Here is a 57,671-nt window from a genome sequence, read left to right on the forward strand (position 1 = left end):
AGGGCCTCGGCGAACGGGTGCGGGGCCTGGCCCCCGAGGGGGTGGACGCCGTGTTCGACACGGTCGGCGGCGATGCCCTGAAGGTGTCGGCCAACCTCCTCGCCCCGGAGGGGCGGCTCGCGTCGGTCGCCGACGGCGGGGTGGTGGACTACGGCGGCCACTACCACTTCGTCCGCCCCGACCCCGAGGACCTGACGCGCCTGTCCGGGCTCGCCGAGCAGGGCGTGCTGCGCGTGCACGTCTCCGAGACCTTCCCGTTGGAACGCACGGCGGACGCGCACCGGCTCAGCCAGGAGGGCCGGACCCGCGGGAAGATCGTCGTCACGGTCGGCGGGGAAGCGCCGGAGGGGCGGTAGCCCGGCGGCTGGTCCGGCGCGCACGGCGCCCCTACCGCACCAGGGCCGCCCCGCACGCCGCCATCGTCACCGTGCACAGCACCGCCGCCGCGACGAACCGGGCGGCCGGGGCGGCGGGGAGCCCCGGGCCGGCGAGCCCGCGGATCCGGCGCTGGGCGACGCCGAGAAGACCGACCCAGCACAGGCAGCACAGGGCGCCCGCCACGACGCGGGCCGCCGACGCCCCGTCGTGCACCACGCTGCGGACCGCCAGCACGGTAGCGACGGTGGCCGCCAGCGTGGTGCGCCGCCAGGCGAGCCGGGTCCGCTCCGGCTGCAGCCCTGGGTCGCGGGGGCCGTCCGCGGTGTGCGGGCCGTTCACCCGTTTCTCCCCAGCAGCACCACGACGACCATGACGACGGCCACCGCGGCGATCACCAGACTCATCACCGCGGGGAACCGGGACAGCGGAAGGTCCTCGCCGCGCCGCATCGCCCGCTCGCAGCGCACCCAGTGGTTCACGGCGCGCAGCGCGCACAGGGCGCCCGACGCCAGCAGGACGAGCGCCAGTCCGGTGCGCCAGGGGCCGGGCAGGTCCGGCAGGAACTGGTCGACGGCGAAACCGCCGCCGATCAGGGCGAGCGCGGTGCGCAGCCAGGCCAGGAAGGTGCGTTCGTTCGCCAGGGAGAACCGGTAGTCGGGTGTCTCGCCCTCCTGCCGCGCGTCCTCGGGGGCGAACCACAACCGGACGTTCCGTACGAACTCGATCACCCGGCGACCCTAACCCGGGCCCCGGAACCGGCCGGGCGCCCGTCCCGACCCCAGCCCCAGCCCTCGACCCCTGGACCGGCGGGGGCGACCTCCCGGTCCGACCCCCCGGCTCCCGGCCCGGCCGGGCGGCAGCCCCGACTCCGACCACCGACTCCGTCCACCTGCGCCGGGACCCGCCGACGGCCGTCAGTCCGCCGGCCGGTGTGCCTCCAGCCGCCGCCAGGCCTCCAGGCCGTCCGGCACCCACTCCCAGCGGTTCAGGTTCAGCCGCAGCTCCGCCTCGGGCAGGAAGGTGTACCAGGCCACCTCCTCGGCCTGCGGCCGGACCGACAGCTCGCAGCGCACCTCGTACACCGCCGACCACCAGCTGTGGCCGCCGCCGCCGTCGTAGAGGAAGGAGAAGCGGAACGCGGGCCGGGGCAGACCGCTGACCCCCAGTTCCTCCTCGGCCTCCCGGAGCGCGGCGTCGTCGTAGCTCTCGCCCGCACCGACGACGCCACCGACGAACATGTCGTACAACGAGGGGTGGACCAGCTTGTCCGGCGTGCGGCGGTGCACGAAGACACGGCCCTGGGCGTCCCTGGCCAGGACGAAGACGCACCGGTGCCGCAGACCGCGGGCGTAGACCTCACCGCGCGGGGCGCGGCCCACCACCCGGTCCCGCTCGTCCACGACGTCGAGGATCTCGTCGGCGGAACGCATACCGGCCGTGCCGTCCCCGCCGCTCACGCCCGTCGTGCCCGCCGTGTCGTCCCCGCCGGCTGCGCCGTCCGTGCCGCCCACGCCGTCCGTGCCGCCCACGTCGTCCGGGCCGCCCACGTCGTCCGGGCCGCCCACGTCGTCCGGGCCGCCCACGTCGTCCGTACCAACCCTGCCGTCCGCGCTGTTCGCATCGCCGTCCGGATCCTCCGGGCCGTCCACGCCGTTCGCATCGCCGTTCGGATCCTCCGTACCGCTCACGCCGCTCCCACCGTCCGTGCCGCCGCTACGCCGCTCACGCCGTCCATCCAAGCAGCAGTGCGGGCCCCCGTCCGGGCCCGCCGGCCGTTGAAGCCGGCCGTTGACGCCGGGCGTCCCGGTGGGCGGCGGTCAGCCCAGCCGGACGCTCCGCGCCGGGGCGCCCTTCAGGGTGCCCCGGGGCATCGCCGGGTGCAGGCCCAGCAGCACGATGCCTGTGACGATCGCCGCCAGGCCGCACGCCTCCCAGGCCAGGGCGCCGGTGTCGGTGCGCAGCCGGTCGCCGAGGAAACCGACCCCGCAGACGATGCCGGCCAGCGGCTGGGCGGCCGTGAGCGCGGGCAGCGACATGCGCAGGGGCGCCGTCTCGAAGGCGCTCTGCACCAGCAGCAGCCCGGTCACCCCGAGCGCCGGCACCGCGTACGGCTGCCAGCCGGTCAGCATCTCGTGGAGCCCTCCCGCCTCGAACCGCTGGCCGCTGACCCGGGTGAGCGCGTCCTGCACCCCGTACAGCAGCCCCGCGGCGCCGGCCAGCAGCATCGGTGCCCAGGTGAGCAGCCGCCGACGCCTGGCGCAGCCGGTCAGCAGCAGGGCGAGTCCGACCATGCCTCCGATGATCAGCCAGTGGCGCAGCGGGTCGGTGAGCGCGGTGCCGCCCGTCGGCCGGCCCGCCACGACGAACGCGGTGACGCCCCCGGCCAGCAGCGCCAGCCCGGCCCAGCCCTGCCGGCCGAGCGCCTGGCGGGTACGGTGCCGGGACAGGGCGAGGGCGAACAGCAGGTTCGTGGCGAGCAGCGGTTCCACCAGCGACAGTTCGCCCTGGCTCAGCGCCACCGCCCCGAGGACCATGCCGGCCACGACCAGCCCCATGCCGGCCAGCCACTCCGGCACCTTCATCAGGTCGAGGAGGAGGCGGGGGCGGAGGAAGTCGCCGAGCGGTGCCCGCTGGGCGGCGTCCTGCTGGAGCACGAACCCGAACCCCAGGCAGCACGCGGCGCTCAGGGCGAGCACCAGGACCGGAACCGACACGCTGTGTACCTCAATGATCATGTGGGATCACGGACGGTGAGGCCGACTCTAACCGCCGTCGGGGCCGGCCGCCCGCGCCCGGCGTGCGGGGCTCCGTGGTCCGCGTACCGACGGCCGTGCGCCGGGCGTCGGCCGGTAACGTCAATTCTCGGACGGGTGAAGTGAGTTGACGCGTGTAAGGGCCGGGGCGCCCTTGACGTCCGCGGTGGACGGCCGGTTTGCTGTGCGTGATCAGTTCATGGCGTTCGGCAGCCGACCACTGCCGTACCGACCGCCGTCGTGAACCGAACCACGAAGAACGCGTGAGGAAGTCCCGCGGTGCCCCCACCCCCGCCACCCCTCGGCCGTGCCCGCAGACGTGCCGCTCCGGGCTTCGACGAGGCGCTCGACGACGCCGACCTCGTCGCCGCGCGGGGCGCGCTCGCCCAGGGCCGCTGGCAGCAGGCGCGCTCGCTGCTGGTGCGGACGGGCACCGACTGGGACCGCCGGGGGCACCGGATCACGGTGCTGGCCCGCGAATCGACGTGTGCCGCCTGGGCCCGTGAGTGGCTGCTCGCCGAACCCGACTCGGGCGACGCGTCGGTCCTGCTGGCGCTGGCCGGGGTCCGCCGGGTGCTGCGCGGCAAGGAGACCCCTTCCCGGGTCCGCGCGGCGTGCGACCGTGCCGCCGCACTCCGGCCGGCCGACCCCACCCCCTGGCTGGGGCTGCTGATGCTGGAGAGCGCCCTCGGCGCGGAGGGGGACGTCGTCCGGGTCTTCGAACAGGTACGTGCCCGTCACGCCGATCACCACCACGCCCACCACCTGATGGTCGCGTGGCTCGCCGAGCACCGTGTCGAGGCCGGGGCGGACCCGCTGCACGAGGTCTACGACTTCGCCACCTGGGCCGCCGAGCAGGCCCCGGCCGACTCCCCGCTGGCGATCCTCCCGGTGATCGCGCACGCCGAGCGCTACCGCGCACTGGCCGCCGCCGGTCACGAGCCCGCCGACCCGGTCGCCTCCGGGCACTGGACGGGCCGCCGGGCCCGGCAGGTGATGAAGGCCGCCTTCGACTGGTGGCTGGAGTGGGAGCACGAGGGCCACCCGCGACGCCTGATCGACCTCAACTACCTCGCCCACGCCAAGATCTGCGAGGGCCGGGGCGCCGAGGCGGCTGCCCTCTTCCACCGCATCGGCGACCACGCCACCCCGGCGCCCTGGTCGTACCCCGCCCGCGACCCCGTCACCGCCTTCCGCACCGCCCGCGCCACGGCCCTGGGGACGGCCTGACCCGCCCCGACGGAACGGCCCCGACGCCACGGCCCTGACGCCCCGACCCACGCTCCCGGCCCCGACCCGTGTCCCGCTCTCACCGCTCCGACCCGCGGGTCCGACCCCCGCCCGCCCCCGACTCTCCCCGCCCCACCCCCGCTCCGCTCCTCCGACCCGCCCGGCCCCGACCACCACCTCCGACCGAAGGACGGTCTCCGCATGACGACGGACAGTTCGCGCACGAGCAGACCAGCGGCCGACGGCATCAGCACCTTCAAGGGCCACGAGCGCGCGCTGCGCGCCGACCGCCTGGGCACGGGCGGGCTGCTGCTCTCGGTCCTCGCCGCGACGGCACCCCTCATGGTGGTCGCCGGTGTCATGCCCACCACATTCGCGGTGATGGGCATCGTGGGCCAGCCCCTGCTCTTCGTCCTCCTCGGCACCGTGCTGATCCTCTTCAGCCTCGGCTACGCCGAGATGAGCCGCCACGTCCACAACGCCGGCGCCTTCTACGCCTACATCTCCCGCGGCCTCGGCGGCACGGCCGGAGCGGGCGCCGCCCTGGTCGCCCTCGTCGCCTACAACGCCCTCCAGGTCGGCATCTACGGCATCTTCGGCTTCGAGGTCTCCGGGCTCCTCGCCACCTACGCCGGCCTGGAGGTCGCCTGGTGGATACCGGCCCTGGCGGGCGTCCTCGCCGTCGGCGTGCTCGGCTGGCTGAAGATCGACGTCAACGCCCGCGTGCTCGGTGTCCTGCTGGTCATCGAGGTGCTCCTGGTCGTGGTCTTCGACATCGCCGCCATCGCCGACCCCGGCAGCGAGGGACTGTCCCTGCACGCCTTCAACCCCGACACGCTCACCGGGGCCGGCGTGGGCACCGCGCTGTGCTTCTGCATCGCGGCCTTCCTCGGCTTCGAGCAGGCCCCCGTGTACGCGGAGGAGACCAGCAGGCCGCACGTCCTGGTGCCGCGCGTGATGTTCCTCGCGGTCGCCGGGGTCGCCGTGTTCTTCGCCATCAGCAGCTGGGCGCTCACCGTCGCCACCGGGCCCGCGCAGGTCGTCGGCACCTCCCAGGAGCACAGTGCGGGCCTGCTGTTCTTCCTCACCGAGGACCGGCTCGGCGGCACCTTCACCGACGTCCTGCACGTCCTCTTCGTCACCGGCATGTTCGCCGCCCTGCTCAGCTTCCACAACGTCGTCGCCCGGTACGCCTTCGCGATGGGCCGCGAGGGCCTGCTCCCGTCCGCCTTCGGCCGCACCTCCGGGACCAGCGGGGCGCCCGGCACCGGCTCGCTGCTCCAGACCGCGGTCGCGACCGTGCTGGTGCTCGCCTTCGCCGTCACCGACGACAAGCCGGTCGGCGACCCGACCGCACCCGTGCTGCACCTGTTCACCTGGTTCGGCAACATCGGTGCCCTCGGCGTGATCGTGCTGATGGCGATCGCCTCGCTGTCCGTCGTGGTCTTCTTCGTCCGCCGGGGAGCGGCCCGCGCCCAGGCCTGGCGACTGGTCACCTCCGTGGTCGCCGGGCTCGCCCTGGTCGTCATCGCGGGCTACACCGTCAGGGACTTCGACGTGCTCGTCGGTGCCGGCCCCGGCTCCGCGCTGAGTCGGCTCCTGCCCGGCGTCATCGGGCTCGCCCTGCTGGCGGGGCTGATCCAGGGGCTGGTGCTGCGCGCCCGCGCCCCCGAGAAGCACGCCCGGATCGGCCTGGGCAACGAAGCGTTCCAGCTCGACAAGCTCGACAAGCTCGACAAGCTCGACAAGGAGGGCGGCGCCCCGAAGCGGTGACGGTCCCGGGGCCGGAACGGCGGAGGCCTGCGCCGTCCGGGGCCCCCGACGCGGCCCCCTCCCGCCGTCGCACCGGCTCGTCCCGCTGTCCCGCTGTCCCATCGCCCCGGCCCCGGCCCGTCCGTCCGCCCCGGTCCCGGCCTCGGCCCGTCGGTCCGCCCCGTCCTCGCGGCCCCGGCCCGTCGCACGCGGGACGGGGCCATCGCACCCGGGGCGGGGCCGACGTGCCGGGAGCGGGGCCGTCCTTGCCCGGTCGTCAGTGCGCGGCGTCGAATCGGACGTCCTCGATGCCCTCGTCGAGGAAGACGGCCAGGTCCTGGGCCTCGGCACGGACCGCTTCCCGTTCCGCGCGGGTGAGGGGGCGGAGCGGGCTGACGCGCAGCAGCCGGTCGCGCACGGTCCAGGTGGCGGTGACGCGTCCGTCGACCAGGACCATGCGGTGACCCGCCACGGACAGCCCCAGGTGGGGCGCGTCGATGATGCGGCTGCGGTCGTGGTGGCCGAGCACGACGTTGTCGAAGGCCGGGAGGAACCGCACGGGCGCCGGGGTGTCGGGGTCGGGCCGGGGCGCGTCGGGCAGGTCGAACAGTTCACGGCCGCGTTCGTCGCGGAAGACGACGAGTTCGTCCCGGCACGCCTTGACGGCGGCGGGAAGCCCGGCGAGGCCGCACCAGGCCCGCAGGTCCGCACTGGCGGCGGGCCCGTGGGCGGCGAGATAACGGCGCAGCAACCGCTGCCCGACGGGATCGTCGTCGCCGGAGGGCAAGGGCTCGACGTCCCGCCCCAGCCAGACGGCCATCGACAGGTTGCGCACCCCCGCCTTCCGCTGCCACAGACCGCGCGGCGGCAACTGGACCGTGGGCACCAGGGCGGCGACGAGCAGTTCGCCCAGGACGCGCAGCGGCGGGTCCGGCCAGCGGTCCGTGAGGGCTTCGGCCAGTTCGCGCAGGGTACGGGCCTGCCCGTCGGCCATCACCGCGCGGCCCGCCGCGGCGACCTCCTCCACGTCGAGCCCGGACAGCTCGCTCCGGTAGGTGCCCAGCACCCGCTGCCGCAGCATGGCGTCGTGGCGGGCACGCCAGGCGAGCGCGTCGTCCGCGGTCATGAGGTGGACGGTGCGGCGCATCAGGTGGGTGCGCACCACCGCGCGGCCGGTGAGCGCGTCGTCCAGGTGCCCCGGTGCGAAACCGGCCAGGCGGGACCAGAGGCCGATGAAGGGCTCCTGGGGTTCCTGCGCCTGCATACCGCACAGGTGGGCCACCGCCTCGGGCGTGGGGGTGTCGGCACGGGCGAGCAGGAACTGGCGGGCGAGGGTGGCGCGGTTGAGGGCGCGGTGGTCGAGGATCGTCATGGAGGGCTCAACTCTGGCTCGGCGGTGCATACGGACGTGGGGGACGGACGGTCGCGGGCGTGGGAACGGTCGTGAGTACGGGAATGGTCGTGGAACGGTCGTAAGTACGGGAACGGCCGTGGGTGCACAGTGCTGGTGCGGGTGCTGGCATCGCGGTGGAGAGCGGGGCAGTCCGGGGGAGGGCCAGGCCGGTGGTGACGGTGGCGCGGCGTGCGGCCGGGGTGCCGGGGGCGGCGGGCCGCCCCTCGTCCCGCCGACCCCGGCACCCCGGCGTTCCGAGGGCCCGTGCCCCCGCCCTCCGGCGGCACGGCGCGCTGCCGAGGCCGCCGGAGGGCGCTCCGACGGTGCGCGGACCGTGCCGGACGGTGCGGCTCAGCCGTGGTGGGGGGCGGCGACGTCCAGGACCCAGGTGACCCCGAAGCGGTCCGTGAGCATGCCGTACAGGGGCGCCCACGGCGCGGGCTCCAGCGGACGCACCACGGTCGAGCCCTCGGCGAGCCTGCCCCACAGACTGCCGATCTCCTCGGCGTCGTCTCCGCGGACGGAGACGAAGAACGGGTTCTCACCCCGGTCCCAGGGCAGCTGCGCGGGCACGTCGTAGGCCATGACGTGGAAGCCGTTGTCACCGGCCACCTCACCCCACATCACCCAGTCCGCCTCGCTCTCGTTCCGCACGGCGCCCGCCTCCTCGTACGTGACCGCCACGGTGCGTCCCCCGAAGACGGAGCCGTAGAAGTCCAGCGCCTCGCGCGCGGCACCCCGGAAGTTCAGGTGGGTGGTGGTCGTGACGGACATGGCAGGCTCCTCGCCTCGATGGGATCTGTGTACCGCCGGCCCGTCCGTACGGGTGACGGCTGCCGCGGCCGGGGACGACGTCTCCCGGTCGGCATGCACCCACCCTCGCAGTCGTAGAGGACAGGTTGTGTCCTCTACTGCGGGCACCATGGAGCACATGCAGAAGACGTCCTCCCGCCTGCTGGCGCTGCTCTCGTTGCTCCAGACACCCCGCGCATGGTCCGGTGAGGACCTCGCCCGGCGGCTGGACGTCACCTCGCGCACCGTCCGCCGCGACATCGACCGGCTGCGCGACCTCGATTACCCGATCACCACCGTCAGGGGCCCGGCCGGCGGCTACCGGCTGGAGGCCGGCACCCGCCTGCCACCCCTGCTGTTCGACGAGGGACAGGCCGTCGCCCTCGCCACCGCACTGCAGACCGCGGCCACCGACGGCCCCGTCGCCGAGGACGCCGCCCGGGCCCTGACCACGCTCCGCCAGGTCATGCCCGCCCACCTGCGCCACCGCATCGACCTGCTGCGCGTCACCGCCGTCCGCCCGCCGGCGGCCGACGAGAGCACCGGTGTCGACCCTCGCCTCCTGGTGGAACTGAGCCGGGTCATCCACGCTCACCTCGAACTGCGCTTCGACCACACCCCGGCAGCCTCCGCCGGCCCGGTCGAGGCCCCCCGCCGGGTCCAGCCCCACCACCTGGTCACCTGGCGTCACCGCTGGTACCTGGTGGCCTTCGACCTGGACCGCGAGGACTGGCGCACCTTCCGCGTCGACCGCATCCGCCCCCGCACACCGACCGGCCCCCGCTTCACCCCGCGCCGAATCCCCGGCGGCGACGTCTCCACGTTCGTGACCAGCCGCTTCCGCGGCAACGACGGCACGACCACCGCGTGGCCCTGCCGAGGCGAAGCCGTCCTCCACCTCCCGGCCGCCGAGGTCGCTCCGCACGCCCAGGACGCCGTCGTCGAGGAACTCGGCCCCGACCGCTGCCGGATCACCCTCGGCTCCTGGTCGTGGACCGCGCTCGCGGCCACCCTCGGCTACTTCGACGCCGGCATCGAGGTCATCGGCCCGCCCCCGCTCGCCGCCGCGTTCGGAACCCTCGCCGCCCGGTACGCCCGTGCCGCCGGCGAAGGGACGAAGGCGGAGCCGGGGCCGGGCCCGACGACGGCGCTGACGGACGCGGACGTGGAGCCGAGGCCGGACGCGGGACCGGACGTGGAGCCGGGACCGGACGCGCGGCCGGACGTGGAGCCGGGGCCGGACGCGGCGGCGGGACCGGATGCGCGGCCGGACGCGGGGCAGGGGCCGACGGGGAACACGCACGCGTACCCGGACACGCGCACGGAATCGGACACCGAACCGGACATGGAATCGGACACGTAATCGCACACCGTTGACCGGACACGGAGGCTGCTCCGTCGCCGTGGCGCCGTAGTCAGGCCGGGCCGACCGTGAGCGCGAAGCGTCCTGACCGGGCTGGCCCCTGAGGGCTGCCCTTTCAGGCCACCGGTCCGGTGCCCGGCCCGGCGGCCGTTCCCACGGGCGACGGGGCCGCCGGGGCGGGCGGTTCCACGACGGCGAAGGCCCGTTCCCGTACCGCCCGGACGTCCGCGTACCCCACCACCACGTCCACGGCCGGGGCGGCGGGGACCCCGGCCGGCAGCCGGAAGGCCAGGGTGAGCCGCCCCGCCGGGCCGGTCTCCGCCACGAGCGGGCCGGGCGCCGCCGGATCCCTCACCGGAGCGCTGCCGACCGACACCCCGTCGACGGACACCCCGCCTTCCCGGAGGAACTCCGCCGGGTCGAAGAAGACGCCGTCCACCTCGACCATCACCGCCTCACCCGGCCGGGCCTCGCCGTCCCCGCCCACATCAACCGACACCACCCGGAAGTCGCACGCGGCGCCCCCGCGCGAAGGGCTCACCGGCCGTACGGTGGCGCCCGGATGCCGCGCGTGGAACTCCAGCAGTCCGCCGAGCACCGCGTACGCGGCCCGGCCCTTGCAGCCCAGGGGCCGTCCCGCCAGCGCCGCGTGCTCCCGGGCCGCCTCTCCCCAGTCGCCGCCGCCCACCCCGCGCACCGCCAGACACGCCCGCGCCAGAGCGCCCAGCACGCGCCACTCGTCGTCGGGCGTCGCGTCCGCGCCCGCCCCGGCGGGAGCCGCCCCGGCCCGGAGGGCGTCCGCGCAGCGGTCCGGCGTCCGCAGCAGGTCGTAGACGCTGGCCGGGTCGGCCACCCCGTCGGTGTCCGGCGAACGGGGCCCGGCCGGGAGCCACACCGGTGCGGCGAGCGGCCGGACGGGTGTCGCGGCGGGTGCCGGCCGTAGGGGAGGAGGAGCGGCGGCGCGCGGCCGGGGGCCCGAAGGGTCCGGGGCGACGGAACGGCGCCATCCGTCCGGTGACGTACGGGCCCCGGGGCCGGTGGTCGGCAGGGGTACCGAGGTCTCCGCCGTGCTCCGGCCGGGAGTGCTGCCCGGGGCGGCTCTCGGGGGGCTCGTGCCGGGTTCCGGCCCGGCCGGGGCGCCGCCCAGCACGACCGTCAGTGAGACGGCCAGGGAGCCGGCGATCAGCAGCCCCGAGATCCGCGTCCCGAGCGATGCCCGCATGACGTCCCCCGCACGATGGTCCGGCACCGAAGCCACCATCATCCGGTGGTCCGCCACTCACCGGAAGGCCCCCTCGGCAGCCGGACGGCCCAGGCCAGGCCGGTGCCGTGACACAGCACCGTGCCGCGGACACAGCGCCCGCCCGCCGCGACGCAGCGCCCTGCCGTGACACGGCACCGTGCGGTGGCCGGGCGCACAACGCACAGCGCACCGCGCACCCCGCACTGTGCACCGCGCACAGCACCGTGCCGCGGACCGGTGGCCGGTCCGCGGCACGGGACGGGGTGGGCGACCGCCGCCGCACAGCGCCATCCGGCACGGCGCCGCACGGCCGGCCGCCGCGCTAGAGGATCAGGGACAGCAGCATCACGAGGCCGCCCGCCACCACCGAGATGATCGTCTCCATCACGGACCAGGTCTTCACGGTCTGTCCGACACTGAGGCCGAAGTACTCCTTCACCAGCCAGAAGCCCGCGTCGTTGACGTGGCTGAAGAACAGCGAACCGGCGCCGATGGCCAGCACCAGCAGGGCCGCGTGCGTGGTCGACATGTCGGCCGCGAGCGGGGCCACCAGACCGGCCGCCGAGACCGTCGCCACCGTGGCGGAGCCGGTCGCGAGCCGGATCGCCACCGCGATCAGCCAGCCCAGCAGCAGGGCCGGGATCGACCAGTCCTCGGAGATGTCCAGGACCATCTGTCCGACCCCGGAGTCGATCAGCGTCTGCTTGAAGCCGCCGCCCGCGCCGACGATCAGCAGGATGCCCGCGATCGGCCAGAGACTCTTGTCCACCAGCTGCTGCATCCGCTCCTTGCTGAACCCGGCGGGCATGCCGAGCGTGAAGAAGCCGACCAGCACGGCGGCCAGCAGCGCGATCAGCGGGGAGCCGATCACGTCGAACACCCGCTGCACGGAGTTGCCGGTGTCGTCGATGACGATGTCGACCAGCGCCTTGGCGAGCATGAGCACGACCGGCAGCAGGATGGTGAACAGCGTCGGACCGAAGCCGGGGCGCTTCTCCAGCTCCTCGGAGGGACGCTGCGGGATCATCCGGTCCGGGGCCGGGACGTCCACCCAGCGCGCGGCGTACCGGGAGAACACCGGCCCGGCGATGACGACCGTCGGGATGGCGACGAGCACCCCGAGGGCCAGCGTCACACCGAGGTTGGCGTCCAGCGCGTCGATCGCGACCAGCGGGCCGGGGTGCGGCGGGACCAGGCCGTGCATCACGGACAGACCGGCCAGCGCCGGGATGCCGATACGCATCAGGGAGTAGTTGCCCCGCTTGGCGACCATCAGGACGACGGGTATCAGCAGCACCACGCCGACCTCGAAGAAGAGCGGCAGGCCGATGACGGAGGCGATCAGCACCATCGCCCAGGGCATGGCACGTCCGCTCGCCCGGGCGAGGATGGTGTCGACGATCTGGTCGGCACCGCCGGAGTCGGCGAGCATCTTGCCGAGGATCGCGCCGAGGGCGATCAGCACACCCACGTTGGCGACGGTGGAGCCGAGCCCGGAACCGAAGCTGAGGATGGCCTTGTCCAGCGGGGCCCCGGCGAAGGCGCCGAGCGCGAGCGACCCGATGGTCAGCGCGAGGAAGGCGTGCAGCTTGTACTTGGTGATGAGCAGGACGATGACGGCGATGCCCGCCAGGACGGCGATGCCCAGCTGAGCGTGGCCGGCCGAGGTGATCGGCTCGGGTGCGTCCGCTGCCAGCAGCTCGACGCTGAGTCTGGTCACAGTGGATCCCTTGTTTCTCTACGGGGTGGGGGACGTGGGGGAAAGGTGGGGGAAAGGTCGTGGGGGGAAGGGCGCGGGGAGGGCGGCTCCGCAGCAGCGGGGGTGCTCCGGAACCGTGGGGGTGCTCCGCAGCTGTGGGGGTGCTCCGGAACCGTGGGGGTGCTCCGGAACCGTGGGGGTGCTCCGCAGCTGTGGGGGTGCTCCGGAACCGTGTGGGGGGCGCTCCGGAGCCCGGGCCGGGAAAGTCCGCGACCCGGTGGGTGGGGGGAGCGGACTAGGCGGAGGTGCCGCGCAGTTCGGTGAGGGCCGCCAGCGCCCGCTCGGTGATCTCCGTCGGGTCGGGCGTCACGTCCACGGCGATCCCCGCCTCGTCGGGTTCGAGCGGCTGGAGCGTCGCGAACTGCGAGTCGAGCAGCCCCGTGGGCATGAAGTGGCCCTTCCGCTGCGCCAACCGGTCCGCCACGAGCGCGCGGTCGCCCGTGAGGTGTAGGAAGACGAGACCGGGGGCCGCTTCCCGCAACCGGTCGCGGTAGGCGCGCTTGAGCGCCGAGCAGCTCACCACACCGCCGCGTCCGGCGCGTCCGCGCGCCCAGTCGCCGATGGCGTCCAGCCAGGGCCACCGGTCGTCGTCGGTGAGCGGGGTGCCGGCCGACATCTTCTCGATGTTGGCCTGGGGGTGGAAGTCGTCCGCCTCGGCGTACGGAACGCCGAGCCGGTCCGCCAGCAGGGTTCCGACCGTGGTCTTACCGGTGCCGGAGACCCCCATGACCACGACCACGCTGGGGATTTTCATCGCTGCCCTCACTGTCTGCATGTCCTCGTCGACACGTGATGTTCGGACGCAACTGAAACCCATTGGTCAGACGATTTCAAGACTGTGTGACTTATAAGTCTGACTTTTTGTTTCCGTGACCCGCCCCGTACGCTGAGTGCATGAGCACAACCGGCCGGGGGCTGCACGGACGCGTACTGGACTCCCTCGGCCCCGAGATCACGGCGGGGAAGTACCCTGCGGGCAGCGTCCTGCGCACCGACGAACTCGCCCAGCGGTTCGACGTGTCACGGTCGGTGATGCGCGAGGTGGTGCGCGTCCTGGAGTCGATGCACCTGGTCGAGTCCCGCCGCCGCGTGGGCGTGACGGTCCTGCCCGCCCGCGAGTGGAACGTCTACGACCCGCAGGTCATCCGCTGGCGGCTGGCAGGCGCCGACCGCCCCCGGCAGCTGAGGTCCCTCACCGTGCTCCGCTCGGCCGTCGAACCGATCGCCGCCGGACTCGCCGCCCGCCACGCCACGCCCGAGCAGTGCGCCGAACTCACCCGCTGTGCGCTGGGAATGGTCGCCCACTCGAGCGGTCAGCAGCTGGAGGGCTACCTCCTCCACGACATCGCCTTCCACCGGGTGATCCTCACGGCCTCGGGCAACGAGATGTTCGCCCGCCTCGGCGACGTCGTCGCGGAGGTCCTGGCCGGCCGCACCCGGCACGACGTGATGTTCGACGACCCGGATCCGGCCGCCGTCACCCTGCACGTCCAGGTGGCGGAGGCGGTGCGGGAACGCGACGCGGACCGCGCCGAACGGCTGACCCGGGAGATCACCGTGGGAGCCCTCGAAGAGCTGGACGTGCTGGCACCCTGACGCGGTCCCCCTTCAGCCCAGTCCGGCGCAGCCCGGCTCCGCGCCCGTCCGGCGCAGCCCGGCTCCGGGCTCCGTCCGGGCCGACGCGGGCCCTCCCCCCCGCTACGACCCGACGAAGTCCCCGTCGACGTACACCCACGCCCCGGCCACCCGCTCGAACCGGCTGTGCTCGTGCAGCGCGCCGCCCCGGTAGGACGCCCGGAAGGTGACCGTTCCCGTCGCGTGGAAGGCGGAGCCGTCGGTGGTGTCCAGGATCTCCAGCCCGGTCCAGCGCATCGCCGGATCGAGGTCGAGCCGGTCCGGGCGCGTCCGGGGGTGCCACGTCCGCAGCAGGTACCCGGTGTCCCGCAGCACGAAGGCGCAGTAGCGCGACCGCATCAGGCGCTCCGCCGTCGGGGCGGCGGCGGCACCGGAGTGCAGACGGCCGCAGCACGCCTCGTACGGCTCGGGGAGCCCGCAGGGGCAGGAACGAGCGGCAGCCATGTCACCCTCCGCGACCAGTGTCGTCCGGCAACGCCCGAGGGCCGCGACCTGGTGGTCGCGGCCCTCGCGCTTCGTGTGTCCGAGGGGGGACTTGAACCCCCACGCCCGATAAAGGGCACTAGCACCTCAAGCTAGCGCGTCTGCCATTCCGCCACCCGGACAAGGTGTCTGTCGCGCGGGTTTCCCCCCGCGGCGACGACGTAAACATTACCAGGTGTTCCGGGGTGGCCGATCACCCCGCGGGCGCACCCCCGCGTCACCCGCCGCACGGCCGGGCCCGCGATGCGGCCCGCGGGCGACCGGCCGGTGCGGGGCTTGGGACCCGGGCGTCGAGAGGAGAGGATGGGGGGACCCACCAGCGGGGCCGCCGCCGGGCGCCCCCGGTGCACCGGCAGGAACGAGCGGGAGGAAGCACGTGAGCGGGACCGACACGGCCAGGAACGTCACCGGCGAGGACGAGGTCGTGGACCTCTGCCGCGAGCTGATCCGGATCGACACCAGCAACTACGGCGACCACTCCGGTCCCGGCGAGCGCAAGGCGGCCGAGTACGTCGCCGAGAAGCTGGCCGAGGTGGGACTGGAGCCGCAGATCTTCGAGTCGCACCCCGGGCGGGCCTCCACGGTGGCCCGGATCGAGGGCGAGGACCCGTCCCGTCCCGCGTTGCTCATCCACGGCCACACCGACGTGGTCCCGGCCGACGCCGACGACTGGACCCACCACCCCTTCTCCGGCGAGATCGCCGACGGGTGCGTCTGGGGCCGGGGCGCCGTCGACATGAAGGACATGGACGCGATGACCCTCGCGGTCGTCCGGGAGCGGATGCGCACCGGACGCAAGCCCCCGCGCGACATCGTCCTCGCCTTCCTCGCCGACGAGGAGGCCGGCGGCACGTACGGCGCCAAGCACCTGGTCCGCGAGCACCCCGAGCTGTTCGAGGGCGTCACCGAGGCGATCGGCGAGGTCGGCGGCTTCTCCTTCACCGTCAACGAGAAGCTGCGCCTCTACCTCGTCGAGACCGCCGAGAAGGGCATGCACTGGATGCGGCTCACCGTGGAGGGCACCGCCGGGCACGGCTCGATGACCAACACGGACAACGCCATCACCGAGCTGAGCGAGGCCGTCGCCCGGCTCGGCCGGCACCAGTGGCCGGTCAGGGTCACCAAGACCGTCCGCGCCTTCCTCGACGAGCTCTCCGACGCGCTGGGCACCGAACTCGACCCGGAGAACATGGACGAGACGCTCGCCAAGCTGGGCGGCATCGCCCGCATGATCGGCACCACCCTGCGCAACTCGGCGGCGCCCACCATGCTCGGCGCGGGCTACAAGGTCAACGTCATCCCCGGCCAGGCCACCGCGCACGTGGACGGACGCTTCCTGCCCGGCTACGAGGAGGAGTTCCTCGCCGACCTCGACCGCATCCTCGGCCCGCGCGTGAGGCGGGAGGACGTGCACGCCGACAAGGCCCTGGAGACCGACTTCGACGGCCGGCTGGTCGACGCCATGCAGCTGGCGCTCAGCGCCGAGGACCCGATCGCGCGGGCCGTGCCGTACATGCTCTCCGGCGGCACCGACGCCAAGTCCTTCGACGACCTGGGCATCCGCTGCTTCGGGTTCGCACCGCTGCAGCTGCCTCCGGAGCTGGACTTCGCCGGCATGTTCCACGGGGTCGACGAGCGGGTCCCGGTCGACGGCCTGAAGTTCGGTGTCCGGGTCCTCGACCGTTTCCTCGACGCGTCCTGAGAGGCGAACGGCCCGCCCGCCGCGCACGCCGCGGGCCGGCCGTGAATCGTGCAGGCGTGCGGAGTTGACCGGGACGAGTGAATGCGACCATAAGCTCGTAGCCTCATTACTCCCTCCTCGTTACCCGTGGTGTGATCCGCGTTTTTGGATCGCATTGCCAACTAGGAGGAATAATGATCAAGAAGGTCGTCGCTGCTGCGGCTGCCACGGGTGGTCTGGTTCTCGCGGGTGCGGGCCTGGCCGTCGCCGACTCGGGTGCGCAGGGTGCCGCCGTGGGCTCCCCGGGCGTCGTGTCCGGCAACGTCATCCAGGTCCCGGTGCACGTCCCGGTGAACGTCTGCGGCAACACGGTCTCCGTGATCGGGCTGCTGAACCCCGCCTTCGGCAACACCTGCGTCAACCAGTGACGTTTCGGCTCGCTCATTAGGGCGGGTTCTTTTCAGGGTTGAAACCGCCGGCCCCGGAGTGCGCGCCATGCACTCCGGGGCCGTCCGGTCTCGAAACGTCCACTTCCCGGGAATCACCGCGATGGGAATTCCCGGCACGAGGTCGAAGGCAGGAACACAGCAATGCGACAGGTCACCCGCAAGGGGCTGATGACCATGGCGGCCGCGACCGGCATGATCGCCGCCGCGGGCGGAGCCGCCCACGCCGACGCCGGGGCGCAGGGCGCCGCGGCGGGATCGCCCGGCGTGCTCTCCGGCAACTCGGTGCAGGCGCCGGTGCACGTGCCGGTGAACGTCTGCGGCAACACGGTCGACGTCGTCGGCCTCCTCAACCCCGCGATGGGCAACGCCTGCGCCAACCGGAGCGCCCCCGCGCCGGACGGCTACGGCGACGCGGACCACCACGGGACGTCCTCCGGATCCCACGCCGGCGGGCACACCTCCGACTCGCCCGGAGTGGCCTCCGGCAACCAGGTCCAGGTCCCCGTCCACGCGCCGGTGAACGTCTGCGGCAACAGCGTCGACATCATCGGCATCGGCAACCCCGCCTTCGGCAACGGCTGCGCCGACGGCGGCTCCGGCAACCCGGGAGATCCGGGCACGCCTGGAACGCCGGGTGAGCCGGGCACGCCCGGAACACCGGGTGAGCCGGGCACGCCCGGAACACCGGGAGAGCCGGGCACGCCCGGAACGCCGGAGCAGCCGGGAACGCCGGGCACCCCGGGGCAGCCGGGAACGCCGGGGCAGCCGGGCATGCCGGGGGCCGAGACCCCGGGCGGTTCCGACGGCGGCGACGACCGGGGCAACCGCTCCGTCGACACGCACCACGCCGACGCGGCACTGGCCGCCACCGGCAGCGAGCTGCCCATGGGCCTGGTGCTGCCGGTCGGCGCCGGCGCGCTGCTCGCCGGCGCGGTCCTGTACCGGAGGGCGCGCTCCGCGGCCTGACGGCCGGCCCGGCACGGCCCCGGCACACGGCAGGGAGCGGGCCCCGCGTCCGCGGAGCCCGCTCCCTGCCGCCTCACCCGGGGACGGCTCGTCCCGGCGGTGCCCCCGGTCTCACCAGGTGGCCCGCACCTGACGGATGATGCGCCGCCGCAGCCGCACCCGGCGGCTGCCGTCGCGCAGCAGTGTCAGGCGGTACAACTCCCAGTGCCCGTACTCCGCGTGGTCGGTCAGCAGGCGTGCCGTCTCCTTGCGGGACACCCCGCGCGGCACGTTCACGTCGACAAATTCGTATTCCGGCATCGCATCTATTGTGCGGGCCGGCCCCCGGTACGGATAGCGTCTGCACTATGTCTGATGCTGCGCAGCCCACGGCTGCCGAGGTACGCGCCGCCGCCGAGGCGGTCAAGGCCGCGCTCGACCGCCACCTGGCCGCGGTCGAACGCCGGTCGGGGGAGGACGACCCGGCCGTCTACGAGGCGTTCAACGAGCTGGCCGGGGCCGCGGAGGCGTACGACGAACTGCTCTACGACCGGTACGACGAGGTCACCCCGTTCGAGATCCCCGGCGAGGAGACGCTGCCGCCGTACACCGGCCCCGACGAGCCGAGCGCCCTCAGCGTGCTGATCCGCCGCGACTACGCCGTCGCGGAGCCACAGCGGCTGCGTGCCCACGCCCAGCGGATCGAGGCGGCCGACGACGACGGGAGCGGCTCGGAGGCGTCGAGCACGGTGCACGGTGCGCTGGGCCTGCTGTTCGGCGAGTTCGAGCCGGACGAGATCGCCTCCCGGCACACCGAGTTCGGGCTGGAGGAGGGCGACTCCACGCTGTGGGTCACGGTGTCCGACGAACCGGCGGAACCGGGCGAGTGGCTCGAAGCCCCCTTCGAGGGCGCGGACCCGCAGCGGGTGATCTGCCGCTTCGACGTCAGCGCGGTCTTCGACGACGACCTCGACGACGACGATGACGACGACCTCGACGACGCCCTCGTCCGGACCCTGGCCGGGACCCCGGACGGGGACGAGGACGTGGAGCCGCTCGACACCGACCGCTGACCACCCGCGCACCGGACACGCCCCACGGCGGTGACACCCCCTGTGTCACCGCCGTCGGCGTGTCCGGATCCGCATGCCACGCCGGCCCGAACCAGGAGTCCGCGACGGCCCGCGCCAGGACCGGCACGCGGATGACGCCCGCGTCCCGGCCCAAGCCCTTGCGTGACGTTGCCCCGCCCGGACGCCTGCGGAGCCCGCGCCCCGGGCACCCGCCGGAGGCGGTGCCCCCGGGCGCCTGCGAGTCGCCTGTCGGGCCGACGGCAACCGCCCGCGGAGTGACGGAGGAAGCACGGCGGTGGGTCGGCGGCCGTCCGTCGGCGGTGAGCAGTCTCATCCGTCACGCGTCACGGGTCACCTCTTACCCCTCACCCCTCACTCACGTCCGGTCTCCTGCCGAAGTCGCCCCAGGTGTGCGGCAACCGGGCGCGCCCGACGCGGGATTCCCGTGCCGGCGTCCGCGAGTCCCGTGCGCCCGTGCTCCCGGAAGGCAGGGCGGGCGTTCAGCCGTCCGCCGTCGCCGCTCTTTGCGGGGCCAGCAGCGCGGGCAGCCGCGTCGTGCGCGGTTTCGCCGGTACCTCGGCCACCGCGCGCGGCAGCGCCTGCTCCACGCCGTGCACGACCGACAGGTGCCGGTCCGCCCTGCCGAACGCCGTGTAGACCCACGGACGGCTCAGCAGGCCCGCCGCGTCCCCCGGCAGCACCACGACCACCGCGGGCCACCGGCAGCCCACCGCCTGGTGCGCGGTCAGCGCCCAGCCGTGCCGCACCGAGCGCTCCACCCTCTCCCTCGGCACGAGCACGGCCTCGCCCGCGCAGGACAGGTGCAGCCCCTCGGCGTCGGCGCGCAGGACCCGGCCCGGCACCGTGCGGCCGGGGACGGGGGAGTAGGCGATCCGGTCGCCGGGGTCGAAGCCGCCGAAGCGCCCGGGGCCTGGGTTGAGGCGCTCCTTGAGCGCCGCGTTCAGCGCCCGGGTGCCGACCGCGCCCCCGTGTCCCGGGGTGATCACCTGTGTCTCCTCGGCGGGAACCCCGATCGCGCGGGGCACGGAGTCCACCACGAGCTGCACCGTGCGGTGCACGGCCTCGCCCGCGTCCCGCACCGGCACGATCACGACCTCCTTGCCGGGAGCCTCGACCTGGAGCAGCTCACCGGCCCCGATACCCGAGACCAGCTCGCCCAGTGGGCCGGGATCCGGCCGCCGGGAGGCCACCTGAGGGCAGACCCGCGACGCCAACAGGTCCCCGAACACCCGGCCCGGACCGGCCGATCCCAGCACTCCCGGGTCCCCGGCCAGCACCAGGCGGGCCCCGTCCGGCAGCGATTCCGTGAGCAGCGCGGCGGTCTCCACGTCCAGCTGCGGTGCGTCGAGCACGACCAGCAGGTCCAGTGCGAGGGTTCCCTCGGCGTCCCGGCCCGGCCCTTCGGCGCCGGACAGCAGTCCGCCGACCGTGGTGACACCGGACTCCTCCGCGCCGCCGGATCCGCCCAGCAGCGCGGCGAGGGAGTCCCGGCCGGTGGGGCCGTGGGTGGCCGCCCAGGCGCGCAGCCCCAGGCTCCGCGCGGCCCGCAGCAGCGCCGCCGGCTCGGCGGCCGAGGCGGCGCCGCCGGTGTGCAGCACGAGGCCGTGTCCGGCGACGGCCCGGATCAGGTCGGCCGCGGCGCCCTCGGCGGAGCCGGCCGCCCGCTCCCAGTCGGCGGTGGAACCGTCCTGCTTCGGCACCGAGCCGACCAGCCGGGCCAGCCCGTCGGCCAGGCTCTCCTCGGCCAGCGCGTACCGCTCCAGACCCACCAGGACGCGGACCGGACGCTCCTCACCGTCGTCCCCGTCCTCCGGGTCCTCGCCGTCGTCCCCCGTCCCCGCAGCCGCGGCGGGTGGGGTGGCCGGTGCTTGACGGCCGTCGTCCAGGGCGTCCTGGAAGACCAGAACGTCCGCCTCCGCGATCGCGTCCTGCACGGCCGTCTCCGCGTCCGGCACGCCCTGCCGCGCGAGCGCGGCCGTCAGGGCCGGGAGGTCCAGGGCGGTGTGGCCGGCCGTCGCGGCCTGCTCCAGCAGCCAGACGGTGACCGCCCGCCCCCGGCGGCCGTCGTCCGGTCCGGTCTCCGGCCCGAGCAGGGACCGTGCGAAGCCGTCGGCCTGTTCGGGCCGCACCCCGGCGACCCGCAGCAACTGCCAGGGGTCCGCCCGCAGTGCCTCGGCGGCGCCCTCGCCCAGCACGGCCGCCGCGGGCCCGGCCAGTGCCTCGGGAGCGCCGCCCCGGACCAGGACCTCCCGCACGGCACCGACGGCCTCGGGAGCGGGAGCCGCCTCGGCGGGCGCCGCCACCGGGGCCCGGCGCACCGGCTCCGGGGCCGGGCGCCGGGGCGCGGGCTCGGCCTCCTCGAACACCGTGGCGCGCACCGGCCGCGCCCCGCTCTCCACGGCCCGCACGGCGGCCAGCAGGTCGGCCGCCGTCCCGCTGAGCTTCGCCCCGGCCTCGACCGGCCCCTGCTTCTGCGCCTTGCGCCGCTCGATCCGCTCCCGCTCGATCTGCTGCGCCAGCAGCTCCGCCTCGGCCTCGGACACCTGCGCGCCCTCCGCGGCGGTGCCCTCGCCGGACGGTCCGTCCGCCGCGGCCTCTCCCTCCGATTCCCCGTCGGCGGCCTCCCTCTCCGGCACGTCCCCGCCCGTGGCCTCCCCCTCCGGCACGTCCCCGCCCGCGGGGACCGCTTCCGGGGCGTCCGCCGCGGTCGTCCCCGTCATTCCCGCCAACTCCGTCGTCCCCGCGTCGTGGTCCCAGGCGGCCGGTGCGTCCGCGTGCCGACCGGTCTCCGCCCCGCCCGGCGTCCCCGGCCCGGTCTCCGCCCCGCCCGGCGTCCCCGGCCCGGTGTCCTGAGCGGTCTTGGACGGCTCCGTGCTCACAGCGTGCTCCAGTCGTGATCGGGATAGCGGTGCACGGGAGCCGACACGTCGTCGAGCGCCCGGCAGATCTCGTCAGGAAGACTAAGCGCCTCCACTGACAACGCCGCCGCGAGCTGCTGCGCGGTGCGCGCCCCCACGACGGGCGCGGTCACGCCGGGCCGGTCCCGCACCCAGGCCAGGGCGACCTGGAGCGCGGTCACCGCGAGCCCGTCCGCCGCCGTGGTCACCGCGTCCACGATGCGGGCGGCCGTGTCGTCCAGGTACGGAGCGACGAACGGCGCCAGGTGCTCCGAGGCGCCGCGCGAGTCCGCCGGCGTGGCGTCGTTGCGGTACTTGCCGGTCAGCACGCCCCGGCCGAGCGGCGAGGACGGCAGCAGCCCGATCCCCAGGTCGAGCGCGGCGGGCAGCACCTCCCGCTCCACGCCGCGCTGCAGCAGCGAGTACTCCATCTGGGTGCTCGCCAGCCGGGTGCGCGGGCCCGGTGCGGCCAGCTGCCAGGTCGCCGCCTTGGCCAGCTGCCACCCGCAGAAGTTGGACACCCCGGCGTACCGGGCCCGCCCGCTGGCGACCGCCGTGTCGAGCGCCTGGAGGGTCTCCTCCAGCGGGGTGTGCGGGTCGTAGGCGTGGACGTGCCAGACGTCCACGTACTCGGTGCCCAGCCGGGCGAGCGAGGCGTCCAGGGCGGAGAGCAGGTGGCCGCGTGAGCCGTCGAAGCGCCGGTCGGGGTCCCGGACGCTGCCCGCCTTGGTCGAGATGACCAGGTCCCGGCGCGGCACCAGGCCGTCCATCAGCTTGCCGAGCAGGTACTCGGACTCGCCGTCGCCGTACACGTCCGCGGTGTCGACGAGGGTGCCGCCCGCTTCCCAGAAGGTCTTCAGCAGGTCCGCGGCGTCGTGCTCGTCGGTGTCCCGACCCCAGGTCAGGGTCCCGAGCCCGATCCGGGACACACGCAGGCCGGTACGGCCGAGATGCCTCTGCTCCATGGACGCCGAGATTACTGGCCGGGGACGACGATGTGGGGGCCTGTGGACAACGATTTCCACAGGTGCGCGGAGCCGGCCGGGCGGGGTTCCCGGACCGGCCCGGCGGGGCGCCCGGGTGCGGGCCCACCAGGCCGCCGGCGGTATAGGGTCGGCGGACAAGCGACGTTACTCATCGGTAAGGGGAGAGGGTCATGCAGCTCGGGATCAACCTCGGCTACTGGGGCGCCGGAATGGACGCGGACAATCTCGCCGTGGCGCAGGAGGCGGACCGCCTCGGCTACGCGGTCTGCTGGGCCGCGGAGGCCTACGGGTCCGACGCCGCCACCGTGCTCACCTGGGTCGCCGCCCAGACCGAACGGATCGACGTCGGTTCGGCCATCTTCCAGATCCCCGCGCGTCAGCCGGCGATGACCGCGATGACCGCCGCCACCCTCGACTCCCTCTCCGGTGGCCGCTTCCGCCTCGGCCTCGGCGTCTCCGGTCCGCAGGTCTCCGAGGGCTGGTACGGCGTCAAGTTCGACAAGCCGCTGGCCCGCACCCGCGAGTACGTCGAGATCATCCGCAAGGCGATGACCCGCGAGCGGCTGACGCACGACGGTGAGCACTGGACCCTCCCGCTGCCCGGCGGCCCCGGCAAGCCGATCAAGCTCACCGTGCACCCGCAGCGCGAGCACATCCCGCTGTACATCGCCGCGATCGGTCCCAAGAACCTGGAGCAGACCGGCGAGATCGCCGACGGCGCCCTGCTGATCTTCCCCGCGGCCGAGCACCTGGAGGAGACCGCCGTGCGGCACCTGCGCGCGGGCCGCGAGAAGGCGGGGAAGACCCTCGACGGCTTCGACATCTGCCCCACCGTCCCGCTCGCCGTGGGCGACGACAAGGACGTCACCGCGCTCGCCGACACCTTCCGGCCCTACACCGCCCTCTACGTCGGCGGCATGGGCAGCCGCAAGCAGAACTTCTACAACCAGCTCGCCCGCCGCATGGGCTACGAGCAGGAGGCCGCCGAGATCCAGGACAAGTACCTGTCCGGCGACAAGCAGGGCGCGGCCGCCGCCGTCCCGCACGACCTGATCGACAAGACCACGCTCCTCGGCTCCGTCGACCGCATCGCCGACCGGATGAAGGCCTACGCCGCCGCCGGGGTCACCACCCTCACCCTCGCCCCGGCCGGCTTCACGCTCGACGAGCGCCTGGCGTCCCTGCGCGCGGGCACGGAGGCGCTGGAGCGGGCCGGCCTCGGCTGAAGCCCCACGGCCGTGGTGGGGGCTCGGGGGTCTTCCCCGCCACGGCCGTCACGCGGTACAACGCCCCCGGGGCGCCGCGGTTACGGCCGGGCCGCCCCGGCGTGACACCGGCCTCAGACCCCCGCCCCCACCGGGGCACCGGACCCGGCCCGTCCCCCGGACGGCGCAGTCGCCCGGTGCACCTGTTGCGGCCCGCCGCGCCCCGGCAGTTGACTCGACTCCTGCGAGCCCGTGGGAGAGGTGGTCACGATGCTGTCGGCCCGAAGTCTGTTCCAGGAGATCCTCGACGACGACGAGTCCTTCGCCCTGTTCTGCTCGATCGCCGCGAGCGGCGAGGCGCAGGGCGGCTGGGAGAACGCCCGCATCGCCGCGCTGGTGCCCGAGGAGCAGCGGGAGCTCGCCCCCAGGATCGCCCGGCACGGCGCCGACGAGGACAAGCACGGCCGCATCTTCCGCGCCCTGATGAGGAAGCGCGGCGTCGACCCCGTCCCCGTCCCGCCCGAGACCGACTACACGATGCTGCTGGAGCGGCGGGGCATCGGCCTGGCCCACTCCCGGCTGCGGCGCGACGAGGCGCTCACCGTGCGGGACATCGTCACCTACCTCGCCCACAGCCGGGTCACCGAACAGCGCGCGTCCGAGCAGATGCGACTGCTCCTGAAGCACTTCGCCGACCACCCGGAACTCGGCCGCGCGGTCCGCGCGATCTCCCGGGACGAGGACAACCACCTCGCCTACTGCCACGAGGAACTCCTGCGGCTCGCCCGCGCCGGCCACGGGCGCGCCATCCAGCGCACCCTGCGCGCCTGCGCGCTCGCCGAGATCGCCGTCCACCGGGACGTCGGACTGGCGGTCATGACCCACATGGGCCGCATCCTGGGCTGGTCCGCGGCCCGGTCCGCCCTCCTGGCCGCGGGCATCCACGCGCTGTACGCCTACGAGCGCGTGGCCGGCTGGCGCCGCATGGTCTCGCTGACGATGCCGGAGCGCCGCGACGCCCTGGGCGGGCCGGCGAGCCCCGTCCCCGAGTTCGCCTGACGGCCGCCCGCCGCCCGCTCGCCCGCCGCTCCCTCGCCCGCAAGGGGAGGGCCCGTTCGCCCGAGCGGGTCACATCCACCCGCGCCGCTTGAACGTCCGGTACAGCACCACTTCCAGCACCACCATGAACAGCAGCACCACGGGATAGGCGCCGGCCCACCGGAGTTCGGGCATGTGCTCGAAGTTCATGCCGTAGATGCCCGCGATCATGGTCGGCACCACCGCCATCGCGGCCCACGCGGAGATCTTCCGCATGTCGTCGTTCTGCCGCACGCCCACCCGGGCCAGGTGCGCCGACAGGATGTCCGACACCAGCCGGTCCAGCCCGTCCACCGAGTCGTTGACCCGCGTGAGGTGGTCCTGCACGTCGCGGAAGAACGGCCGCGCCTCGGCAGCCACGAACGGCACCCCCGCGCCGAACGCCCCGTCCCCCGCGAGCCGCGTCATCGGCGTCGTCAGGGGGCCCGTCGCCCGCCGGAACTCCAGGATCTGCCGCTTGAACGTGTAGATCCGCGAGGCGGTGTCCTTCGACCCCTCGTCCTCCGGGTCGAACACCTCGGTCTCCAGTTCCTCCAGGTCGTTCTGCAACTCGGCCGCCACCTCCAGGTAGTGGTCCACCGCGGCGTCCGCGATCCCGTACAGCACCGCCGTCGGTCCCGCTCCCAGCAGCTCCGGTTCGTGCTCCAGCCGGTCGCGCACGGCCGCGAGCGGGGCGCCCTCGCCGTGCCGGACGGTCACCGCGAAGCCGTCACCGAGGAAGACCATGACCTCCCCCGAGGAGACCGTGTCGCTCTCCGGCTCGTAGGCGACCGGCTTGAGCACGACGAACAGCGAGTCGTCGTAGACCTCCAGCTTGGGCCGCTGATGGGCCTTGAGAGCGTCTTCCACGGCCAGCGGGTGCAGGCCGAACTCCCGCGCCACCAGGTCGAACTCGTCCGCGTCCGGCTCGTGCAGCCCGATCCAGACGAAGCCGCCCGCCGCCCGCGCCTGCTCCAGCGCGTCGGAGAAGTCCCCGGGCGCCTTCGTCCGCCGCCCCTCCCGGTACACCGCACAGTCGACGATCACGGACCGCATTCCCCCTTCACCGGCACGGCACCACACCGGTGCGTGCGCCTACCCTGGGCCGCATGCCCACCTTGCTCCTGGTCCGGCACGGACGCTCCACCGCCAACACCGAGGGACTGCTCGCCGGCCGCACGCCGGGCGTGGCCCTCGACGACCGCGGGGCCGAGCAGGCCGCCGCGCTGCCCGCCCGCCTGGCGGAACTCCCGCTCAGCGAGGTCGTCGTCAGCCCGCTGCAGCGCTGCCAGGAGACCGTCCGGCCGCTGCTCGACGCCCGCCCGGGCCTCACCGCGCACACCGACGACCGCATCGGCGAGTGCGACTACGGCGACTGGGCGGGACGCAAACTCGCCGAACTCAGGGACGAACCCCTCATGGAGGTGGTGCAGGCGCACCCCTCGGCGGCGGCCTTCCCCGGCGGGGAGTCCCTGCGCGCCATGCAGACCCGCGCCGCCGAGGCGGTACGGGAGTGGAACGCGCGCGTGGAGCACGACCACGGCGCCGACGCCGTCTACCTCATGTGTTCGCACGGGGACATCATCAAGTCCCTCGTCGCCGAAGCACTCGGACTTCATCTCGACCTCTTCCAGCGGATCACCGTTGAACCGTGTTCCATCACCGCGATCCGTTACACCCGGCTGCGCCCCTTCCTCGTCCGCCTGGGCGACACCGGGGACTTCGCCTCCCTGGCGCCCCGCGAGGAGCCGCCGGCCGAGGACGCCCCGGTCGGGGGCGGTGCGGGCGCACCGTGATCGTCGGCCGCAGTAGGGTGAAGCGGTCGCAGCCGTGGTCCCCATGAACCGACGCCCGTGCCCACCACTCTCAATGGAGACAGGACGTGTCCCGTCAGGTGTTCCTCTACGACCAGCCGGAACGTTTCGTGGCCGGTACGGTCGGACTGCCAGGGCGCCGTACGTTCTTCCTCCAGGCCTCAGCCGGTTCCCGCGTGACCAGCGTGGCCCTGGAGAAGACCCAGGTCGCGGCGCTCGCCGAGCGCATGGACGAACTGCTCGACGAGGTCCTGCGCCGTAGCGGAGGCAACGCCCCCGTCCCCGCCGTGGCCCCCGCCGACGTACCCGACACCGACCCGCTGCGGACCCCGGTGGAGGAGGAGTTCCGGGTCGGCACCATGGCGCTGGCCTGGGACGGCGAGGAGCAGCGCATGATCGTCGAGGCGCAGGCCCTCGTCGAACTCGACGCCGAGTCCGAGGAGGACCTCGCCGAGGCCGAGGAGCGGATGCTCCAGGACGAGGAGAACGGGCCCCCCATGCTGCGGGTCCGCCTCACCGGGGCACAGGCCCGGGCCTTCGCCAAGCGCGCCCTGGACGTCGTCAACGCCGGGCGCCCGCCGTGCCCGCTGTGCAGCCTCCCGCTCGACCCGGAAGGACACGTATGTCCGCGCCAGAACGGATACCGCCGCGGAGCGTGACCACCGCCGACCCCGCCGTCACGACCCTGCTCGCCGAGGGGGAGCTGACCGTGCGCGGCCGCATCCCCCAGGCGTCGAACACGGCGCTGTACTGCACCGTCACCCATGAGGGCCGCGAGGCCGCCTGCGTCTACAAGCCGGTCGCCGGGGAGCGCCCCCTGTGGGACTTCCCCGGCGGCACCCTCGCCGGACGGGAGGTCGCGGCCCACCTGGTGTCCGCCGCCACCGGCTGGGACCTCGTGCCGCCCACCGTGCTGCGCGACGGCCCCTACGGCGAGGGCATGTGCCAGCTGTGGGTGGAGACGGTGCCCGGGGACGCGCTGCTCGCCGTGGTGGAGCGCGAGGAACCCGAGCCGGGCTGGAAGGCCATCGGCTTCGTCGACACCGGGGACGGCGGCACCGCCCTCCTGGTGCACGCCGACGACCCGCGGCTGCGCCGGCTGGCCGTGCTCGACGCCGTCATCAACAACGCCGACCGCAAGGGCGGCCACCTGCTGCCCGCGGCCGGCGGCCGGCTGTACGGCATCGACCACGGCGTCACCTTCCACACCGAGGACAAGCTGCGCACCCTGCTGTGGGGCTGGGCGGGGGAGCCGCTGACCGAGGAGGCCCGCGAGGTGCTCACCGGCCTCGAGACGGCCCTCGCGGACGGCGGCCCGCTGACCGCGGCGCTCGCGCCGCTGCTCTCCGCCGAGGAGATCGGCGCCACCCGGGCGCGGGTGGCCGCGCTGCTCGCGTCCGGTACGCACCCGGCGCCGAGCGGGCAGTGGCCCGCGATCCCCTGGCCCCCGTGTGACCGGGACCCGGAGGGCACGTCGGGGCGGTCGCGCGCAAGAGTGCCTCCACGGCCATCCGGCCCGCTCCGGTTCGTATCCGGAACTCCGGTCCGGTTAGGCTCGCTCCATGCATGCCTGGCCCGCTTCCGAAGTCCCCGCCCTGCCCGGCCGGGGCCGCGACCTGAGGATCCACGACACCGCGTCCGGCGGCCTCGTCACCCTCGATCCCGGTCCCGTCGCCCGCCTCTACGTGTGCGGCATCACCCCGTACGACGCGACCCACATCGGGCACGCGGCGACGTACAACGCGTTCGACCTCGTGCAGCGCGTGTGGCTCGACACGAAGCGGCAGGTCCACTACGTCCAGAACGTCACCGACATCGACGATCCGCTGCTGGAGCGGGCGGACCGCGACGGCGTCGACTGGGCGGCCCTCGCCGAGCAGGAGACCGCCCTGTTCCGCGAGGACATGACGGCCCTGCGGATGCTCCCCCCGCGGGACTACATAGGCGCCGTGGAGGCCATACCCGACATCGTCCCGCTCGTGGAGCGGCTGCGGGAGCTGGGCGCCGCCTACGAGGTCGAAGGCGACATCTACTTCTCCGTCGAGTCCGACCCCCACTTCGGCGAGGTCTCCCACCTGGACGCCGCCGCCATGCGGCTGCTCTCGGCCGAACGCGGCGGCGACCCGGACCGGCCCGGCAAGAAGAACCCCGTCGACCCCATGCTCTGGATGGCCGCCCGTGAGGGCGAGCCGAGCTGGGACGGCGGCTCGCTCGGGCGGGGCCGCCCCGGCTGGCACATCGAGTGCGTCGCCATCGCCCTCGACCGCCTCGGGATGGGCTTCGACGTCCAGGGCGGCGGATCCGACCTGGTCTTCCCGCACCACGAGATGGGCGCCTCGCACGCCCAGGTGCTCACCGGCGAGTTCCCCATGGCCACGGCGTACGTGCACGCCGGCATGGTCGCCCTGAACGGCGAGAAGATGTCCAAGTCCAAGGGCAACCTGGTCTTCGTGTCCGCCCTGCGGCGCGAGGGCGTCGACCCGGCCGCCATCCGCCTGGCCCTGCTCGCCCACCACTACCGGGCCGACTGGGAGTGGACCGACCAGGTCCTCCAGGACGCCCTGACCCGGCTCGGCCACTGGCGCGCGGCGGTCTCCCGCCCCGACGGCCCGCCTGCCGACGCCCTGGTCGACGAGATCCGCGAGGCCCTGGCGAACGACCTGGACGCCCCGGCGGCCCTGGCTGCCGTCGACCGCTGGGTGGTCAGCCAGGAGAGCGGGGGAGGCACGGACGCGGGCGCGCCCGGAGTCGTCTCCCGCGCCGTCGACGCCCTGCTCGGCGTCGCGCTGTAGCGGGCGCGCGGTCCGGCGCGCCGGCAGTGATCAGGGCTCCCGCCCGCGGGCGGGAGCCCTGATCACTGTCACTCCTCCGACGGCTCCTCGCCGTCCCGTTCGGCGCCGCCGCTCTCCGTCTCCGTCTCCGTCTCCGGCTTCGGCGGCCTGGAGGGCCTGGCCCGGCCGCCCGGGCCCTCTCGCCGGTAGGGGGCCGGTCCCTCGCCGCCGTCGGTGGCGTGCCCGCCGGGCGCCGGGCCCGACGCCCCGTCACGACGCCGCAGGTACCGTTCGAACTCCCGGGCGATGGCCTCGCCCGACGCCTCGGGCAGCTCGGCGGTGTCCCGGGCCTCCTCCAGGGACTGCACGTACTCGGAGACCTCGCTGTCCTCCGCGGCCAGCTGGTCCACGCCCACCTGCCAGGCCCGCGCGTCCTCGGCCAGTTCGCCCAGCGGGATGCGCACGTCGATCAGGTCCTCCAAGCGGTTCAGGAGGGCCAGCGTGGCCTTCGGGTTGGGCGGTTGCGACACGTAGTGCGGGACCGCCGCCCACAGCGACACCGCCGGGACGCCGGCGTGCGTGCACGCCTCCTGGAGGATGCCGACGATGCCCGTGGGGCCCTCGTACTTGGTCTCCTCCAGGTCCAGGCGGCGCGCCAGGTCCGGGTCGGACGTGGTCCCGCTGATCGGTACCGGACGGGTGTGCGGGGTGTCGCCGAGCAGGGCGCCCAGGACGACCACCATCTCCACGCCGAGTTCGTGGGCGAAGCCGAGGAGCTCGTTGCAGAACGAGCGCCACCGCATCGACGGCTCGATCCCGCGGACCAGGACCAGGTCGCGCGGCTTGTCGCCGCCCACCCGGACCACCGACAGCCGCGTCGTCGGCCAGGTCACCTTGCGGACCCCGCCGTCCATGAACACCGTCGGACGGTTGACCTGGAAGTCGTAGTAGTCCTCGGCGTCCAGCGCCGCGAACACCTCGCCCTTCCATTCCCGCTCCAGGTGCGCGACCGCGGTGGAGGCGGCGTCGCCGGCGTCGTTCCAGCCCTCGAACGCGGCCACCATGACCGGGTCGATCAGCTCGGGAACCCCCTCGAGCTCGATCACCCAGCGCCTCCTTCCGACGTGCCCTCGCGTACCCCCCAACCTTACGGCGTGCCGTGGGGACGCCCGCAGCCCCCGTGCGGGGGGAGTGCCCCCATGACTGCCCCGTGAGTCACCCGGACACACGCGTGTCCCCCGGGCGCGCCGCCCGGGGGACAGGTGTGAACTCCCGTGCGGTGCCGCCGGGGTGACGCCGCGACCGGGCCGGAGCACCGTCACCGGCAGCGGGCCGGGGCGCAGCGGGCGGACGGCGGCACGCGAGGAGGGGCGGCCCCCGTCGGCGTGGGACCGCCCCTCCTCCCGTTCCCGCCCCCCGTGCGGGACCGGATCCGGCTCCCGCCGACGGCGGGGCCGCGGGCTACTTGCCGTCGAGCAGGTCCTGGACGCGGCCCCGGACCTCGTCCGTGGCCAGGCCGCGGATCGTCAGCGTGGTCCGGCGCCGCAGCACGTCCTCGGCCGTCTCGGCCCACTCGTGGTCCCGGGCCCACACCACCTGCGCCCAGATCTCCGGGGCGTCCGGGTGCACCCGCTGCGCCAGCGCCGGGTCGTCGTTGGCCAGCCGGGCGATGTCGAACGCCAGCGAACCGTAGTGGGTGGCCAGGTGCCGGGCGGTGTCCGCCGCCATGCGGGGGCCGGGCGCCGGTCCGTCGACCAGCAGCCGGTGGGCGACCGCGCGCGGGTTGGCGACCCCCGGCAGCGGCAGCTTCCTGGGCAGCGACGCCACCGGCTCGAAGTCCTCGCCCAGCGGGTGCCCCGGCAGCGACTGGAGCTTCTGCATCACCGTGCGGCCGATGTGCCGGAAGGTGGTCCACTTGCCGCCCGCGACGGACAGCATGCCGGCCCGGCCCTCGGTCACCACGGTCTCCCGCTTGGCCTTGGCGGTGTCGCCGGGGCCGCCCGGCAGCACCCGCAGCCCGGCGAAGGCGTAGGTGATCAGGTCGCGGTCGAGCTGCTGGTCGCGGATGGAGAACGCGGCCTCGTCGAGTATCTGGGCGATGTCCTTGTCGTTGACGGCGACGTCCGCCGGGTCGCCCTCGAACTCCTCGTCGGTCGTGCCGAGGAGCAGCATGTCCTCCCACGGGAGGGCGAAGGTGATGCGGTACTTGTCGATCGGCGTGGCGAGCGCGGCCTTCCACGGCGAGGTCCGCTTGAGGACCAGGTGGGCGCCCTTGGACAGGCGGATCGACGGCGCGGCGGCCGGGTCCTCCATGCGGCGCAGGTGGTCGACCCACGGTCCGGTCGCGTTCAGCACCAGCCGGGCGTTCACGCCGAACTCGTCGCCGGAGAGCCGGTCGCGCAGCTCGGCACCGGTGACCCGGCCCTGGGTGAAGCGCAGGCCGGTCACCTCGGCGTGGTTCAGGACGACGGCGCCCGACTCGGCGGCCGCGCGGACCGTCATCAGCGCCATCCGCGCGTCGTTCATCTGGTCGTCGCCGTAGACGGCCACGGCCTTGAGGTTCTCGGTGCGCAGTTCCGGCACGTCACGGGCGGCCTTGGCGGGGGAGAGGAGGTGGCCGACGCCGTCGCCGAAGGCCGACAGCGCCGAGTAGGCGAAGACGCCGGCCCCCAGCTTCGCCGCGCCGTGCGGCCCGCCCTTGTACACGGGGAGGTAGAACGTGAGCGGGTTCGACAGGTGGGGGGCCACCTGCCGGGAGACCGCACGGCGCTCGAAGTGGTTCTCCGCGACCAGCTTCACCGCGCCGGTCTGCAGGTAGCGCAGACCGCCGTGGAGCAGCTTGGAGGAGGCGGAGGAGGTGGCGCCGGCGAAGTCGCCGGCGTCCACCAGTGCCACCCTGAGGCCGGACTGCGCGGCGTGCCAGGCGGTGGAGATGCCCAGGATGCCGCCGCCGATCACGAGGAGGTCGTACGACGCCTTGGAGAGCCGCTCCCGGGTCTCGGCCCGGCTCGGGTTGGAGCCGGAGGCCGGGTGCGTCCCCAGGGCAGGCACGGACTGCAGGGTGGACTGAGTGGTCATGTCGGGTGTGTGCTCCTCGTCAGTCTTCGTCGTCGATCCAGCCCATGGTCCGCTCGACGGCCTTGAGCCAGCTCTTGTACTCGCGGTCGCGGGTGTCCGCGTCCATCCGGGGCGTCCACTCGGCGGCCCGCCGCCAGTTGGCGCGCAGGTCGTCGGTGCTGTTCCAGAAGCCGACGGCGAGGCCGGCGGCGTAGGCGGCGCCGAGGCAGGTGGTCTCGGCGACCATCGGGCGCACCACGGGGGCGTCCAGGAAGTCCGAGAGGGTCTGCATCAACAGGTTGTTGGAGGTCATGCCGCCGTCGACCTTGAGGGCGGTCAGCTCCACCCCGGAGTCCTTCGTCATGGCGTCCGCGATCTCCCGCGTCTGCCAGGCGGTGGCCTCCAGGACGGCGCGTGCGAGGTGCGCCTTGGTCACGTACCGGGTGAGGCCGGCGATCACACCGCGGGCGTCGGAGCGCCAGTACGGGGCGAACAGGCCGGAGAAGGCCGGCACGAAGTAGGCACCGCCGTTGTCCTCGACCGAGAGCGCGAGCGTCTCGATCTCGGCGGCGGTGGAGATCAGGCCCATCTGGTCGCGCATCCACTGCACCAGCGCGCCGGTGACGGCGATCGAGCCCTCCAGGGCGTAGACCGGCTGCTGTCCGCCGATCTGGTAGCCGACGGTGGTCAGCAGCCCGCTGTAGGAGTTGATGATCTTGTCACCGGTGTTCATCACCATGAAGGTGCCGGTGCCGTAGGTGGACTTGGTCTCGCCCTCGGAGAAGCAGGTCTGGCCGAACAGGGCCGCCTGCTGGTCGCCCAGGGCCGAGGCGACCGGGATGCCGCCGAGCAGCTCGCCCAGCCTGCCGCCCTTGATCTCGCCGTAGACCTCCGCGGAGGAACGGATCTCGGGGAGCATCGCGGTGGGCACGCCGATGGACTCGGCGATCTTCTCGTCCCACTGCATGGTGTGCAGGTTCATCAGCATGGTGCGGGACGCGTTGGTGACGTCCGTGACGTGGTGGCCGCCGTCGGTGCCACCGGTCAGGTTCCAGATGACCCAGGTGTCCATCGTGCCGAAGAGGATGTCGCCGGCCTCGGCGCGCTCCTTCAGGCCGTCGACGTTGTCGAGCAGCCACCGGGCCTTCGGGCCGGCGAAGTAGGAGGCCAGCGGCAGGCCGGTCTCGCGGCGGAAGCGGTCCTGGCCGACGTTGCGGCCCAGCTCGCGGCAGAGGGCGTCGGTGCGGGTGTCCTGCCAGACGATGGCGTTGTGGACGGGCTCACCGGTGGTGCGGTCCCACAGCACGGTGGTCTCGCGCTGGTTGGTGATGCCGATGGCCTTGATGTCGTCGCGGGTGATGCCGGCCTTCTCGACGGCACCGGCGACGACCTCCTGGACGTTGGTCCAGATCTCCGTGGCGTCGTGCTCGACCCAGCCCGGCTTCGGGAAGATCTGCTCGTGTTCCTTCTGGTCGACGGAGACGATCCGTCCGTCGCGGTCGAACACGATGCAGCGGGACGAGGTCGTGCCCTGGTCGATGGCTGCGATGAAGGGGCCGGCGGTGTGGGCGTCGGTCACTGTGTGCTCCTGGGAGTTCCTTGGTTACGGGGCTGAACGTACGGCGCTGCGGCGAGGTTCTGGCGGCCGGCGGGCATCCGGGGCTCTCAGGCGAGAGCGACGTTGTAGATGCCCGCCGCGAGGGCGCCGCCGATGAGCGGACCGACCACCGGGACCCAGGCGTAGGACCAGTCCGAGCCGCCCTTGTTGGGCAGGGGCAGGAGGGCGTGCACGATGCGCGGACCGAGGTCACGGGCCGGGTTGATCGCGTACCCGGTCGGGCCGCCGAGGGAGAGACCGATCGAGACGACCACGAGCGCTGTGATCAGTCCGCCGAGGACACCGAGGCCGTTGCCCTCGTCGTTGAGGCCCTGCGTGAGCACGGCGAGCAGCAGCACCATGGTGCCGATGATCTCGGTGGCGAGGTTCTGCACCGGGTTGCGGATCTCGGGGCCCGTCGAGAAGACGCCCAGGACCGGGCCGGCGCCCTTCTCCTGCGCCTCGACCGCCTTGGCGGTGGTGGTCTGGGCGCCCGGCCCGCCGACGATCTCCTTGTCGGTCAGGTGGACCTGGAACTGCCCGTAGTACGCCATCCAGACCAGAGTGGCACCGATCATCGCGCCGAGGAACTCTCCGGCGAAGTAGACGGGAACGTTGCTCCAGTCGCCGTCCTTGATGGCGAGGGCCAGGGTGACGGCCGGGTTGAGGTGGGCGCCGGACAGCGGCCCGGCGATGTAGACGGCCGTCATGACGGCGAAGCCCCACCCGAAGGCGATGGCGAGCCAGCCGGCGTTGCGGGCCTTGGAGGCCTTCAGCGTCACGGCGGCACACACACCGCCGCCGAGCAGGATGAGTATGGCGGTACCGATGGTCTCGCCGATGAAGATGTCGGAGCTGGACACCCGCGACTCCTTTGTCCTTCGTCCAGGGAAGCCGACCCCCGGGTCCCTCCGGGGATGGGCGCCCTCGGAAATTGAGAGCGATGCCGGCCCTTGGCGTTGCCACACTCTAGCGCGTATTGCCGGTAGGTGTTCGACAATGCCGACCGATGGACGGGAGTCTCGCCGTGGCGCGATACGTGCGTCAAGGGTCTGGTTGTCGAAAACGCGATCGTTACTGATCACGCCCCGTCAGGTGCCCCGGCGCCTCACGGACACGCGTGCGCGGGCGGCTTTCCCGGCGTCTCCCGGCGTCTCCCGGCGTTGCCCGGCGTCGCCCGGCGGGTCCGTGTCCGGCCCTCGGCTCGGTGGTGGCCGCGCGCCGGACGGGCCGGCGGCACGACGACGGCCGGAGCGCCGCCACGGCGCCCCGGTCACGGTTCTTCCCGTGTCAGAAGCGGCGCGCGCCCAGGTCCCGGGACACCGACCGCGCGCAGTCCCGCACCGCGGCGATCAGTTCCGGCCGCAGTTCGCCGTCCCGGCTCAGCCGCTCCACCGCGCCGGTCACCCCGACCGCGCCCACCGGCATGCGCCGCCGGTCGTGGATGGGCGCCGCGACGGACGCCACGCCCTCCCAGGTCTCCTCCACGTCCGCCGCGTAGCCGCGCGCGCGGGTCAGGTCGAGGACCTGCTCGAAGGAGTCCGGATCGCACACCGTGCGCTCGGTGAACGCCGTGCGGTCGCCGTCCAGCGCCTCGCTGTGCGCCACCGGGTCGTAGGCGGACAGCACCTTGCCCAGGGCGGTGGAGTGCAGCGGCTGCATGGCCCCGATCTCCAGGACCTGCCGGCTGTCGTCCGGCCGGAAGACGTGGTGCACGATCAGCACGCCCTGCTGGTGCAGGACGCCCAGGTAGACGCTCTCCCCGCTGGAGCGGGCCAGGTCGTCCGTCCACACCAGGGCGCGGGCCCGCAGCTCGTGCACGTCCAGGTAGGTGGTGCCCAGGCGCAGCAGCTCGGCGCCCAGCTGGTAGCGGCCCGAGGCGTCGTCCTGCTCGACGAAGCCCTCGTGCTGGAGGGTTCGCAGGATGCCGTGGGCCGTGCCCTTGGCCAGGCCCAGCGAGGAGGCGATGTCCGACAGGCCGAGCCGCCGCTCGCCGCCCGCGAGCAGGCGCAGCATCGCCGCCGCCCGTTCGAGCGACTGGATGTTCCGTGCCATCGCCGTACTGCCTCCGTCCCCTTCGACCGTCGACCCGCGACGCCCCTGCCGCTGTTCGGCATTGCCGAACACTACCGGTCGATGTGGACCTCCCGCCAACGGTCCGACGCCGGCGGTCGCTTCACTCGTCCCGCGCAGACGGGGTGCCGCCCATCATGGTCCGGCCCGTGGACGCTCCGGACATCGGCACCCGGTCCCGGCTACCCTGGCCGCGTGCGCCCCTGCCGGGAGGCCCCGTGACGCCTCCCCGCGCAGCCGCAAAGCCGACAGCCGTCGCATCTGAGGGAGCCCTTCACATGGCCTCGTTGCCGCAGTCCCCTTCCGCCGACAGCCGGACCCGCGTGTCCGCCCTGAGAGAGGCACTCGCCACCCGCGTGGTGGTCGCCGACGGTGCGATGGGCACCATGCTCCAGGCACAGGACCCCACGCTGGAGGACTTCGAGAACCTCGAAGGCTGCAACGAGATCCTGAACCTGACACGCCCGGACATCGTCCGTTCGGTCCATGCGGAGTACTTCGCCGCAGGTGTCGACTGCGTCGAGACCAACACCTTCGGCGCCAACCTCACGGCCCTCGGCGAGTACGACATCGCCGAACGCGTCACCGAGCTGTCCGAGGCCGGCGCGCGGATCGCCCGCGAGGCGGCGGACGAGTACACCGCCCGCGACGGACGGGTCCGCTGGGTGCTGGGCTCGATGGGCCCCGGCACCAAGCTGCCCACGCTCGGGCACACCACCTTCACCGCCATCCGGGACGCCTACCAGCAGAACGCCGAGGGCCTGCTCGCCGGCGGCGCGGACGCGCTGCTCGTGGAGACCACCCAGGACCTGCTGCAGACCAAGGCGAGCGTCGTCGCCGCCCGCCGCGCGATGGAGACCGCCGGCTTCGAGGTCCCGCTGATCGTGTCGGTCACGGTCGAGACCACCGGCACCATGCTCCTCGGCTCCGAGATCGGCGCCGCGCTCACCGCGCTGGAACCGCTCGGCATCGACATGATCGGGCTGAACTGCGCCACCGGCCCCGCCGAGATGAGCGAGCACCTGCGCCACCTGGCCCGCCACTCCCGCATCCCGCTGTCCTGCATGCCCAACGCCGGCCTGCCGGAGCTCACCAAGGACGGGGCGCGGTACCCGCTGTCCCCCGGGGAGCTGGCCGACGCGCAGGAGAACTTCGTCCGCGACTACGGCCTGTCCCTGGTCGGCGGCTGCTGCGGCACGACCCCCGAGCACCTGCGGCAACTGGTGGACCGGGTGAGCGACCTGGCCCCCGCCGAGCGCGACCCGCGTCCCGAGCCCGGCGCCGCCTCGCTCTACCAGAGCGTCCCGTTCCGCCAGGACACCTCCTACCTGGCGATCGGCGAGCGGACCAACGCCAACGGCTCCAAGAAGTTCCGCGAGGCCATGCTGGAGGGCCGCTGGGACGCCTGTGTCGAACTGGCCCGCGAACAGATCCGCGAGGGCGCGCACCTGCTGGACCTGTGCGTGGACTACGTCGGCCGCGACGGCGTCGCCGACATGAGCGAACTGGCCGGCCGGCTCGCCACCGCCTCCACCCTGCCGATCGTCCTGGACTCCACCGAGGTCGACGTCATCCGGGCCGGCCTGGAGCGGCTGGGCGGCCGGGCGGTCATCAACTCCGTCAACTACGAGGACGGCGCCGGCCCCGAGTCCCGGTTCGCCCGCGTCACCCGGCTGGCCCAGGAGCACGGCGCCGCGCTGATCGCGCTGACCATCGACGAGGAGGGCCAGGCCCGGACCGCCGAGAAGAAGGTCGAGATCGCCGAACGGCTGATCGAGGACCTCACCGGCAACTGGGGCATCCGTGAGGAGGACATCCTCATCGACTGCCTCACCTTCACGATCTGCACCGGCCAGGAGGAGTCCCGCAAGGACGGCGTCGCCACCATCGAGGGCATCCGCGAGCTGAAGCGGCGTCACCCGGCGGTGCAGACCACGCTGGGCCTGTCGAACATCTCCTTCGGCCTCAACCCGGCCGCCCGCATCCTGCTCAACTCGGTGTTCCTCGACGAGTGCGTCAAGGCCGGGCTGGACTCGGCCATCGTGCACGCCTCGAAGATCCTCCCCATCGCCCGCTTCAGCGAGGAGGAGGTCCGGACCGCCCTCGACCTGATCTACGACCGCCGCCGCGAGGGCTACGACCCGCTGCAGAAGCTGATGCAGCTGTTCGAGGGCGCCACCGCCAAGTCCCTGAAGGCCGGCAAGGCCGAGGAACTGGCCGCCCTGCCGCTGGAGGAGAGGCTCAAGCGCCGCATCATCGACGGCGAGCGCAAGGGCCTGGAAGCCGACCTGGACGAGGCCCTGCAGACCCGCACGGCACTGAGCATCGTCAACGACACGCTCCTGGACGGCATGAAGGTGGTCGGTGAGCTGTTCGGCTCCGGCCAGATGCAGCTGCCGTTCGTGCTCCAGTCCGCCGAGGTGATGAAGTCCGCCGTGGCGCACCTCGAACCGCACATGGAGAAGTCCGACGAGGACGGCAAGGGCACCATCGTGCTGGCCACCGTCCGCGGCGACGTGCACGACATCGGCAAGAACCTGGTCGACATCATCCTGTCGAACAACGGCTACAACGTCGTCAACCTCGGCATCAAGCAGCCCGTCTCCGCGATCCTCGAGGCCGCCGACGAGCACCGGGCCGACGTCATCGGCATGTCCGGCCTCCTGGTCAAGTCGACCGTGATCATGAAGGAGAACCTGGAGGAGCTCAACCAGCGGGGCCTCGCCGCCGACTACCCGGTCATCCTGGGCGGCGCCGCCCTGACCCGCGCCTACGTCGAGCAGGACCTGCACGAGATCTACCAGGGCGAGGTGCGCTACGCCCGCGACGCCTTCGAGGGCCTGCGCCTGATGGACGCGCTCATCGGCATCAAGCGCGGGGTACCCGGGGCCAAGCTGCCCGAACTGCGCCAGCGGCGCGTGCGGGCGGCCACCGTGGAGATCGAGGAGCGCCCCGAGGACGGGCACGTGCGCTCCGACGTCGCCACCGACAACCCCGTGCCCACGCCGCCGTTCTGGGGCACCCGGGTCAGCAAGGGCATCCAGCTCAAGGAGTACGCCTCCTGGCTCGACGAGGGCGCCCTGTTCAAGGGCCAGTGGGGGCTCAAGCAGGCCCGCACCGGCGAGGGCCCGACGTACGAGGAACTCGTCGAGAGCGAGGGGCGGCCCCGGCTGCGCGGCCTGCTGGACCGGCTCCAGACGGACAACCTGCTGGAGGCGGCCGTGGTGCACGGCTACTTCCCGTGCGTCTCCAAGGACGACGACCTGATCGTCCTCGACGAGGACGGCAACGAGCGGACCCGCTTCACCTTCCCGCGCCAGCGCCGCGGGCGCCGCCTGTGCCTCGCCGACTTCTTCCGGCCCGAGGAGTCCGGCGAGACCGACGTGGTGGGCTTCCAGGTCGTCACCGTCGGCTCCCGCATCGGCGAGGAGACGGCCCGGATGTTCGAGGCCAACGCCTACCGCGACTACCTCGAACTGCACGGCCTGTCAGTGCAGTTGGCGGAGGCGCTCGCCGAGTACTGGCACGCCCGCGTGCGCAGCGAACTCGGCTTCGCCGGGGAGGACCCGGCCGCCATGGAGGACATGTTCGCCCTGAAGTACCGGGGCGCCCGCTTCTCCCTCGGCTACGGGGCCTGCCCGGACCTGGAGGACCGCGCCAAGATCGCCGAGCTGCTCCGTCCGGAGCGCATCGGGGTCGAGCTGTCCGAGGAGTTCCAGTTGCACCCGGAGCAGTCCACGGACGCCATCGTGATCCACCACCCGGAGGCCAAGTACTTCAACGCCCGCTGAGGCGCGCTGAGGCCCGCTGAGGCCCGCGCACGCCTCCGTACGCCCCGGGGCACGCCTCCGGGGCGTACGGGTGCGGGGCCCCTCGCCCGGCGTGTGGCGGGGGACTCACGGGGCAAATGAGGCATGTGCCCCCCGCGCGTCGTAGACTGGTCGGTCCACTGCAGGCCGGTTCCCCGCACGGGGGGCCGGCCTGCTCGCCCCTTCAGGAGGTACGTGGATGACCAGTACGATCCCCGCTTTCGGGTCCGCCCCGGGGCCCCTGCCCCGGACGTCCGGCGCCGCCCGCACCGTGGCCGCTCCCGCCCGTTCGGCGGGCACCGGCCTGCAGGCCGTCCTCCTGGACATGGACGGCACGCTCGTCGACACCGAGGGCTTCTGGTGGGACGTCGAGGTCGAGGTCTTCGCCTCCCTCGGCCACACCCTCGACGAGTCCTGGCGCCATGTCGTCGTGGGCGGCCCCATGTCCCGCAGCGCGGGCTTCCTCATCGAGGCGACCGGTGCCGACATCGCCCTCCCCGAGCTGACGGTCCTGCTCAACGACGGGTTCGAGGCCCGTATCGACGGGGCGCTGCCGCTGATGCCCGGGGCCGAGCGGCTGCTCGCCGAACTGTCGGAGTACCGCGTCCCCACGGCCCTGGTGTCCGCCTCGCACCGGCGGATCATCGACCGGGTCATGAACTCCCTCGGGCGGCACCACTTCGCCCTCTCGGTCGCCGGTGACGAGGTCCCGCGCACCAAGCCGCACCCGGACCCCTACCTGTCCGCCGCCGCCGGACTCGGCGCCGACCCCGCCCGCTGCGCGGTCGTCGAGGACACCGCGACCGGGGTCACGGCCGCGGAGGCCGCGGGCTGCCAGGTGGTGGCGGTGCCCTCCGTGGCGCCCATCGCGCCGGCCGCCGGCCGCACGGTCGTCCCCTCCCTGGAAGTGGTCGACCTGCCTTTCCTGCGCGGCCTGATGACGGAAATGCGCTAGGAGTTCACCCAGCGTGCAAGCAGTGTCGGCACGGTAATTCCGGTCCCGTGACCACGTGATCACAGAACACGTGTACGGCGGAATTCGAATCATCGGTGATGGCTTATTTCCGTTACCGCAGAGGCCGTTTTCACATGTGAGGTTGGCCACTTTCCTGGGTGATGGAGGGGGTGCCGGCCCGTGCCGTCCGCCCCTTTCGGCACCTGTGAGCGGACCCATGTGTACCGATTGGTGAGACGCTGCACGAATCATTCCCCGCGGGCTTCTGCCGGTGCGTTCACACCCGGTTCCACTGCGTGATGAAGGCCCGGCTCCGGTGGTTGTCGGCCCCTCTGCGGGGGCGGACTAATGTCGTCGCGAGAACATCGCCCCCCTCTCGTGATCCGCTGCGCCACCCCTGCATGCCGGGTACACGGAGTCGACAGCTCTGGAGAAACTCGAGCATGAACCGCAAGACTTTGGTGCCGGCGGCCGTCCTCGGCCTGCTCGCGCCGGTGCTCGCCGGGTGCGGGGACACCGACGGCGGCAGCGGCGACAGCGACGCCATCGTGGTCGGCACCACGGACCGGTTCACCGCCTCCGAGGACGACCCGGCACCGCTCGACCCCGCCTTCGCCTACGACGTCGGCACGTGGAACATCCTGCGCCAGACCGTCCAGACGCTGATGACCCAGCCGCGGGGCGCCGGCGAGCCCGTGCCCGAGGCGGCCGAGTCGTGCGAGTTCACCGACGCCGGCAACGAGCGCTACCGCTGCACCCTCCGCGAGGGCCTGAAGTTCGCCAACGGCGACGCAATCACCGCCGGGGACGTGAAGTACTCCATCGACCGGGCGCTGGCCATCAAGGCGGACAGCGAGGTGCACGCCCTGCTGTCCACCGTCGACACCGTGGAGACCCAGGGCGACCGCGAGGTGATCTTCCACCTGAAGACCGCCGACGCCACCTTCCCCTACAAGCTCTCCACCCCGGTCGCCGGCATCGTCCACCCCGACAGCTACGCCAAGGACAAGCTGCGCGACGGCTTCGAGGTCGACGGTTCCGGCCCCTACACCCTGGACGCCGAGGTCGACAAGGGCGAGATGGTCCGGGCCACCTTCACCAGGAACCCGCACTACAAGGGCTCGCTGAAGGTGAACAGCGACAAGGTCCAGATGGTCTCCTTCCCGGACCCCGACGCCATGGGCGACGCGCTGGAGCACGGTGACATCGACGTCATGACGCGCACCATGTCGCCGGAACAGATCGACGAACTCGCGGGCAACGCCGAGGACGACATCGACCTCGTCGAGATGCCCGGCCTGGAGATCCGCTACCTGGTCTTCAACACCGACGCCCCGACCGTGAAGTCCAAGGCGGTCCGGCAGGCCATGGCCCAGATCGTCGACCGCGGCGAACTGGTCTCCGAGGTCTACGGCTCCCAGGCCCAGCCGCTGTACTCGCTCGTCCCGGCGACCATCACCGGGCACTCGAACTCCTTCTTCAACCAGTACGGCGACCCCGACCCCGCCAAGGCCCGGCGCCTGCTCGAGGACGCCGGCATCAGCACGCCGGTGAAGCTGACGCTGCACTACAACACCGACCACTACGGCACGGGCACCAAGGCGGAGTTCGAGCAGCTGGCCAAGCAGCTGAACGAGAGCGGGCTGTTCGAGGCCGGCATCAAGGGCCACCCCTGGTCGACCTACCGCGGGGCCGGGCAGAAGGGCCAGTACGACGTCTACGGCATGGGCTGGTTCCCCGACTTCCCCGACGCCGACAACTTCCTGGCGCCCTTCCTGGACAAGAACAACTTCCTCCGCTCGCCCTACGCCAACGACGAGATCCGCGACGACCTCATCCCCGCCTCCCGTCGCCAGGCCGACCGGCTGACCGCCGCGGGCAGCCTGACGGACATTCAGGACATCGTCGCCGACGACGTGCCCGTGCTGCCGCTGTGGCAGGGCAAGCAGTACGTCGCCGCGCGCGACGACATCACCGGCACCGCCTACTCGCTCAACTCCTCGGCGACGCTCCAGTTGTGGGAGCTCGGCCGGGGAGTGGACGGCTGACCCGAACCACCCGCCCGGGCCGGCACCTCCGCGACCGGGACCTACCGAGGACGAAGCACACGTGAACCTGCGCAAGAAGTGGCCGGTCCTGCCCCTGGTGGCCGGTCTGGCGTCCGGCCTGCTGACCGGCTGTGGGACGGAGAACGGCGACTCGGGGTCGAACGGCTCCGACGTGGTGGTGGGGATGTCCGACGACGTCCTCGCCACCGACCCGGCCTCCGGCTACGACCCCGGTTCCTGGCTGCTGTTCAACAACGTCTTCCAGTCGCTGCTCAGCTTCCCCAAGGGAGCCACCGAGCCGCAGCCCGAGGCGGCCGAGAAGTGCGCCTTCACCGACTCCGAGAGCACGGTCTACCGCTGCACGCTCAAGGACGGGCTCAAGTTCAGCAACGGTGACTCCCTCACCTCGAAGGACGTGAAGTTCTCCTTCGACCGCATGCTGAAGATCGACGACCCGGACGGCCCGGCGGTGATGTTCTCCACCCTCGAAGAGGTCGAGACGCCGGACGAGAAGACCGTCGTCTTCCGGCTCAACACCTCCGACGCCACCTTCCCCAGCAAGATCGCCTCCGGCGCCGGATCCATCGTCGACCACCGCCAGTACGACGGGGACCGGCTGCGCGAGGACGGCAAGGCGTCCGGCTCCGGCCCGTACAAGCTGGACTCCTACGGCAAGGACCGGGCCGTCTTCTCCGTCAACGAGCACTACAAGGGCACGGTCAAGACGAAGAACTCCGGCGTCACGCTGAAGTTCTTCCGCGGTGACCAGTCCGCCCTCCAGAAGGCGGTGCAGGGCGGCGACGTCGACATCGCCTACCGCGGTCTGACCGCCAAGGCCATCGCCGACATCGAGGAATCCTCCAACGGCACCGGCGAGGTCGAGGTCGTCGAGGGCAGCAGCGCCGAGGTCCAGCACCTCGTCTTCAACATGGACGACCCGGTGGCCGGGAAGACCGGCGTCCGCAAGGCCATCGCCCACCTGCTCGACCGCGAGGCGCTGATCCAGGACGTCTACCGGGGCACGGCCACCCCGCTGTACTCGATCATCCCGGCCGGCATCGCGGGCCACAACACCGCCTTCTTCGACACCTACGGCGCCCGCCCCTCCCGCGCCAAGGCCGCCGCCGCCCTCCAGGAGGAAGGCATCACCGGCAAGGTGAAGCTGACGCTGTGGTCCACGCCGTCCCGCTACGGCCCCGCCACCGACGAGGAGCTCACCGCGATAGCGGAACAGCTCAACGCCAGCGGGCTGTTCGACGCCGAGATGAAGTCCGTCGACTTCGAGCAGTACGAGAAGGACGTCGAGGCCGGCAAGTACGGCGTCTACGTCAAGGGCTGGGTGCCCGACTACCCGGACGCCGACAACTTCACCGCGCCCTTCTTCGGCGAGGGCAACGTGCTGGCCAACAACTACAGCAACCGCACCATCACCGGCACGCTGATCCCCCGTACCGCCGCCATCAGCGACCGCGCCGCGACCGACAAGGAGTACGGCGAACTCCAGGACATCGTCGCCGACGAGCTGCCGGTCCTGCCCGTCTGGCAGGCCAAGCAGTACGCGGTCGTCCGCGACGGCATCGCCGGCGTGGAGTACTGCCTGGACGCCTCCACCGTGTTCCGGTTCTGGGAACTCAGCAAGAACTGACGCGACCCCGCGGCACGAGCAGAGGGTGGTCCTTCCCGGCCGGGAAGGACCACCCTCTGATCGTCGTCCACGCCCGCCGGCGTCCGCCGGGCCGGCCGGGCTACTGGGCGCCGGGGCGCACCAGCCCGCTCTCGTAGGCGTACACCGCGGCCTGCACCCGGTCCCGCAGACCCAGCTTGGTCAGCACGTGGCCCACGTGCGTCTTGACCGTGGTCTCGCTGACGAACAGGTCGGCGGCGATCTCCGCGTTGGACAGACCGCGGGCCACCAGCTTCAGCACCTCGACCTCACGGTCGGTCAGCGTGTGCAGGGTGTCCGGCACCGCCTCCTCACCGGACGGCAGATGCGTGGCGTACTTGTCGAGCAGCCGGCGCGTGATGCTCGGCGCGAGCATCGCCTCGCCCGCCGCCACGACCCGGATCGCCTGCACCAGTTCGTTGGCCGGGGCGTCCTTCAGCAGGAACCCGCTCGCCCCCGCCTTCAGGGCCTCCACCACGTACTCGTCGAGGTCGAACGTCGTCAGCACCAGCACCTTCGCCGGACCGTTGCGTTCCGGGCCGGTGATCTGCCGGGTCGCCTCCACCCCGTCCATCCGCGGCATGCGGATGTCCATCAGCACCACATCGGGCTGCAGCGCCCGCACCTGGTCCAGGGCCTGGAGGCCGTCCCCGGCCTCGCCGACGACCGCGAGGTCCTGCTCGGCCTCCAGGATCATCCGGAAGCCCGTGCGCAGCAGGGGCTGGTCGTCGACCAGTAGGACGCGGATGGCCACGTAAGTCTCCTTCGCTAGTCCGGTCCCATTCTGCCCTGCGGCGGGGGACCGGCCCGCGGCCGGGGCACGAGGTGAGCGCGCCCGCCGGTCAGGGACCGCGCGGCGGCGCCGGGGGCGGCACCGGCAGCGGGTAGGGCGGGGGAGTGCCGCCGAACTCGGGGCAGTGGGCCCGGTGGTCGCACCAGCCGCACAGCTTGGTGGGCCGCGGACGCCAGTCGCCGGTCTCGGTGGCCCGCGAGATCGCGTCCCACAGCGCCAGCAGCTTGCGCTCGACCCGCTCCAGGTCGGCGGGCACCGGGTCGTAGGTCAGGACGTCCCCGCTGCCCAGGTACACCAGCTGCAGGCGGCGCGGGACGACGTTCTTCAGCCGCCAGACCACCAGGGCGTAGAACTTCATCTGGAACAGCGCGCCCTCGGCGTACTCCGGGCGCGGTGCCTTCCCGGTCTTGTAGTCGACGATCCGCACGTCACCGGTGGGTGCCACGTCGACCCGGTCGATGATGCCGCGCAGGGTCAGCCCCGACTCCAGCCGCGCCTCGACGAACAGCTCCCGCTCGGCCGGTTCCAGCCGCCGGGGGTCCTCCAGCGTGAACCAGCGCTCGACCAGCTGCTCCGCCTCCGCCAGCCACCGGGCCAGCCGCTCGCCCTCCGGATCCTCGGCGAACAGCTCCGCCACCTCGGGCCTGCTCTCCCGCAGCCGCTCCCACTGGCCCGGGAGCAGGGCCTTGGCACGCGGCGCGGTGCGCTCTGCGGCCGGGGCGTCGAACAGCCGCTCCAGCACGGCGTGCACCAGGGTGCCCCGGGTCGCGGCCTCGCTGGGCTTCTCCGGCAGCCGGTCGATCACCCGGAACCGGTAGAGCAGCGGACACTGCATGAAGTCACCGGCACGGGAGGGGGACAGCGAGGCGGGCGGCAGTGCGGTGGCCCGCTGGGCGACGGCCTCCTCCGCCGCCGCGCCGTCCGCGGGCGCGGACGGTGGCGCGTCCGGTGCCGGCGGGGGCACCGCCGGTGCCGCCGGGCCGCTCGCCGGCCGTGCCGGGTCCTCCGTGCTCGTCTCCATGCCCCAGACCTTACGGCCCGGCACCGACACGGGGCACGAGGCGGTCGGCGCCTGTGGACAACCGCCCGGGCCACCGGGGCGGAAGCCCGGGGGTGACCGGGGAGGAAGAAGGGGAAGAAGGGGGAGGACAGGCGCCGTGATGCGGGGGAGACGCAGCGGAGGGGACTGGGGTGCCGAGGGGAAACGGGCGGCGACGGCCGCATACCATCGACACGAGACCCTCCCGGTCGGCAGGCGCGGGAGACGCAGCGAACGAGGGGACACCGGTGGAGGCAAGTGGCGGGCGCGGGCGGCCGCGGTCCGGCGACGACGAATCGACCGAGCACCGCCCGGGCCGCTCGGACCCGGCCCCCGACGACACCACCACCCGGGAGGGCGGCCACGGTCCCGCCCCGGACGGTCACGGCCGCCCCGAGGAGGCCCGGCCCGACACCGGTTCCGGAACCGGTGCCGCCCCGGGGCCCGGGGACGACGGGGCGTCGCACACGGCACCCCCCGCCCCCAGAACCCCCGACGGCGACCCCGGCCGGACCGCCCCGGAGGCCCCCGCCGACGGTGCCCCGCCCCCGGCGGAACCTTCCGCCGCCCCGGACCGCCCCGCCGGCCCCACCACCTCCGGCGAGCCCGCCGCCCCCGGCGAGCCCGCCGCCAGCGAGCCCGTAACCTCCGGCGAGCCCGTCACCCCCGGCGGACCCACCGACCCCCACGGCGGCACGGCCCCGCCCCCGGCACCCGGGCCGGCCCCCCGGCCGGACGTGCCCCCGGCGCCCCCCGGGCCGCCGTCGGCCGCCCCCGGCGGCCCCGCCGCGCCCCACGGCGCCACCGACGACCGCGCACGCGCCGGGTCCGGCCCTGGCAAGGGCCCGCAGCGGCCCCCCGAGCAGCAGCGCGGCGGACTGCTGATGGGACGGCCCTTCGGTGTGCCGGTGTACGTCGCGCCGAGCTGGTTCCTCGTCGCCATCCTCATCACCTGGGTGTTCGGCGGGCAGATCGACCGCGTCCTGCCCGAGCTCGGCGCCGCCAGCTACCTGGTCTCCCTCTTCTTCGCCGTCGCCTTCTACGCCTCGGTCCTGGTCCACGAGCTGGCCCACACCCTCGCCGCGCTCCGCTTCAAGCTGCCGGTGCGCCGCATCCAGCTCCAGTTCTTCGGCGGCGTCTCCGAGATCGAGAAGGAGGCCGAGACCCCCGGCCGTGAGTTCGTGCTCGCCTTCGTGGGACCGCTGCTCTCCCTGGTGCTGTCCGGCGTCTTCTACCTCGGCCTGCTCGTCGTCGACCCCGCCTCCGTGCCCGGCGTCCTGCTGGCCGGCCTGATGATCTCCAACCTCATCGTGGCCGTCTTCAACCTCCTGCCCGGCCTGCCCCTCGACGGTGGCCGCATGCTCCGCGCGGTGGTCTGGAAACTCACCGGCAAGCCGATGAGCGGCACGGTCGCCGCCGCCTGGGTGGGCCGCGCCCTCGCCATCTCCGTGCTGATCGGCCTGCCCCTGCTCACCCAGTCCGGCGCCCTCGGCTCCGACGTCGCGGACGGCGTCGGCATGGACACCGTCCTGGACGCCCTGCTCGCCGCCATCCTGGCCGCCATCATCTGGACCGGCGCGGGCAACAGCCTGCGCGTGGCCCGGCTGCGCGAGCACCTCCCCGACCTGCGCGCCCGCACCCTCACCCGGCGCGCGGTGCCGGTGGAGAACGACACCCCGCTCTCCGAGGCCCTGCGCCGGGCCAACGCCGCCGGGGCCCGTGCCCTGGTCGTCGTCGACCCCGACGGCACCCCGCTGTCCCTGGTGCGCGAGGCCGCCATCGTCGGCGTGCCCGAGCACCGCCGCCCGTGGGTCCCGGTCAGCGGCCTCTCCCAGGACATCACCGACGGCATGCGGGTGTCCGCCGAGCTCGCGGGCGAGGACCTGCTGGAGGTGCTGCGGGCCACCCCGGCCACCGAGTACCTGGTGGTCGAGGACACCGGCGAGATCTACGGCGTGCTCTCCGCGGCGGACGTGGAGCGGGCGTTCGTCAAGGCGATGGCCCGGCCCAGCTGACCCGGCCGGGCCGGGCGGTCCCGGGCACCGTCCCGCGTCCGCGGACACCCTGGTGGTGGTCGGTGGCCCCTCCGAGGACCGGTAGGCTGGTCACATGTCCGAACCGACCGGTGCCGCCCGCAGGCGCGGGCCCTTCAAGGTCGGGGACCAGGTTCAGCTGACCGACCCCAAGGGCCGCCACTACACGTTCACGCTCGAGGCCGGGAAGAACTTCCACACCCACAAGGGTTCCTTCCCGCACGACGAGCTGATCGGCGCACCCGAGGGCAGCGTTGTCCGCACCACCGGTAACGTCGCCTACCTCGCGCTGCGCCCCCTGCTCCCCGACTACGTCCTGTCCATGCCCCGCGGGGCAGCCGTCGTCTACCCGAAGGACGCGGGGCAGATCCTCGCCTTCGCCGACATCTTCCCCGGCGCGCGCGTCGTGGAGGCGGGTGTCGGGTCCGGCTCGCTGAGCAGCTTCCTGCTGCGGGCCATCGGCGACCAGGGCATGCTGCACAGCTACGAGCGCCGGGAGGACTTCGCCGACATCGCCCGGCAGAACGTCGAGCGCTACTTCGGCGGCCCGCACCCGGCCTGGCAGCTCACCGTCGGCGACCTCCAGGACAACCTGTCCGACGCCGACGTGGACCGCGTCATCCTCGACATGCTCGCCCCCTGGGAGTGCCTGGAGGCCGTCGCCAAGGCACTCGTCCCCGGCGGCATCCTGTGCTGCTACGTGGCGACCACCACCCAGCTCGCCCGGACCGTGGAGTCCATCCGCGAGATCGGCTGCTTCAACGAGCCGACCTCGTGGGAGACGATGATCCGCAACTGGCACATCGAGGGCCTGGCCGTCCGCCCGGACCACCGGATGATCGGCCACACCGGCTTCCTGCTCACCGCCCGCCGTCTCGCCGACGGCGTCGAGCCGCCCATGCGCCGCCGCCGTCCCGCGAAGGGCGCCTACGGCGAGGACTACTCCGGCCCCAACGCCGACGGCGGCACCGCCCGCTGACGGCTCCGCCACGACAACGCACCGGCGCCGTGGCACAGTTCCCCGGCACCCGCCGGAACTGTGCCGCGGCGCCGCCGCGTTGACCGGCCGTCGGCGCCCGGGACCGCCGCCGGACCCGCCCCGGTACCCCCGCACCACGACGGCACACCCCCGCCGTTCCCCCGCTCGTGTGACGTGTGGCACGATGCTGGCCACCCCACCGGCACAGCCCGCACAGGAGGCCCTGCTCGTGCAGCCTTCCGCCGTCCCGGAACTCGCCCACACGCACGCCCGCCCGATCCACTGGGTCGCCACGGCGACGGCCCTGGCCGGTGTCGTCGCGCTGTCGTCGCTGTTCCAGCCCGGCTCCGCGACCGCGGCCCAGAGCCCGGCCCCGCAGACGAAGAGCGCGCCGGCGCAGGGCGCTCCGCCCGATCCGGCCGGTGTGGACTTCCCGTTCGACTGCGGTCCGGTCGAGCAGGTGGTGAAGCAGCAGGCGTCCGGCGACCTCGACGGCGACGGCCGGCCCGAGACGGTGGCGGTGGTCCACTGCGACGCCCCCATGGGCACCCCGCCGGACGGCGTGTACGTGCTCACCCGCGCCGACGGCGACGACACCGCGCGCGTGGTGGCCACGCTCGTCGAGCCCGGTGACCGCACCAACGTCGAGGACTTCGCGGTGCGGGCGGGCGACGTGCGCGCGACCCTCCTCGGCTACTCGTCCGACGACGTGCCGAGTTGCTGCCCCGATGTGCGCGAGAGCGTGAAGTGGCACTGGGAGGACGGCGCGTTCGTCCGCTCCACGCCGTCCGGCGCCCGCAGCGTGTGACGGGCGTGCGGCGACCGGCGTGCGCGGGAGCACGAGCCGGGCGCGCGCTCCGGTGCCTGCGGAATCGGGCCACCGTGACGGGCCATGACGGGCCGTGCCGCGCCGGTCACCCGGCGTCCGGCCCGTACACCTCCACGCCGTCCGTCGTCCGGCGGACGTGGATGCACTCGCCGGGACACTCCTTCGCCGAGTCGACGACATCGGTGAGGAGCGGCAGCGGAACGGGCGTTGCCGCTCCCTTGTCCTGGAGCAGTTCGTCGTCCGCGCCCTTGACGTAGGCCAGCCCGTCGATGTCGAGTTCGAACACCTCCGGCGCGTACTGGGCGCAGATGCCGTCACCCGTACACAGGTCCTGGTCGATCCAGACCTCCAGCGCCTCCTCGCGGACCCCGGCCTCCTGCTGCACGCTCATCCCTCCTGACGCTTTCCCGCGCCGGACCGGACGGGAATCCGGCCAGCTCCGACGGGTGTTGAACACGTCGAGCCTACCCGCGCCGGGATTCCAATCTTCGTCGGTGGGTATTCCCCTGGCGTGAGGGAGAGCGCAAGGGTGAAGATCGGACACACCCCGACCGTCTTTGTGATCTAGGGGTTTCAATCGACACCCGCCCAGGTAGGGTCTGGAAGCGTCCAGCTCCCCTTGGAGGAGGTGAGGACCGTGGCAGCCCACGACGACGACATGAACCGCGGCATCCGCCCGGGACGCGGGTCCGACGACCCGGCCGGGCAGATCGCCTACCTTGAGCAGGAGATCGCCGTCCTGCGACGTAAGCTCGCCGACTCTCCGCGACACACGAGGATTCTCGAAGAGCGGATCGTCGAGCTGCAGACCAACCTGGCCGGCGTGTCCGCCCAGAACGAACGACTCGCCAGCACGCTCCGTGAGGCCCGCGACCAGATCGTGGCCCTCAAGGAGGAGGTCGACCGGCTCGCCCAGCCCCCGGCCGGCTTCGGAGTCTTCCTCACGGCGAACGAGGACGGCACCGCCGACATCTTCACCGGCGGTCGCAAGCTCCGGGTGAACGTCAGCCCGGGCGTGGAGCTCGACGGGCTCCGGCGTGGCCAGGAGGTCATGCTCAACGAGGCGCTCAACGTGGTCGAGGCCATGGAGTTCGAGCGCGTCGGCGACATCGTCACCCTCAAGGAGATCCTCGAGGACGGCGAGCGCGCCCTGGTGGTCGGGCACACCGACGAGGAGCGGGTGGTGCGGCTCGCGGAGCCGCTGCTGGACATCACCATCCGCCCCGGTGACGCCCTGCTGATGGAGCCGCGCTCCGGGTACGTCTACGAGGTCGTCCCCAAGAGCGAGGTCGAGGAGCTCGTCCTCGAAGAGGTCCCCGACATCGGGTACGAGCAGATCGGTGGCCTCGGCAACCAGATCGAGGCCATCCGGGACGCGGTCGAGCTGCCGTACCTCTACCCGGACCTGTTCCGCGAGCACGAGCTGCGTCCGCCCAAGGGTGTGCTGCTCTACGGGCCCCCCGGCTGCGGCAAGACGCTCATCGCCAAGGCGGTCGCCAACTCGCTCGCCAAGAAGGTCGCCGAGGTGACCGGGCAGGCCGCCGGCAAGAGCTTCTTCCTCAACATCAAGGGCCCGGAGCTGCTCAACAAGTACGTCGGCGAGACCGAGCGGCAGATCCGCCTGGTCTTCCAGCGGGCCCGTGAGAAGGCCAGCGAGGGCACGCCCGTCATCGTCTTCTTCGACGAGATGGAGTCCCTCTTCCGCACCCGTGGCTCCGGTGTCAGCTCGGACGTGGAGAACACCATCGTCCCGCAGCTGCTGGCCGAGATCGACGGTGTGGAGGGCCTGGAGAACGTGGTGGTCATCGGTGCCTCCAACCGTGAGGACATGATCGACCCCGCGATCCTGCGGCCCGGCCGGCTCGACGTGAAGATCAAGATCGAGCGTCCGGACGCCGAGGCGGCCAAGGACATCTTCGGCAAGTACCTCACCGAGCGCCTCCCGCTGCACGGCGACGACCTCACCGAGCACGGCGGCGACAAGGGCATGACGGTCCAGAGCATGATCCAGACCGCCGTGGAACAGATGTACGCCGAATCCGAGGAGAACCGCTTCCTGGAGGTCACCTACGCCAATGGTGACAAGGAAGTCCTCTACTTCAAGGACTTCAATTCCGGCGCGATGATCGAGAACATCGTGGGCCGGGCCAAGAAGATGGCCATCAAGGACTTCCTCGAGAAGAACCAGAAGGGCCTGCGCGTCTCGCACCTGCTCCAGGCGTGCGTGGACGAGTTCAAGGAGAACGAGGACCTGCCCAACACCACCAACCCGGACGACTGGGCGCGCATCTCCGGAAAGAAGGGCGAGCGGATCGTGTACATCCGTACGCTCATCACCGGAAAGCAGGGCGCGGACACCGGTCGCTCCATCGACACGGTGGCGAATACCGGTCAGTACCTGTAAAAAACAGGGCGGCTGCGGGTGCCCTGAACGGGTACCCGCAGCCGACTGTTTTCCGGGCCACGGCTGGAGCACAGCAATGACGCAAATGATCTCCCCACCGGCGCAGAGGCGTTCTAGGCTCTTCCATACCGCCGAGTCGCGCGGTGCGGGGACGGGCACCGCACGTGCACCTGAGCGACGGCGGTACTTGAGCGGCGCCCCCGACCGGGAGCACCGCCGGGCAAGGAGGGCCGCATGACCGTACGGCGAGTAATGGGCATCGAGACGGAGTACGGGATCTCCGTCCCCGGCCACCCGAACGCCAATGCCATGCTCACCTCGTCCCAGATCGTGAACGCCTACGCGGCGGCGATGCACCGGGCCCGCCGGGCCCGCTGGGACTTCGAGGAGGAGAATCCGCTGCGGGACGCCCGGGGCTTCGACCTCGCCCGGGAGGCCGCCGACGCCAGCCAGCTCACCGACGAGGACATCGGCCTGGCGAACGTGATCCTCACCAACGGCGCCCGGCTCTACGTGGACCACGCGCACCCCGAGTACAGCGCTCCGGAGGTCACCAACCCGCGGGACGCCGTGCTGTGGGACAAGGCCGGCGAGCGCATCATGGCGGAGGCCGCCGAGCGGGCCGCCGCGCTGCCCGGTGCCCAGCCGATCCACCTCTACAAGAACAACACCGACAACAAGGGCGCCTCCTACGGCACGCACGAGAACTACCTGATGAAGCGGGCCACCCCCTTCTCGGACATCGTGCGCCACCTGACGCCCTTCTTCGTCTCCCGGCAGGTCTTCGCCGGCGCCGGCCGCGTCGGCGTCGGCCAGGACGGCCACGAGCACGGCTTCCAGATCAGCCAGCGGGCGGACTACTTCGAGGTCGAGGTGGGGCTGGAGACGACGCTGAAGCGCCCCATCATCAACACCCGCGACGAGCCGCACGCGGACGCCGAGAAGTACCGCCGCCTGCACGTGATCATCGGGGACGCCAACCTCTCGGAGATCTCGACCTACCTGAAGCTGGGCACGACGGCCCTGGTGCTGTCGATGATCGAGGACGGCTTCATCGCGGTCGACCTCGCCGTCGACCAGCCGGTCCGCACGCTGCACCAGGTCTCGCACGACCCCTCGCTGAAGCGCCTGGTCACGCTCCGCAGCGGCCGGACGCTGACCGCGGTGCAGCTCCAGATGGAGTACTACGAGCTGGCCCGCAAGTACGTCGAGGAGCGGTTCGGGGCCGACGCGGACGACCAGACCAAGGACGTCCTGGCGCGCTGGGAGGACACCCTCACCCGTCTGGAGAACGACCCGATGAGCCTGGCCGGCGAGCTGGACTGGGTCGCCAAGCGCGAGCTCATGGAGGGCTACCGGCGCCGTGACGACCTGGACTGGGACGCCCCCCGGCTGCACCTGGTGGACCTCCAGTACGCCGACGTGCGCCCCGACAAGGGCCTCTACAACCGGCTGACGGCCCGCGGCCGGATGAAGCGGCTGCTGGACGAGGCGGAGGTCGAGCGGGCCCGCACGAAGCCGCCCGAGGACACGCGGGCCTACTTCCGCGGACGCTGCCTGGAGCAGTACGCGGACGACGTCGCGGCCGCCTCCTGGGACTCGGTGATCTTCGACCTGCCGGGCCGGGACTCCCTGCAGCGCGTTCCGACCCTGGAACCGCTGCGCGGGACACGGCATCACGTCAAGGAACTCCTGGACCGCTGCCGCACCGCGGAAGACCTGGTCAGGGTTCTGTCCGGCAACTGAGCCGGGGCGTCCCGGGTACCCGGGACGCGGCAACGGCCCGCCGGAGGGTGGAACGACCCGCCGACGGGAATCATCGAGGTGGTCCCCGTACGTTGGAGCAACTGCGGGGGCATTGTCGGACCCGGCTTGTAGGGTCTGATCATCACCAATCGGCGTCATGCCGACCATGTCGGGCGAACTGAGCGGGGTGAGGGTTATGGCGACCAAGGACACCGGCGGCGGGCAGCAGAAGGCCACGCGTTCCACCGAGGAGGTCGAGGAGCAGGCGCAGGACGCGCAGGTTTCCGAGGACCTCAAGGAGCGCCAGGAGGCGCTCAGCGAGGACGTGGACGACGTCCTCGACGAGATCGACGACGTTCTGGAGGCCAACGCCGAGGACTTCGTCAGGTCCTTCGTCCAGAAGGGCGGCGAGTGACCTTCGGCCCGCAGGCCGAGCCGGTGCCGTAACAGGCGCCGTACCTCGCGATCGACGAGGGGGTGAACGCTGTCCGCGGTGCGTCGGCACGGACCGCGGACAGCGTTCGCGCTGCGCAGCCCCCCGTGCGCCGCGAAGCACCCGTGGTGCGCGCCGCGGCGGACCCGTGACGGAAAGACCCGTATCGAACCCGTATCCCATGTGGATCATCGCCGCGAGGCGGGTAGGGTCCGTGACGTACTGTGCTTCAACTGCAATTCGGCCATCGGCAAGTTGGGAGACGATCCCGACAGCATCCGTCGGGCTGCCGCCTATCTGGAGGGAACCTCGTGGAAGCCAACACTCGTGACACCGGGCGTCTGCCGGCTGCCTTCCTGACGCCCGGGTCCTCCTCGTTCATGGACTTCCTCTCCGATCACCAGCCGGACCTGCTGCCGGGACGCAGGAAGCTGCCGCCCGTCCAGGGCGCGATCGAGGCCCCGCACGGCACCACCATCGTCTCCGTGACCTTCCCCGGTGGGGTCGTCCTCGCCGGTGACCGGCGCGCCACGATGGGCAACGTCATCGCCCAGCGGGACATCGAGAAGGTCTTCCCGGCGGACGAGTACTCCGCGGTGGGCATCGCGGGCACGGCGGGTCTGGCCGTGGAGATGGTGAAGCTGTTCCAGCTGGAGCTGGAGCACTTCGAGAAGGTCGAGGGCGCACAGCTGTCCCTGGAGGGCAAGGCGAACCGCCTGTCGACCATGATCCGCTCCAACCTGGGCATGGCCATGCAGGGCCTGGCCGTGGTCCCGCTGTTCGCCGGGTACGACGTGGACCGCGAGCAAGGGCGGATCTTCTCCTACGACGTCACGGGCGGCCGTTCCGAGGAGCAGGGGTACGCCGCCACCGGTTCCGGCTCGATCTTCGCGCGCGGCGCGATGAAGAAGCTGTTCCGGGAGGACCTGACCGAGGCCGAGGCCACCACGCTGGTGGTCCAGGCCCTGTACGACGCGGCAGACGACGACTCGGCGACCGGTGGTCCCGATGTCGCCCGCCGGATCTACCCGATCGTCACCGTGATCACCGAGGACGGCTTCCGCCGGCTCACCGAGGACGAGGCGTCCGCGATCGCCCGGTCCGTGCTGGAACGGCGGCTGGAGCAGCCCGACGGTCCGCGGGCCTCGCTGCTGTAGCGGGCGGTCCGGATGTTTCAAGGTGGTCCAGTGACTTCGACAGAAAGGGACGGATAACCGGTGTCGACGCCGTTCTATGTCTCCCCCCAGCAGGCGATGGCCGACCGGGCCGAGTACGCCCGCAAAGGCATCGCCCGCGGCCGCAGCCTGGTCGTGCTGCAGTACGCCGACGGGATCGTCTTCGTCGGCGAGAACCCGTCCCGCGCGCTGCACAAGTTCAGCGAGATCTACGACCGGATCGGCTTCGCCGCCGCCGGCAAGTACAACGAGTACGAGAACCTGCGCATCGGCGGCGTCCGCTACGCCGACCTGCGCGGTTACACCTACGCCCGGCACGACGTGACCGCCCGGGGCCTGGCGAACGTCTACGCGCAGACGCTGGGCACCATCTTCTCCAGCGTGGGGGAGAAGCCGTACGAGGTGGAGCTGGTGGTCGCCGAGGTCGGCGAGACCCCGGACCAGGACCAGATCTACCGGCTGCCGCACGACGGCTCCATCGTCGACGAGCACGGCTCGGTGGCGGTCGGCGGCAACGCGGAGCAGATCAGCGGCTACCTCGACCAGCGCCATCGCGACGGCATGACGCTCGCCGAGGCCCTGAAGCTGGCCGTCCAGTCCCTGTCGCGGGACACCAACGGCAGCGAGCGGGAGATTCCCGCGGAGCGGCTGGAGGTGGCGGTGCTGGACCGCACCCGGCCGCAGAAGCGCAAGTTCAAGCGGATCACCGGGCGCCAGCTGGGCCGCCTGCTGGAGGCCGGCGGCGCCGAGACGGCGTCGGAGGCGGAAGCGGACGCCGAGGCGGAGACGGAGTCCGGCACGGACACCGAGTAGTCCCGTACGTGTGCGCCGCGTGCCGCCAGACCCGCGGGTCCGGCGGCACGCGGCGCACTCCTGTCCGGTGGCGGGTCAGGCCCGGGCTGGACCGGCGCACCCGTGTCCGGGGCGGGGGTTCAGTCCCGGGCCGGGCCGGTGGAGCCGCGCACCACCAGCTCGACCGGGATGTCGTCCGCCCGGGGCTCGCGCTGCTCCAGGACGGCCAGCAGCGCCCGCATGCCCCGCTCGCCGAACAGCTCCGCGTCCAGCCGCACGGTGGTCAGCTCGGGGTCGATGGCCGTGGCCAGGGCCAGGTCGTCCAGCCCGGTGACGGAGAGGTCGCCGGGGATCCCCAGGCCCAGCCGGCGGGCCGCCTTGTAGACGCCGGCGGCCAGCTGGTCGTCGTCGCAGACCACGGCCGTGGGCCGGTCCCCGGCCTCGAGGGCGGCCAGGGCGGCGGCCTCGGCGCCCCGGATGGAGATGGGCGAGGAGACGGTGCGCAGCCGTGCGCCCGGGACGTCCGCCAGCCGGGCGGCCAGTTCG

Annotated in this window: 48 protein-coding genes, 1 tRNA gene and 3 pseudogenes (2 of these 52 only partly in view); 28 read left to right on the forward strand and 24 right to left on the reverse strand. The window is 72.9% G+C overall.

Annotated elements, in window-relative coordinates; all coding sequences use genetic code 11:
- On the forward strand, window positions 1-356 hold the 3' end of the coding sequence (locus AB0F01_RS11390; protein WP_362092851.1) for an NADP-dependent oxidoreductase. The gene continues 592 nt to the left of window position 1, outside the view; only the last 356 of its 948 coding nucleotides appear in the window; the start codon falls outside the window, past its left edge; its stop codon occupies window positions 354-356.
- 31 nt (window positions 357-387) lie between these two features.
- Here AB0F01_RS11390 and AB0F01_RS11395 read toward each other — a convergent pair whose 3' ends face one another.
- From AB0F01_RS11395 to AB0F01_RS11410, 4 genes are all read right to left on the reverse strand, one after another.
- Window positions 388-717: a DUF202 domain-containing protein gene (locus AB0F01_RS11395; RefSeq protein ID WP_362092854.1), complete on the reverse strand. Its 330-nt coding sequence runs from the start codon at window positions 715-717 to the stop codon at window positions 388-390.
- Window positions 714-1,106, reverse strand: a complete 393-nt coding sequence (locus tag AB0F01_RS11400) for a DUF202 domain-containing protein (RefSeq protein WP_362092857.1) — start codon at window positions 1,104-1,106, stop codon at window positions 714-716. Before AB0F01_RS11400 ends, AB0F01_RS11395 begins: the two co-directional genes overlap by 4 nt.
- A 186-nt stretch (window positions 1,107-1,292) precedes the next feature.
- A complete protein-coding gene (locus tag AB0F01_RS11405; RefSeq protein WP_362093553.1) occupies window positions 1,293-1,808 on the reverse strand; it encodes an NUDIX domain-containing protein in 516 nt (171 codons plus the stop codon).
- A 387-nt stretch (window positions 1,809-2,195) separates the two neighbouring features.
- A complete protein-coding gene (locus AB0F01_RS11410; protein ID WP_362093556.1) occupies window positions 2,196-3,092 on the reverse strand; it encodes a DMT family transporter in 897 nt (298 codons plus the stop codon).
- Between the two features lie 318 nt (window positions 3,093-3,410).
- Between AB0F01_RS11410 and AB0F01_RS11415 the strand changes: the two genes are divergently transcribed.
- Complete coding sequence (locus AB0F01_RS11415; RefSeq protein WP_362092860.1) at window positions 3,411-4,361, forward strand: hypothetical protein; 951 nt, start codon at window positions 3,411-3,413, stop codon at window positions 4,359-4,361.
- A 201-nt stretch (window positions 4,362-4,562) separates the two neighbouring features.
- Window positions 4,563-6,134, forward strand: coding sequence for an APC family permease (locus AB0F01_RS11420; RefSeq protein WP_362092863.1), 1,572 nt, complete (start codon window positions 4,563-4,565; stop codon window positions 6,132-6,134).
- A gap of 256 nt (window positions 6,135-6,390) precedes the next feature.
- Here AB0F01_RS11420 and AB0F01_RS11425 read toward each other — a convergent pair whose 3' ends face one another.
- Together AB0F01_RS11425 and AB0F01_RS11430 are read right to left on the reverse strand one after the other, a co-directional pair.
- Window positions 6,391-7,485, reverse strand: a complete 1,095-nt coding sequence (locus tag AB0F01_RS11425; protein WP_362092867.1) for a winged helix DNA-binding domain-containing protein — start codon at window positions 7,483-7,485, stop codon at window positions 6,391-6,393.
- A 372-nt stretch (window positions 7,486-7,857) separates the two neighbouring features.
- On the reverse strand, window positions 7,858-8,280 hold the full coding sequence (locus tag AB0F01_RS11430; protein WP_362092870.1) for a VOC family protein: 423 nt from the start codon (window positions 8,278-8,280) through the stop codon (window positions 7,858-7,860).
- A gap of 157 nt (window positions 8,281-8,437) precedes the next feature.
- Here AB0F01_RS11430 and AB0F01_RS11435 point away from each other — a divergent pair.
- A pseudogene (locus AB0F01_RS11435) lies at window positions 8,438-9,403 on the forward strand (WYL domain-containing protein); the annotation flags it as partial.
- 373 nt (window positions 9,404-9,776) lie between these two features.
- On the opposite strand, the gene AB0F01_RS11440 reads toward AB0F01_RS11435, so the two are convergent.
- The 3 genes from AB0F01_RS11440 to AB0F01_RS11450 form a co-directional block, all read right to left on the reverse strand.
- Window positions 9,777-10,514: a hypothetical protein gene (locus tag AB0F01_RS11440; protein WP_362092873.1), complete on the reverse strand. Its 738-nt coding sequence runs from the start codon at window positions 10,512-10,514 to the stop codon at window positions 9,777-9,779.
- A gap of 712 nt (window positions 10,515-11,226) precedes the next feature.
- Window positions 11,227-12,624, reverse strand: coding sequence for a gluconate:H+ symporter (locus tag AB0F01_RS11445; RefSeq protein WP_362092876.1), 1,398 nt, complete (start codon window positions 12,622-12,624; stop codon window positions 11,227-11,229).
- A gap of 274 nt (window positions 12,625-12,898) precedes the next feature.
- Window positions 12,899-13,417 (reverse strand): gluconokinase, encoded by a 519-nt coding sequence (locus AB0F01_RS11450; protein ID WP_362092878.1) that lies wholly within the window; start codon window positions 13,415-13,417, stop codon window positions 12,899-12,901.
- Window positions 13,418-13,557: 140 nt separating this feature from the next.
- Here AB0F01_RS11450 and AB0F01_RS11455 point away from each other — a divergent pair, with 140 nt between their 5' ends.
- Window positions 13,558-14,259, forward strand: coding sequence for a FadR/GntR family transcriptional regulator (locus AB0F01_RS11455; RefSeq protein WP_362092881.1), 702 nt, complete (start codon window positions 13,558-13,560; stop codon window positions 14,257-14,259).
- Between the two features lie 102 nt (window positions 14,260-14,361).
- On the opposite strand, the gene AB0F01_RS11460 is transcribed toward AB0F01_RS11455, so the two are convergent.
- A complete protein-coding gene (locus AB0F01_RS11460; protein ID WP_362092884.1) occupies window positions 14,362-14,742 on the reverse strand; it encodes a YchJ family metal-binding protein in 381 nt (126 codons plus the stop codon).
- Between the two features lie 76 nt (window positions 14,743-14,818).
- Window positions 14,819-14,903, reverse strand: a tRNA-Leu gene (locus AB0F01_RS11465).
- Window positions 14,904-15,157: 254 nt separating this feature from the next.
- Between AB0F01_RS11465 and AB0F01_RS11470 the strand changes: the two genes are divergently transcribed.
- From AB0F01_RS11470 to AB0F01_RS11480, 3 genes are all read left to right on the forward strand, one after another.
- Window positions 15,158-16,483: a M20/M25/M40 family metallo-hydrolase gene (locus tag AB0F01_RS11470; RefSeq protein ID WP_362092887.1), complete on the forward strand. Its 1,326-nt coding sequence runs from the start codon at window positions 15,158-15,160 to the stop codon at window positions 16,481-16,483.
- Between the two features lie 173 nt (window positions 16,484-16,656).
- A complete protein-coding gene (gene chpH / locus AB0F01_RS11475) occupies window positions 16,657-16,890 on the forward strand; it encodes a chaplin ChpH (protein ID WP_362092890.1) in 234 nt (77 codons plus the stop codon).
- 162 nt (window positions 16,891-17,052) lie between these two features.
- Window positions 17,053-17,877: a chaplin family protein gene (locus tag AB0F01_RS11480; protein WP_362092893.1), complete on the forward strand. Its 825-nt coding sequence runs from the start codon at window positions 17,053-17,055 to the stop codon at window positions 17,875-17,877.
- A gap of 111 nt (window positions 17,878-17,988) precedes the next feature.
- Here AB0F01_RS11480 and AB0F01_RS11485 read toward each other — a convergent pair whose 3' ends face one another.
- Window positions 17,989-18,177 (reverse strand): DUF5703 family protein, encoded by a 189-nt coding sequence (locus tag AB0F01_RS11485; protein WP_362092895.1) that lies wholly within the window; start codon window positions 18,175-18,177, stop codon window positions 17,989-17,991.
- Between the two features lie 47 nt (window positions 18,178-18,224).
- On the opposite strand from AB0F01_RS11485, the gene AB0F01_RS11490 reads away from it, so the two are divergent.
- The gene (locus AB0F01_RS11490; RefSeq protein ID WP_362092898.1) at window positions 18,225-18,929 is read left to right on the forward strand and encodes a hypothetical protein; all 705 of its coding nucleotides are present in this window, start codon (window positions 18,225-18,227) and stop codon (window positions 18,927-18,929) included.
- A 500-nt stretch (window positions 18,930-19,429) separates the two neighbouring features.
- Here the strand turns inward: AB0F01_RS11490 and AB0F01_RS11495 are convergent, their stop codons facing one another.
- Together AB0F01_RS11495 and AB0F01_RS11500 are read right to left on the reverse strand one after the other, a co-directional pair.
- Window positions 19,430-21,829 carry a helix-hairpin-helix domain-containing protein gene (locus AB0F01_RS11495; protein WP_362092901.1) on the reverse strand — a complete coding sequence of 800 codons (2,400 nt, stop codon included), beginning with the start codon at window positions 21,827-21,829 and terminating at the stop codon, window positions 19,430-19,432.
- Complete coding sequence (locus tag AB0F01_RS11500) at window positions 21,826-22,812, reverse strand: aldo/keto reductase (RefSeq protein ID WP_362092904.1); 987 nt, start codon at window positions 22,810-22,812, stop codon at window positions 21,826-21,828. The genes AB0F01_RS11495 and AB0F01_RS11500 overlap by 4 nt, the downstream gene beginning before the upstream one ends.
- A gap of 191 nt (window positions 22,813-23,003) precedes the next feature.
- Here AB0F01_RS11500 and AB0F01_RS11505 point away from each other — a divergent pair, with 191 nt between their 5' ends.
- Both AB0F01_RS11505 and AB0F01_RS11510 read left to right on the forward strand, forming a co-directional pair.
- On the forward strand, window positions 23,004-24,059 hold the full coding sequence (locus AB0F01_RS11505; RefSeq protein WP_362092907.1) for an LLM class F420-dependent oxidoreductase: 1,056 nt from the start codon (window positions 23,004-23,006) through the stop codon (window positions 24,057-24,059).
- A 249-nt stretch (window positions 24,060-24,308) separates the two neighbouring features.
- The gene (locus AB0F01_RS11510; RefSeq protein WP_362092910.1) at window positions 24,309-25,097 is read left to right on the forward strand and encodes a ferritin-like domain-containing protein; all 789 of its coding nucleotides are present in this window, start codon (window positions 24,309-24,311) and stop codon (window positions 25,095-25,097) included.
- Window positions 25,098-25,166: 69 nt separating this feature from the next.
- On the opposite strand, the gene AB0F01_RS11515 is transcribed toward AB0F01_RS11510, so the two are convergent.
- Window positions 25,167-26,162 (reverse strand): magnesium and cobalt transport protein CorA, encoded by a 996-nt coding sequence (locus tag AB0F01_RS11515; protein WP_362092913.1) that lies wholly within the window; start codon window positions 26,160-26,162, stop codon window positions 25,167-25,169.
- A gap of 62 nt (window positions 26,163-26,224) precedes the next feature.
- Between AB0F01_RS11515 and AB0F01_RS11520 the strand changes: the two genes are divergently transcribed.
- The 4 genes and pseudogenes from AB0F01_RS11520 (at window position 26,225) to mshC (ending at window position 29,721) form a co-directional block, all read left to right on the forward strand.
- A complete protein-coding gene (locus AB0F01_RS11520; protein ID WP_362092916.1) occupies window positions 26,225-26,911 on the forward strand; it encodes a histidine phosphatase family protein in 687 nt (228 codons plus the stop codon).
- 86 nt (window positions 26,912-26,997) lie between these two features.
- Window positions 26,998-27,588: a DUF3090 domain-containing protein gene (locus tag AB0F01_RS11525; protein WP_362092918.1), complete on the forward strand. Its 591-nt coding sequence runs from the start codon at window positions 26,998-27,000 to the stop codon at window positions 27,586-27,588.
- Window positions 27,552-28,379, forward strand: a pseudogene (locus tag AB0F01_RS11530) (SCO1664 family protein); the annotation flags it as partial. The gene AB0F01_RS11525 and the pseudogene AB0F01_RS11530, both read left to right, overlap by 37 nt.
- 112 nt (window positions 28,380-28,491) lie before the next feature.
- On the forward strand, window positions 28,492-29,721 hold the full coding sequence (mshC, locus tag AB0F01_RS11535; protein ID WP_362092921.1) for a cysteine--1-D-myo-inosityl 2-amino-2-deoxy-alpha-D-glucopyranoside ligase: 1,230 nt from the start codon (window positions 28,492-28,494) through the stop codon (window positions 29,719-29,721).
- Window positions 29,722-29,789: 68 nt separating this feature from the next.
- On the opposite strand, the gene AB0F01_RS11540 is transcribed toward mshC, so the two are convergent.
- From AB0F01_RS11540 to AB0F01_RS11560, 5 genes are all read right to left on the reverse strand, one after another.
- Window positions 29,790-30,806 carry a PAC2 family protein gene (locus AB0F01_RS11540; RefSeq protein WP_362092924.1) on the reverse strand — a complete coding sequence of 339 codons (1,017 nt, stop codon included), beginning with the start codon at window positions 30,804-30,806 and terminating at the stop codon, window positions 29,790-29,792.
- A gap of 355 nt (window positions 30,807-31,161) precedes the next feature.
- Window positions 31,162-32,778, reverse strand: a complete 1,617-nt coding sequence (locus AB0F01_RS11545) for a glycerol-3-phosphate dehydrogenase/oxidase (protein WP_362092927.1) — start codon at window positions 32,776-32,778, stop codon at window positions 31,162-31,164.
- A gap of 19 nt (window positions 32,779-32,797) precedes the next feature.
- A complete protein-coding gene (gene glpK, locus AB0F01_RS11550; protein ID WP_362092930.1) occupies window positions 32,798-34,336 on the reverse strand; it encodes a glycerol kinase GlpK in 1,539 nt (512 codons plus the stop codon).
- Between the two features lie 86 nt (window positions 34,337-34,422).
- Complete coding sequence (locus AB0F01_RS11555; protein WP_362092933.1) at window positions 34,423-35,217, reverse strand: MIP/aquaporin family protein; 795 nt, start codon at window positions 35,215-35,217, stop codon at window positions 34,423-34,425.
- A 427-nt stretch (window positions 35,218-35,644) separates the two neighbouring features.
- On the reverse strand, window positions 35,645-36,409 hold the full coding sequence (locus AB0F01_RS11560; RefSeq protein ID WP_362092935.1) for an IclR family transcriptional regulator: 765 nt from the start codon (window positions 36,407-36,409) through the stop codon (window positions 35,645-35,647).
- Window positions 36,410-36,705: 296 nt separating this feature from the next.
- Between AB0F01_RS11560 and metH the strand changes: the two genes are divergently transcribed.
- From metH to AB0F01_RS11580, 4 genes are all read left to right on the forward strand, one after another.
- Window positions 36,706-40,218, forward strand: coding sequence for a methionine synthase (gene metH, locus AB0F01_RS11565; protein WP_362092938.1), 3,513 nt, complete (start codon window positions 36,706-36,708; stop codon window positions 40,216-40,218).
- 217 nt (window positions 40,219-40,435) lie between these two features.
- A complete protein-coding gene (locus AB0F01_RS11570; protein WP_362092941.1) occupies window positions 40,436-41,191 on the forward strand; it encodes an HAD family phosphatase in 756 nt (251 codons plus the stop codon).
- A gap of 443 nt (window positions 41,192-41,634) precedes the next feature.
- Window positions 41,635-43,239 carry an ABC transporter substrate-binding protein gene (locus tag AB0F01_RS11575; protein ID WP_362092944.1) on the forward strand — a complete coding sequence of 535 codons (1,605 nt, stop codon included), beginning with the start codon at window positions 41,635-41,637 and terminating at the stop codon, window positions 43,237-43,239.
- A 61-nt stretch (window positions 43,240-43,300) separates the two neighbouring features.
- Complete coding sequence (locus AB0F01_RS11580) at window positions 43,301-44,884, forward strand: ABC transporter substrate-binding protein (protein WP_362092947.1); 1,584 nt, start codon at window positions 43,301-43,303, stop codon at window positions 44,882-44,884.
- Window positions 44,885-44,984: 100 nt separating this feature from the next.
- On the opposite strand, the gene AB0F01_RS11585 is transcribed toward AB0F01_RS11580, so the two are convergent.
- Together AB0F01_RS11585 and AB0F01_RS11590 are read right to left on the reverse strand one after the other, a co-directional pair.
- A complete protein-coding gene (locus AB0F01_RS11585) occupies window positions 44,985-45,656 on the reverse strand; it encodes a response regulator transcription factor (RefSeq protein WP_362092950.1) in 672 nt (223 codons plus the stop codon).
- Between the two features lie 88 nt (window positions 45,657-45,744).
- Entirely contained in the window at window positions 45,745-46,716 is a 972-nt protein-coding gene (locus tag AB0F01_RS11590) for a PD-(D/E)XK nuclease family protein (RefSeq protein WP_362092953.1), read from the reverse strand.
- A 266-nt stretch (window positions 46,717-46,982) separates the two neighbouring features.
- Here AB0F01_RS11590 and AB0F01_RS11595 point away from each other — a divergent pair, with 266 nt between their 5' ends.
- The 3 genes from AB0F01_RS11595 (at window position 46,983) to AB0F01_RS11605 (ending at window position 50,554) form a co-directional block, all read left to right on the forward strand.
- Window positions 46,983-48,749 (forward strand): site-2 protease family protein, encoded by a 1,767-nt coding sequence (locus AB0F01_RS11595; RefSeq protein WP_362092956.1) that lies wholly within the window; start codon window positions 46,983-46,985, stop codon window positions 48,747-48,749.
- Window positions 48,750-48,843: 94 nt separating this feature from the next.
- The gene (locus AB0F01_RS11600; RefSeq protein ID WP_362092959.1) at window positions 48,844-49,746 is read left to right on the forward strand and encodes a tRNA (adenine-N1)-methyltransferase; all 903 of its coding nucleotides are present in this window, start codon (window positions 48,844-48,846) and stop codon (window positions 49,744-49,746) included.
- Between the two features lie 229 nt (window positions 49,747-49,975).
- Window positions 49,976-50,554 (forward strand): hypothetical protein, encoded by a 579-nt coding sequence (locus tag AB0F01_RS11605; protein ID WP_362093558.1) that lies wholly within the window; start codon window positions 49,976-49,978, stop codon window positions 50,552-50,554.
- 106 nt (window positions 50,555-50,660) lie between these two features.
- Here AB0F01_RS11605 and AB0F01_RS11610 read toward each other — a convergent pair whose 3' ends face one another.
- Window positions 50,661-50,966: a ferredoxin gene (locus tag AB0F01_RS11610; RefSeq protein WP_362092962.1), complete on the reverse strand. Its 306-nt coding sequence runs from the start codon at window positions 50,964-50,966 to the stop codon at window positions 50,661-50,663.
- 246 nt (window positions 50,967-51,212) lie between these two features.
- Here AB0F01_RS11610 and arc point away from each other — a divergent pair, with 246 nt between their 5' ends.
- The 6 genes and pseudogenes from arc to prcA all read left to right on the forward strand — a co-directional run bounded on the left by arc (window position 51,213) and on the right by prcA (window position 57,146).
- Complete coding sequence (gene arc, locus AB0F01_RS11615; RefSeq protein ID WP_362092964.1) at window positions 51,213-52,979, forward strand: proteasome ATPase; 1,767 nt, start codon at window positions 51,213-51,215, stop codon at window positions 52,977-52,979.
- Window positions 52,980-53,213: 234 nt separating this feature from the next.
- On the forward strand, window positions 53,214-54,725 hold the full coding sequence (gene dop / locus AB0F01_RS11620; protein ID WP_362092966.1) for a depupylase/deamidase Dop: 1,512 nt from the start codon (window positions 53,214-53,216) through the stop codon (window positions 54,723-54,725).
- 196 nt (window positions 54,726-54,921) lie between these two features.
- Window positions 54,922-55,140: a ubiquitin-like protein Pup gene (locus AB0F01_RS11625; protein WP_362093560.1), complete on the forward strand. Its 219-nt coding sequence runs from the start codon at window positions 54,922-54,924 to the stop codon at window positions 55,138-55,140.
- Between the two features lie 198 nt (window positions 55,141-55,338).
- Window positions 55,339-55,518, forward strand: a pseudogene (locus AB0F01_RS11630) (endonuclease domain-containing protein); the annotation flags it as partial.
- Window positions 55,470-56,315 carry a proteasome subunit beta gene (gene prcB, locus AB0F01_RS11635; RefSeq protein WP_362092968.1) on the forward strand — a complete coding sequence of 282 codons (846 nt, stop codon included), beginning with the start codon at window positions 55,470-55,472 and terminating at the stop codon, window positions 56,313-56,315. The pseudogene AB0F01_RS11630 and the gene prcB, both read left to right, overlap by 49 nt.
- A 60-nt stretch (window positions 56,316-56,375) precedes the next feature.
- Entirely contained in the window at window positions 56,376-57,146 is a 771-nt protein-coding gene (gene prcA / locus AB0F01_RS11640; RefSeq protein WP_362092970.1) for a proteasome subunit alpha, read from the forward strand.
- Between the two features lie 119 nt (window positions 57,147-57,265).
- Here the strand turns inward: prcA and AB0F01_RS11645 are convergent, their stop codons facing one another.
- Window positions 57,266-57,671 carry the 3' portion of a LacI family DNA-binding transcriptional regulator gene (locus AB0F01_RS11645; protein ID WP_362092972.1) on the reverse strand. The gene runs 605 nt beyond the window's last position, so only the last 406 of its 1,011 coding nucleotides appear in the window; the start codon falls outside the window, past its right edge; it ends in the stop codon at window positions 57,266-57,268.

Origin of the sequence: Streptomyces sp. NPDC029526 (assembly GCF_040637405.1) — a bacterium.
Lineage (GTDB): Bacteria > Actinomycetota > Actinomycetes > Streptomycetales > Streptomycetaceae > Streptomyces.

Bases quoted from the DNA above. Each gene is read 5' to 3' on its own strand.
- chpH (WP_362092890.1), top strand. From the start codon at position 16,657: ATGATCAAGAAGGTCGTCGCTGCTGCGGCTGCCACGGGTGGTCTGGTT.
- AB0F01_RS11520 (WP_362092916.1), top strand. From the start codon at position 26,225: ATGCCCACCTTGCTCCTGGTCCGGCACGGACGCTCCACCGCCAACACC.
- AB0F01_RS11560 (WP_362092935.1), bottom strand. From the start codon at position 36,409: ATGGCACGGAACATCCAGTCGCTCGAACGGGCGGCGGCGATGCTGCGC.
- metH (WP_362092938.1), top strand. From the start codon at position 36,706: ATGGCCTCGTTGCCGCAGTCCCCTTCCGCCGACAGCCGGACCCGCGTG.
- AB0F01_RS11485 (WP_362092895.1), bottom strand. From the start codon at position 18,177: ATGCCGGAATACGAATTTGTCGACGTGAACGTGCCGCGCGGGGTGTCC.
- mshC (WP_362092921.1), top strand. From the start codon at position 28,492: ATGCATGCCTGGCCCGCTTCCGAAGTCCCCGCCCTGCCCGGCCGGGGC.
- AB0F01_RS11500 (WP_362092904.1), bottom strand. From the start codon at position 22,812: ATGGAGCAGAGGCATCTCGGCCGTACCGGCCTGCGTGTGTCCCGGATC.
- AB0F01_RS11405 (WP_362093553.1), bottom strand. From the start codon at position 1,808: ATGCGTTCCGCCGACGAGATCCTCGACGTCGTGGACGAGCGGGACCGG.
- AB0F01_RS11610 (WP_362092962.1), bottom strand. From the start codon at position 50,966: ATGAGCGTGCAGCAGGAGGCCGGGGTCCGCGAGGAGGCGCTGGAGGTC.
- AB0F01_RS11425 (WP_362092867.1), bottom strand. From the start codon at position 7,485: ATGACGATCCTCGACCACCGCGCCCTCAACCGCGCCACCCTCGCCCGC.
- AB0F01_RS11480 (WP_362092893.1), top strand. From the start codon at position 17,053: ATGCGACAGGTCACCCGCAAGGGGCTGATGACCATGGCGGCCGCGACC.
- AB0F01_RS11450 (WP_362092878.1), bottom strand. From the start codon at position 13,417: ATGAAAATCCCCAGCGTGGTCGTGGTCATGGGGGTCTCCGGCACCGGT.
- AB0F01_RS11625 (WP_362093560.1), top strand. From the start codon at position 54,922: ATGGCGACCAAGGACACCGGCGGCGGGCAGCAGAAGGCCACGCGTTCC.
- AB0F01_RS11455 (WP_362092881.1), top strand. From the start codon at position 13,558: ATGAGCACAACCGGCCGGGGGCTGCACGGACGCGTACTGGACTCCCTC.
- AB0F01_RS11570 (WP_362092941.1), top strand. From the start codon at position 40,436: ATGACCAGTACGATCCCCGCTTTCGGGTCCGCCCCGGGGCCCCTGCCC.
- dop (WP_362092966.1), top strand. From the start codon at position 53,214: ATGACCGTACGGCGAGTAATGGGCATCGAGACGGAGTACGGGATCTCC.
- AB0F01_RS11460 (WP_362092884.1), bottom strand. From the start codon at position 14,742: ATGGCTGCCGCTCGTTCCTGCCCCTGCGGGCTCCCCGAGCCGTACGAG.
- AB0F01_RS11575 (WP_362092944.1), top strand. From the start codon at position 41,635: ATGAACCGCAAGACTTTGGTGCCGGCGGCCGTCCTCGGCCTGCTCGCG.
- AB0F01_RS11590 (WP_362092953.1), bottom strand. From the start codon at position 46,716: ATGGAGACGAGCACGGAGGACCCGGCACGGCCGGCGAGCGGCCCGGCG.
- AB0F01_RS11490 (WP_362092898.1), top strand. From the start codon at position 18,225: ATGTCTGATGCTGCGCAGCCCACGGCTGCCGAGGTACGCGCCGCCGCC.
- AB0F01_RS11420 (WP_362092863.1), top strand. From the start codon at position 4,563: ATGACGACGGACAGTTCGCGCACGAGCAGACCAGCGGCCGACGGCATC.
- AB0F01_RS11505 (WP_362092907.1), top strand. From the start codon at position 23,004: ATGCAGCTCGGGATCAACCTCGGCTACTGGGGCGCCGGAATGGACGCG.
- AB0F01_RS11430 (WP_362092870.1), bottom strand. From the start codon at position 8,280: ATGTCCGTCACGACCACCACCCACCTGAACTTCCGGGGTGCCGCGCGC.
- AB0F01_RS11600 (WP_362092959.1), top strand. From the start codon at position 48,844: ATGTCCGAACCGACCGGTGCCGCCCGCAGGCGCGGGCCCTTCAAGGTC.
- AB0F01_RS11510 (WP_362092910.1), top strand. From the start codon at position 24,309: ATGCTGTCGGCCCGAAGTCTGTTCCAGGAGATCCTCGACGACGACGAG.
- AB0F01_RS11545 (WP_362092927.1), bottom strand. From the start codon at position 32,778: ATGACCACTCAGTCCACCCTGCAGTCCGTGCCTGCCCTGGGGACGCAC.